This window comes from Bacillota bacterium, from assembly GCA_030019365.1.
In the GTDB taxonomy this organism is placed as follows: domain Bacteria; phylum Bacillota; class Sulfobacillia; order JACIYH01; family JACIYH01; genus JACIYH01.
The window spans coordinates 634,388-692,058 of record JASEFA010000001.1; the positions used below are offsets into that span (position 1 = coordinate 634,388).

Consider the following 57,671-nt stretch of genomic DNA (forward strand, 5'->3'; position numbering starts at 1 on the left):
ATGTGCGCGGCCCGACGAACAACCGGCCCGCGCAGATGATCAAGAAGTGATACTCGAGGGCCGGGTGGTGCAGGGGCAACGCGTTCCGGCACCGGGGGGCGGTTACCGCCTGGTACTCCTGCTGGACACCGGGCGCGAGATGGTGCACGTACACGTACCCGCCCGGGTATACGAGCGGGACGCCCTGGCCCTGGACCCCCGTCACCTCACCGTACGGGGGCGGCTGGACCGCCGGGGTGGTCACCTGCGCCTCCTGGCGTCGGCCCTGGGGAGTCCGGCTTTTAGCATCGGTCGCGGGGGAGAAAGCTAGGCGGGGTGATGGCGACGATCGTCGTGGGAACGGGGGGCTACTCGTACGAGGACTGGCGGGGTGTGTTCTACCCCAAGGACCTCCCCAAGAACCGCATGCTCGAGTTCTACAGCCGGGAATTCGACTTCGTGGAACTGAACACGACGTACTACCGCCAGCCCAGCCGTCCCATGCTGAGGAATATGGTCCAGATGACCCCGCCGCGGTTCTCCTTTGCCGTGAAGGCGTACCGGGGCATCACCCACGAGAGGGAACGGCCGCGCCATGAGTTGCGCGCCATGCTGGACGCCCTCGAACCGCTGCGCCAGGAAGGACGCCTGGGGTGCGCCCTGCTGCAGTTCCCCACCAGCTTCCGCTACAACGGCGAGAATGTGGCGCTGCTGCGGGACCTGGGCCAGGACCTCAGGGGGACGCCGGCCGTGGTGGAGTTCCGCCACCAGGAATGGCTGCGGGAAGACGTGTTTCACCTCCTGGAGGAGAGCCGACTGGGGTTCACCTGCGTGGATGAGCCGGCCTTCCGCACCCTGGTGCCCCCGGCCGTGCGGGCGACCGCCGACGTGGCCTACGTGCGCTTCCACGGGCGCAACTATCAGAAATGGTGGCGGCACGAGGATCCCTCCGAACGCTATGACTATCTCTACACCCGGGAGGAACTGGCCGAGTGGGTGCCCCGCATCCGCCTCCTGGAGCGGCAGGCGGGTAAGGTGTTCGTGAGCATGAACAACCACCGGCGCGGGCAGGCGGTCATCAACGGTCGCACGATCAAGGAGTTGCTGGAGCTTACCTGGCCCACTCCCCTGGTCACGGCGGAGACGGTGCTGGAATCCCACTCCCCCGCTCTGGCCGGCCCGGCGGAGAGGAGGGGCAGTGCATCGGCGTCGGCGGCAGGTGGGGCCGCAGGAGGAGGTGCCCGCGGGTGAGGCCGGTGCATCTCCCGACCGCAGTCCCCGGAGAGACGAGGGCGGAGCGGGAGCAGCGTCCCGCGGGGCTGGCGGAGCGGGAGGGGCGCCTCGCAGTGCTGGCGGAAGAGGCACGGCGGTGCCACCTGTGCCCCCTGGGCGATTCACGCCGGCTGGCTGTGCCGGGCGAGGGTCCTGCCGATGCCGCTCTGGTGCTGGTGGGAGAAGCTCCCGGCGAAAAGGAGGACGAGGCCGGCCGTCCCTATGTGGGCAATGCCGGTCGCCTGCTCGGTCACCTGCTGGGGGAAGCCGGGCTCGACCGCGGGGAGACGTTCATCACCGGGGCTGTCAAGTGCCGCCCACCGGGCAACCGCACTCCCCGCGCATCGGAAATCGAGGTGTGCGCGCAGCACTACCTGCGGCCTCAAGTCGAGATCATACGTCCCCGCATCGTATGCCCCCAGGGGACCGCCGCCGTCCGGGCCGTGCTGGGACCGGGGGTCAGGCTGGCCGCGGTGCGCGGGCGCCCCCTCCAGCGGGAAGGGCACACGGTGTTCGTCACCCACCACCCCGCCGCCGTCTTCTACCGCGAGGAGCTCAAGAACACCCTGGAGCAGGACATGGCGGCCCTGGCCCGCCTGCTGCGGGGCGGCGGTCCGTAGAGAAATCTGAACGGAGCACGCCCTCTGACAGCACTGCGATCACCGGGGGGCAACCATCCTGAGCCCGCCGTGCGGGCCGCGCATGGCCTCCACCAGAGGACGACCGCCCACCATCACCATCTCCACCCGGCCCGGGTCGTCCCGGCGGAGCAGCACCAGGTCGGCCACGCGCCCGCGTTCCAGGTAACCGCGGTCGGGGGCCAGGCTGGGGACGGCGTCGGCTACCCACCCCGTAACCATGGCCACCGCTTCTGCGAGTGGACGTAACCCCCGGCCGAGCACCTCGGCCAGAGCCACCACCTGGGGGTCGAAAAGACCGCCCCCGTAGTCGGTGGATATGAGGTCGGCCGCCCCCCGGGCCACCAGCTCCAGCAGAGGTTGCGGACCGGGGGTGGTATGACGCGCCCCGAAGGCGTCGAAGGTGGCCACGTCCACCAGGACTCCCGCCGCCCGCAGGCGCAGCGCCAGGTCCACCGCCTCGTCCGGAAGGAGCGAGTCATGATTGCAGTGGGCGGCGATCAGCCGCCCTCCATGGCGGACGAGCTCCAGTACCACCGCCCGGGAAGGGGCAGCGGTGTGCAGGATGACGGGGACCCCCAGCCGCGCTCCCACTTCCACCGCCTCCCGCATCCCGTCCAGGGCCGCCTGAAACGAGGGCAGCACGCTCTCCTCCACCAGCCGCCTGGCCCCCTGCGGGGAGAGCACATCGGCCAGGCCCAGTTCGCCCAGGACATCGCGCACGGCTGCCTCCCTGTACGCCCGGGGATCGATGTGGCGCCCCAGCACCGCCGTCTTCAGCGCCCGCGCCCCCGCCGGTGATATCTCCCGCCCCGTACGCTCTCGCACGGCCCGCGGTATGTACAGGTACTCCTGCCCGCCCCCGCCCAGGGTGTGACCGCCGCCGATTTCCCCCAGGCACACCGCCCCCGCCTCCAGCATCCTCTCGGCGGTCATGCGGCGGTGGCGCGGGGAAAGGCCCCGTCCGTCGGCCCGCAGGGCGGCTCTGAGGTTGAGGGGGGTATGGGAAGTGGCCGTCTTCAGGTTCACGGGGGCGAGGGAGCGGGCCGCCTCCACCTCCTCGGGCAGGGCGAAACCGTCCAGGTTGAGTACGGTGGTGGTGCCCGCCTGCAGGTGACGGAGCAGGTTGCAGCGCACCTCGCCTTCGGCCAGGGCCTCCGCCCCGCTGGCGAAAAGGGGTCCCAGCGTGCAGCCATGGGCATGGTGGTTGATCAGACCGGGGAGCACGTAGCATCGGCGCGCATCGATCACCTCACCGTCCACCGGCGCACCCCCCGCTCCGGAACGCGCCGGCACCGGCTGCCCGGAGACCGCCCCCGCACCTGCAGGCAGTATGTCGGCGACGAGGGCACCCTCGACCACCACGGTGGCACCCTCCAGCACGGTGCCCCCGTCGCCGGTCACCACCGTGCCCCCGGCGATGAAGAACCTCATACGCCCGTCTCCTCGACCATCTCCAGGAGTCGCGCCGGCGGGACATCTCCCAGGCCCAGCGCACTTAAGGTGCGGGCGTCCCGCCGCAGGTCCCGTCCGGCGATGACGCCCGCCAGGTGGATGACGGCCGTGGCGGTCGGGGTCGCGACGCCGAGCCCGGCCCCCAGGTGTTCAAGGGGGACCAGGCCGTAGGGCACGTCCTCGGTGACGTAGCGGTGCTCGAAGGACTCGGGGGCCCGGCTCCAGCTATAGATGGGGTTATTCACGTTGGTCTGGCAGATGTTGTCTCCGAAGGTACCCTGGTGCGCGTACCAGGCCAGGTCCTGCTCGTAGAGGGAGCGCATGCGGGAAAGACCCAGGGTCCGCCCCACCGTCAGGCGCTCAGCATCCAGGGCCTCGATCACCCTGCCCACCGCGGGGGTCATCCCCTCCTTGTAGAAGAGGAAGTGCCCGCCCGTGCGCTCGATGTGGGCCGCATTCAGGATCATGACGGGGAGGTGGGTGGGCGCGTTGGGGTTGCTGAGACTGGTCTCCAGGACGTTCTGGGCGGACTCCAGGGTGGGGTAAGCCTGCCGCAGGACGGCCAGGACCTCCCCGGTGCGCGTGGCGGGCAGGGCCGCCACCCGCAGGGAGCGCTTGTAGCCGCGGATCCAGATGGTGGCGGGACCCTTCTTCCGGCAGGCATAGATGAGCGATTCCGCCTCGGCCAGCGTCACCCGGCCGGGGTTCCGGCCCTCCCTCTTCCAGGTGAGGGCGAACTCCAGGACACCGCCGAAGTTCCCGGGCGCCACCAGGACCACCTGCCCCGGCCGCACGACCGGTGCAGTCACCTCGGCGAAGCGGCGGTGGGCGAAGGAGGGCACGATCGCCAGCACCACGTCGGCCCCCGTCACCGCCTCTCCGATATCCGTGGTGACGGTGTCCAGGCACGCAAACCCTTCCCGCAGGCCGGTGCTGGGCAGCACCTCGGCCTGGATGCCCCCCGCCTCCGCGACCGGTCCAATCGTATGGGCGAACTCGGGCAGCTCAAAGAGCCGCACCCGGAATCCCCGCAGGGCCAGGTCGGCCGCCGCCGCCAGACCCCCGTGCCCGCCCCCCAGTACAGCGAACACGGGTCCCCCGCCCTGGGTGCCGAAGGCGCTCACCCCCGGCCATACTTTTCCCGTCCCGCCCGCTTCAGATAAGCCGCACCTGCGGGGCGTGACCGTGACATCGGTCCTGTCGGCGTGGCCACCTGAGTCCCACGCACGTGCCCGACCCCGGACGGCCGCACGCGAGGGGCAACCGTTACATGAGACGTACCCGCGTACCCAGCCCCAGTTCGGTGGCGCCGCGGTAGGCAGCGGCGGCGGCCGCCGCGTCCAGTACCGCCAGGCCCACGGCCTTGTACACCGTGATCTCGTCGGGGCGCTCGCGGCCCGGCTTCCTGCCCCGCACGATTTCTCCCACCTCGGCGAGGATGCGGTCGCGGCTGATGGCACCCCGTTGCACCGGTATGATGATGTCCCCCGCCTCGGCCAGCACCGCCTCCCGCGAGTCCACCACCAGCTTATCCGCCCGCAGCACCGTGGTCTCATCGATCTCCCGCATGGCGGGTGTGAAAGAGCCGATGGCGCTCACGTGGGCGCCGGGCGCCAGGGCCTCCCCGGGGAAGACCGGCGTCGAAGACGTAGTGGCCGTGATCACCACCTGCGCCCCCTGCACCGCCTCCCGGGGCTCGCCCGGGAAGGTCCACCTCACCCCCGGGAGGTCCGCGCTCAGGTCGCCGGCCAGGGCCTGGGCCCGCCCGGGCACGGGGTCGAAGACGCGTACCTCTTCGAGGGGACGCACGGCTGCCAGGGCCAGCACCTGCGTGCGACCCTGCACCCCGGCGCCGAACAGGGCCGCCACCCGGGCTCCGGCGGGGGCCAGGTGGCGGGCAGCCGCCCCCGCGGCCGCTCCCGTGCGCAGGGCGGTGAGGTATCCCCCTTCCAGCAGGGCCATAGGCGCACCGGTGGTGGCGTCGAGCAGCACCACCATGCCCATGATGGTGGGCAGTCCCCGCTCCGGGTTACGCGGGTACACGGAAACCACCTTGAGGGCGGTGCTGCCCGCTGCCGGCAGGTGAGCGGGCATGAACACGCTCACCCCTTCGTACTGGGGCACCGGTATCTGGGTGCGCAGGGGGACCACGGCCTCGCCGGCCGAATATTCCGCATACGCCTCCTCGCAGGCGGAAATGGCCCGCTTCATGGGCAGGGCCCGCCTGACGTCCTCGGCCGTAAGGACCAACAACTCCTGCGTCACGGGCAAACACCTCCAGTGCAACTCCGGGTGGTGGGGCGTACCCGGGTGACCCGCAGCGGCCAGGTCTGGCCCCATGGGATCTCCAACCCGCGGGCAAGGGGTCGTGCGAAGGGGCTAGCGCTCGCCCAGGTAAGCCTTGCGGACCCGGGGGTCCTGCCGCAACTCCTCAGCCGTACCTTCCAGGGCCAACCTGCCCGTCTCGAGCACGTAGGCGCGGTGGGCCAGGCGGAGGGCCGCCCGCACGTTCTGTTCTACCAGCAGGATGGTAACCCCCTGCTCGTTGATCTCGCGGATGGTCTGAAAGATGGCCCGCACCAGGAGGGGCGCCAGCCCCAGCGAGGGCTCATCCATGAGCAGGAGACGCGGCGAGGACATGAGGGCGCGACCGATGGCCAGCATCTGCTGCTCTCCCCCGGAAAGGGTCCCCGCCAGCTGGCGGCGGCGCTCCGCCAGGCGGGGGAAGAGGGAGAACACGCGCTCCTTGCTGCGGGTCACGCCGTCCCTGTCTCCCCGCCTGGTATAGGCGCCCAGGTTGAGGTTCTCCTCCACGGTGAGGGTGCTGAAGACCTTGCGCCCCTCCGGGGCGTGGGAAACCCCGCGGGCCACGATGGTGTGGACGGGTACGTTGCGCAGCGAACGCCCCTGCCAGCGGATGTCCCCCTGCCGGGGCCGGATCAGCCCGGAAATGGCACGCAGGGTGGTGGACTTTCCCGCCCCGTTGGCCCCGAGCAGGGCCACGATTTCGCCCGGCTGCACCGTGAAGCTGATCCCCTTGAGGGCGTGCACCTGACCGTAGTAGACATGGAGGCTCTCCACTTCCAGAATACCGTCAACCATGGAGCCCATCTTCTTCCTTCCCCAGGTATGCCTCAATCACGCGGGGGTTGCCCTGCACCTGCGCAGGGGTACCCTCCGCGATCTTCTCTCCGTTGTCCAGCACCACGATGCGGTCGCAGATGCCCATCACCACCGTCATGTCGTGCTCGATCAGGAAGACGGTGATGTCGCTCTCCCGGATCTGCACCACCGAGTCCATCAGCTCGCGCGTCTCCTGGTCGTTCAGACCCCCGGCCGGCTCGTCCAGCACCAGCAACCGGGGGCGGGTGGCCAGGGCCCGCGCGATCTCCAGCCGCCGCTGCAGCCCGTAGGGGAGGTTGCGGGCCAGCTCCTCGGCCAGGTGGGACAACCCCATGAACTCCAGCCGGGCTTCGGCCTCCTCCAGGATGGCGCGCTCCTCCCGGTGGTGCCGGCGCGTGCGGGCGAGGGCATCCCACACCCCCGCCTGGGTGCGGCAGAACTGGCCCGCCATCACGTTCTCCATGACCGTCAGGTTGGGGAACAGCCTGATGGTCTGGAAGGTGCGGGCAATGCCCAGGGCGGTGATGTCGTGGGGACGCAGCCCCACCAGATCGCGTCCCTCCAGCCTGATGCTCCCCTCGTCGGGACGATAGATGCCGGTGATCATGTTGAAAACGGTGGTCTTGCCCGCTCCGTTGGGCCCGATCATGCCCAGGATCTCGCCCGGCCGCACCTCGAAGGAAAGGCGGCTCACCGCCAGCAACCCCCCGAACCGCTTGGTCAACGAGCTCACTTCCAGCATCCAGCACCACCCACCCGATCCTGCTGTCGCACACCCTCACCATCCGGGGCAGGCCCGCTCACCTGGCGCCGCCAGTGGGCGCTGGGCCACAACCCCTGGGGGCGGAAGATCATCATGAGCACCATGGCCAGGCCGAACACCAGCATGCGGGCGCGGGCGAACTCCCGGAAGAGTTCGGGGAGGGCCGCCATGCCCACGGAGGCAACGATCACACCGGGTACCGAGCCGGTCCCTCCCAGCACCACGATGCAGAACATGACACAGGATTCCCAGAAGTTGAAACCCTCGGGGGCAACCAGGGTCATCTTGGTGGCATAGATGTTACCGGCCAGGCCGGCACCCGCCGCCCCCAGCACGAAGGCCAGCAGCTTCAGGAAGGCGGTATCGATACCCATGGCCTCTGCGGCGGTCTCGTCCTCTCTGATGCAGGTCCACCCCCGCCCGATACGGGACCTCTCCAGGCGGCCCATCCCCCACACGAAGAGCACGATGAAGAACAGGATGAAGTAATAGTACTGGTCGACCGAACGCACGGTGAAGAGGCCCAGATCGGGGCGGGGCACCCCGATGATCCCGTTCACCCCCCCGGTGAGGCCGCCCGGGTTATTGATGAGCGCGATGCGCATGATCTCCCCGAACCCGATGGTCACCACGCACAGGTAGTCCCCCCGCAGGTGGATGATGGGCCGGGAGATGACGTAGGCGAAGGCAGCCGCCGCCAGGGCGGAGACGGGCATGAGCAGAAGGGAGGGGATGCCGAAGCGGGTGGACAGGATGGCCGTGGTGTACGCGCCCACGGCATAGAAGGCGGCGTGCCCCAGGTTAAACAGCCCGGCGTACCCCACGATGATGGTGAGACTGAGGCCCAGCAGCATGTATATCCCGCAGAAGTTCATGACGTCCACCCAGTAGTCGTTCACCAGCCAGGGGTAAGCCAGAGCTGCCGCCACAGCCAGTCCCAGCCAGAACCCGGGAGGCAACTTGCGCAAAAGTACCGCCCCCCTCACAGCTTTTCCACTACCCGCTCGCCCAGCAGACCGGTGGGCCGCAGCACCAGGATGGCGATGAGGAGCAGGAAGGCAAAGGCATCCTTCCAGGCCGATGAGATGTACCCGGCGGCCAGGGTCTCGAACAGCCCCAGGATCATGCCGCCCACCATGGCGCCCGGGATGTTCCCGATACCGCCCAGGATGGCGGCCGTGAAGGCCTTCAGCCCGTAAATCCACCCCATGGTGAAATACACCTGGCGGTAGTACAGGCCGATCATGATGCCCGATGCCGCCCCCAGGGCCGGCCCGATGAGGAAAACCACCATGATGATGCGGTTGATGTCTATACCCATGAGACGGGCGGTAGCGTGGTCCAGAGACGTGGCCCTGATGGCCGCCCCCACCGTGGTGCGCTGGATGAAGAGATAGAGTACGCCCATTAGAATGAGGGAAAGCACCAGCATGGCCACGCGCAGGACGGGTATGCTCATGCCCGCCACGGCCCAGCGCACCGCGGGCACCAGGCCTTCGGGGAAGACCTGGTAGTTGGCCCCGTACGCCAGCATGACCGCGTTCTGGATCACCACCGCCGCCCCCAGGGCCGACACCACCGGGGCCAGGCGCCCGGCACCGCGCAGGGGGCGGTACGCTGTCCGCTCGATGAGCACCCCCGCCAGACTGACCAGTCCCATGGACACCAGGAAGATGGTGGGGAGCACCACCCACGGGCTCGCCACCCCGGCCGCCCGGCAACTCACCGCTGCCGTCATGGCCAGGTAGGCACCGAGCATGAAGAGGTCGCCGTGGGCGAAGTTGATCAGCTTCAGCACGCCATACACCATGGTGTAGCCCAGCGCCACCAGGGCGTAGCCGGAGCCCACGGTGAGGCCGTTGAGCACCTGCTGCACAAACTGTTCCATGCTTCCCCCTGCCCCGCAGCGGGGCAGGGGACGGGGCAACCCGCCCCCTGCCCCCCGGACTTACTTACCGTACGGGACGAACTCGCCCTTTTCGTTCACCACGTATGCCTTGTGGATGGTGCCCTTGCGGTCACCCCGCTCATCGAACCCGAGGATGGGTCCGGTGATGCCGGGGAAGTCCTTCAGTTGGGTGTGCAGGTACTCGGCCATCTTGCCCGGGTCATCGGAGTTGCTCTGCTTGATCGCCTCCACGATCAGCCGGAAGGCGTCCGCGGCCATGAGGTGCCAGATGCTGCCCGGGGACTCCCCGTACTTGGCCTTGTAATCTTGCAGGAACTTCTTGGCCTCCGGATACTCCAGATCCGTGGGCAGGGGTTCTGTGGTGACGATGGTGCCCCTGGCGTACTCCACGCCCGCCAGCTTCACGAACTCGGGGTTGTTCACCGCGTTACCAGCCACGAACCGGGCCTTCAGCCCCACGTCGGCGGCCTGGCGCACCAGGAGGGCCGCCTCGGGGAAGTAACCCGTGTAGTACCACGCCTCGGGTACCGCCTTCTTCAGGCGGGTGAGGATGGCGCTGTAGTCCCTCTCCTTGGGTGTAAGGGCGTCGAAGAACACCACCGTAGCTCCGGCGTCCTCCAGGTACTTCTTCGTCCACTCGGCCAGTCCCTTGGCGTAGGTGGTGTTGTCGTGGACCACGCCCACCTTCTTGCACCCGAGCGTCTCCACGATGAACTTCGCGGCGAAGAGTCCCTGGCGGTCGTCCAGGAAGCAGGTGCGGAAGAAGCGCTTGTACCCGTGCTCGGACAGCTTGGTGGCCGTGGAAGACGGGGTGATCTGCACGATGCCCTTGTCGTCGTACAGCCCCTGGGACGCCTCCGTGAGGGTGGACGCATAGCTGCCCACCACCGCAATGACTCCGCTGTTGATGAGCTTCTGGGCGGCCAGGGCCGCTTCCTTGGCGTCGCTCTTGTCATCGGCGGGGATGACCTCGATCTTACGGCCGTCGAGCAGACCACCGGCGTTGTTGATCTGCTCGGCCAGCATGTTGACACCATTCAGCATCCCCTGGCCCTCGTAAGCCCAGTCGCCGGTGAGTGGGACCTGTACTCCGATCTTGATGGCGGGTTTCTCCTTCGCCTGGGGTTTCTGGGCACAGGCACCGAGCGAAACGGCCAGGGCGATTACCAGCGCAACGGCCAGTACCTTCTTCACTGTGCTCCCCTCCTTCGGTCTTCAGTTGCCTCCGGCCTCATTCCCCTTGTATGTGCCCTCTTGTGCTTGCCCCCGTGCCCGCGCTCTCCGGCCGGGCACCGTGCGGGCCCCGTCTCACCTCCTTCGCACTCCAGCGGGCTCCAGCGGGCCACCCGTCACGGTGGCCGCCGCCGGCTCCCACCATCCGCCACTTGCCTCTCACGCCGGCCTGCGCCGGGGCCTATACGCAGGCCGGCTCCGGGACCAGTTCGCCGGCGACAAAACGCCCCGGGCGAAAAGGACTCACGTCGACCAGGGGGGCCCGGCCCAGGATGAGCTGGGCCAGGATGAGAGCGATGCTGGGCGCGAACTGCAACCCGTGGCCGCTCCAGCCCAGGTCCAGCCACAGCCCCTCCAGGGGGGCAGGTCCCACGATGGCCTGGGAGTCCGGGGTGATGTCGTACAGTCCCGCCCACTGCCGCACCACCCGCACCCCGGCCAGGGCGGGCAGGTGACGCACGATGCGGGCGGCCATCTCCTCCAGGAAGCGCCAGCTAGATCCCTGCCCATAGCCCTTGGGCTCCAAGGGGCTGCCGATCCCCATGAGCAGGCTGCCGTGGGGGGTCTGCTTGAAGTAACTGCCGTCCTCGAAGCACAGCACCATGGGGTCGAGGAGATGGGCCACCGGCTCGGTGACCAGGATCTGGTGACGCTCGCCGTACACGGGTACGTCCAGGCCCGCCGCCCGCGCCAGTTCGGCGCCTTCCGCCCCCGCGCAGATCACCACCACCGGGGCGTCCACCCGTCCGGCCGCCGTATACACCCCCCGTACCCCGGACTCACCGGGCACGATGGCGTGAACCGGACAAGAGCAATGGATGTGAGCACCCAGCCGTTGCGCGGCGCGGGCGTATGCCCAGGTGAGCTGGAAGGGGTTGACGTGGCCATCCCGGGCGCAGAAGCTGGCGCCCAGCACCCCGTCCAGGTTCAGGGCGGGCGCCACCCGGGCCACCTCATCGGGTGTGAGGATCTCCGACGGGATACCCAGGCTGCGCTGCAGGGACACGTTGCGCCCAAACTGCTCCAGTTGACCGGGCGTGTACGCCAGCAAGAGGTACCCACCCTGGGTGAACTCCAGGTCGTATGGGCACTCCAGTTCTTCCACCAGGCCTTCCAGCAGGCGGATGTTCCAGATGGCCAGGCGGCAGTTGATCTCGGTACCGAACTGGTGGCGCACCCCGGCGGCGGACCGCCCGGTGGCACCGCCCGCCAGGTAGCCCTGCTCGAACAGAAAGACCCTCAGGCCGCCCAGGCGGCAGAGGTGGTAGGCGACGGCACACCCGTGCACCCCGCCTCCCACGATCACCACATCGGCCGTGCGCCCGACCTGCCCCCCCACGCTCACACCCCGCGCTCGCCGCGCTCCTTGCTAGCGTTGTGCCTTCGTCTCAGCAGGGACGCTCCGCCGCCTGCCCCCGGTGGCCCCTCCCGGGCCGCCCGGGGGAACGTTCACACCACAGAAGGCTCGAGGATCAGGTCACCGCGGGCGAACCGGTCCGGCCCCAGCCGGCCGATGGGGAGATCCGGTTCCTCACCCGCAATGACCTGTGCCAGCAGCTTCCCCGTCATGGGCGCCAGCATGAAACCGTGGCCCGAGAATCCCACCGAATAGTAGCAGCCCTCCACCTCCGGTGCCGGCCCCAGGATGGGCTGGGCATCCGGCGTCATGTCGTACGACCCCGCCCACTGCCGCACCACCCGCAGCTGGGCAAGGGGTGGCAACATCTTCGTGACGATGGCCGCCATTTCCTCCAGAAAGCGCCAGGTGGCTCCGCAGTCCAGGTTGCGGGGCTCGTGGGGATCACCCAGCCCCATGATGAAACTCCCATGCGGCGTCTGCTGGCAGTACAGGCCGTGGCAAAACGAGATCACCATGGGCCCCTGCACCGGCCCCACCGGCTCCGTCACCAGGATCTGATGCCGCTGCGCATAGGTGGGAATGTGCAGGCCTGCCATCTCCGCCACCCGGTCCGACCAGGGCCCGGCCGTGTTCACCACCACCGGTGTCGAGACGTCACCCCGGCTGGTGCGCACCCCCACCACCCGGCCGCCTTCCACCCGAACACCGGTCACCCGGGTGAAGGTCCATACCTCCGCACCCAGCCGCACCGCCGCCTGCGCATATGCCTCCACCGCCCGGAAGGGGTTGATGTGCCCGTCCTCGGGGCAGAAGGTGGCGCCCACCACCCCCTCGAGGCTGAGATAGGGGACGATCTCCCGCGCCCCCTCCGGGCTCAGCACCTCCACCGGTACCCCCAGGGAACGCTGCAGGGCCACGTTGCGCAGGAACTGATCCCACTGCCTCTCGTGGTACGCCAGGATGAGGTACCCGCGCTGCTTGAACTCGATCCCCCGGGGATACTCCAGTTCCTCCTCCATGCGCTCGAACATCTTGATGCTCGCCCGCGCCAGGAGCACGTTCATCTCCGTGCCCCACTGCTGCCTCACACCGGCCGCGCACCGCCCCGTCGACCCCGAGGCCAGGTACTCCTGCTCCACCAGAAGAGGCTTCAGACCCCGGGACGCCAGCTGGTAGGCCACCGCCACCCCCTGGATGCCGCCACCCACCACCACCGCATCCGCCGTCCTACCCATGCCGCTCGCCCCCGGCGCGGACGATGACGCCCAGCTTGACAGGCCGGGTGGGGGGACGGAAGGTGGGCAGGGAAAGCTCCTCCACCGGCACCCCGGTCAGGCGCGACACTTCCTGCAGGATGAGGTGCCGGCAGGTGCGACCCTGGCAGAGCCCCATCCCCGCCCGCGTCAGCCGCTTGATCTCATCCAGGGTGTGTACGCCCTCGCCAATCAGACGGCGGATCTCCTGCAGGGTCACGTCCTCACATCGGCAGATCACCACCCGGTCCTCGCCACCGGCCGTCGCCTGTCCACCGGGCATCCCAACCCGCTCCCTGGCCTCACTCACCCTGCTCACCCCCGGCCACGGTAACGTTCCTCACCACGTGGGCCAGGTCCCGCTCCACCTCAATCCACACCACCGGCGTGCCCATCTTTTCCCGCTGCTTGTGCACCCGCACCACGCGCGCCTCCCCCACCCGCGTCCCCTCCCGGTCCAGTGCCCCCACCAGCTGCCCCACCTCGGGCAGGGGCAGGAACTCGTAGGGTAGCTTGATGAGGGAAGTAGTGTCCGTATAAGCCTCATGGACCACGAATATGGCCAGGCCCGGACAGGCGGCCACGCACAGCCCGCAGCCGTTGCACCGCTCCCAATCCACTTCGGGCAGGTCGTTGATGTCCCCGAAGGGCTTCACCGCCCCCCGCTGGCACGACCAGCAGCAGGGGTCGCACGGGATGCGCTCAAAGCACTCGAATACGGCCACCGGACCCCGGCGCCTCACCTCCTCGGGAGGCATCACCTGCGCCAGGTCCTCCACCGCAGGCAATCCCGTCTTCCTCAACTGCCGGGTCACCGGGCCCGCCCCCACCGCCCCCGCCGCGGGCGTATCACCCCGGCCCCCCGCCTTCACCGCCCCCGCCGCGGATGCATCATCCCGCACGGCGTGCCACCTCCTCCAGGCGGGCCAGGCCTTTGCGGATCTTCTCCCCGGGAGGACCCGCCCGCAGGGCCTCGAGTTGGGCACGGGCCTCACCGGCCAGTTCCCGGTAGTGGGGACACGAGCCCAGGGAAGCAGCCGCGGCCAGCCCGGCCATGCGCCCCGTCACCATGGCCGAGGAGGCCTCCTCCACCCCCGCGGCATCTCCCGCCACGAATATCCCCGGCACCGAGGTCTGCTGGTGCTCGTCGTGCCAGGGTACGTGACCGCCCAGCTCGGGTACGTAGGCCATGCGGCAGCCCGCCTGCCACAGGAGCTCCGCCAGCGGCGAGAGCCCCACCGCCAGGCAGAGGACGTCGGCCTCGAAGTGGCGCTCGCTACCGGGAATGCCCTGCCATCTCTCGTCCACCCGCCACACGGTCACACCCTCAAGCTCCCGCTCGCCATGTGCCTCCTTCACCGAGTGGGAGGTCAGGATGGGGACACCTAGCCGCCTGATCTTGGAGGCGTGCACGGCGTAGCCACCGATCACGGGCGCCGCCTCCACCACCGCCGCCACCTCCACTCTCGCCTGCCGCAGCTGGTAGGAGATGATGAGCCCGATGTTCCCCGCCCCCACCATCACGGCACGCCGGCCGGGCATCACCCCGTGCACGTTCATCAAGGTCTGCACCGCCCCCGCCCCGTACACGCCGGGCAGGTCGTTGCCGGGGAAGGCCAGCGGCTTCTCCGACGCCCCCGCGCACACCACCAGGCGGCGGGGACGGGCCTTCAGGTACTCCGACTCGCCGTCCACGGTGCGCTCCATGGTCAGCACCCCGTCCGGGTAGTAGCCCAGCACCTGGGTGTCGAGCAGGAGCTCAACCCCGAGGTGGGTGCGCACCTTCTCCCCCAGCAGTCGGGCGATCTCGATCCCCCGCACCCCCGCGTGCTCCCCCCGGGAACCGAAGAACTTGTGGGTCTGCTTCACCAATTGGCCGCCCGGCTCCGAAAAGAAATCCACCAGCAGTACCTTCACCCCGCAGTCGGCCGCCGCCAGGGCCGCCGACATCCCCGCCGGGCCGGCACCCACCACCATCACCTGGGGGTTAAGCACCGCCCTCACCCCCCCGGCCGCCCGCCCGGAGGACGCCCCGCTTTGCGGCCACAGCGCCCAGCAGGTCACCCTTGCCCACCTGCCGCTCCACGTGCATGCCCTCCCGCAGCTTCTCCACGCACACCCGCACGTTGGGCACCCCGTCCACCACCATCAGGCAGGACGAGCAGTTCCCCACCGCGCAGAAGAAACCCCGCGGCCGCCCCAGCACCGGGCTCTCCCGCAGCACGCGGATGCCCGCCGCATGAAGCGCCGCCGCGATGGGCTCACCCTCGTAACCCTCCAGGGGCCGGCCCTCGAAAAAGAAGGTCACCTTCCTGCGCGCAGGGAAGGTCAGAATGGGATGTTCCCCGATGCGCACCAGTACCGCCTCCCGGCTACAAATCCTCCAACACCCGCCGCAACCGCTCCAGGTGTTCCGCCATGCGCCGGGCTGCTTCCGGGCCGTCGCGGGCTCTGAGCGCCTCGAAAACGTGGCAGTGCTGGTGGCACATGGTGCGCCACTCTTCCCGGGGAAGGTGCATCTGCTGCCGGTGCTCCCGCAGGATGCCCACCAGCACCCGCACCAGCTCCCAGATCACCAGGTTCCCGGTGGCACGGGCCACCGCCACGTGGAAGTCCAGGTCCCGGTCCATCTGCTCACCCAGGTCGAACTGGGTACGGAAGAACTCGTCGATCACCCGCCCGATGTGCTCGATCCCCTCGTCTCCACCCCGCTCCGCCGCCAGTTGAGCCGCCCTCACCTCGATGATCTGTCTGGCCTCGCAGATGTCCAGCAGCACCGCCCTTTCCAGCCTGACGAAGCCCGCCTCCAGATCGAACAGGTTCTGGCCATCCAGCTGCTTGAGGAACCTGCCTCCCCCCGGGCGCGATTCGATGATCCCGCGGGCCTCCAGCACCCGGAATGCTTCCCGCAGGATGCCGCGGCTGACCCCCATCTGCCGCTCCAGTTCCCGTTCCGAGGGAAAGCGTTGCCCCGGCCCGATCTGGCCGCTCCTGATGTGCTCGACCAGCTGGCCCACCACATCCTGGTATAGACGATACCGGCTGACCTTCTGGAACGACACCCGCGCGCTCCCTATTCAGGGCTGCATGGACACTGGGCAGCCCAGTTGCCCTCCGGTGTATTCGACGCCTGGCAGGAAAGTCCTGCACCTGACAAACGGTTCCGGTCATAATGGCTGCCATGGAAGGTAACCGGAGTCGCGGGTGCCGGGCACGAAGGGGTTCTACCCCCGCGTGGGGAATCCGCACCCTGGGACCCGACGCGGACCGTGCCGGCGCAGCGGGGAAAATAGAGAGGGCCGGGAAGGGGGCTGCGCGCATGGCCACCGTGGTGGCGGCTTTTCCATCCGAGGACAAGGCTCGCTTCGCCCGCCAGGAACTGGTACAGGCCGGGCTTCCTGCCGGCAAGGTCCAGATGGTAGGGCCCCAGAGCTTCATAGACACCCGGGCCGCCCTGGCGGAACCCGAGCAGAACATCGTGACCGGGCGGGCCGGGCAGGATAACCCGGCCCTGGAAGCCGCCGCCCGGGCGGGAGACATCCTGGAGTCTGCCCGCGCGGGGGGCGACCTGCCTGCCGTAGAGCGCCAGTGGCTGAATCACATCCTCCTGGTCATCAGCGACCTGGAGCAGGAGCGGGTGGCGGGGGTGACCACCGCCCTCCGCCAGGCCGGGGCCGAGCACGTACTCGTAGGTCGGTGACGAACATGTGCCCGGGGGCGTGGGTGATGGCCAGGGGCACCCCCGCTCGCATCAGGGCCACCTGGGTGGTCACCCCACAGGCCCAGAACACGGGTACCTCTTCCTCCCGTACCGGGACCGCCTCGCCGAAATCGGGGCTGCCCAGGTCGCCGATCCCTATGGCCCCGGGATTCCCGACGTGCACGGGCGCCCCGTGGGCCCGGGGGTACCGGGCCGTCACCCGCACGGCCCGGGTCACCAGAGGACCCGGAATGGGCCGCATGCTCACCACCAGCGGACCGGAAAAGGGACCGGCCGGACGGCACTGGATGTTGGTGACGTACATGGGCACGTTGCTCCCCTGCTCCAGGTGACGCACCGGTATGCCCGCCTCCAGCAGGGCCCGCTCGAACGTGAAGCTGCACCCCAGGAGGAAGCCCACCAGGTCGTCGCGCCACCAGGCGGTGACATCGGTGGGCTCGTCCACCAGTTCACCCCGCCTTAAGACACGGTACCGGGGCACATCGGTGCGCAGGTCCGCGCCGGGTGCAACCAGGAGGGGCTCGGGGCAGCCAGGGTCGGTAACGTCCAGGAGCGGGCACGGTTTGGGATTACGCTGGGCAAAAAGGAGGAAGTCGAAGGCCAATGCCCGGGGAAGGATCACCACGTTGGCCTGCACGTATCCGGGCGCCATCCCCGCGGTGGGCCCGGCCCACCGTCCCTCGCGGATCAACTGGCGCAGCTCGCGGGGGGTCACCCGGCACCTGCCTCCCCCAGCCGGTCGCTCATGGGCGCCACCCGGACTCCGGCCCCTTCCAGGCGGGCCCGCACCTGCCGTACCAGGTTCGCCGCCCCCGGTGTATCGCCGTGGAAACAAACCGTATCCGCCCGCACTGCGATCGCCGAGCCGTCGCTGGCACTGGCCCGCCCCTCTCTAACCATCATGAGAACCCGGTTGGCCACCACCTGGGGATCGTGGATGACGGAGTCGGGCTGACCCCGCGGGACCAGGGTGCCGTCGGGAAGGTAACCCCGGTCGGCGAAGACCTCGGCGGCCACCCGCAACCCCGCCCGTTCCCCGGCCCTCAGGATCTCCGATCCCGCCAGGCCCACCAGCACGAGCCCGTCATCCACCCGCGCCACAGCCCGGGCAATGGCATCGGCCAGGGAGGCGTCCCGGGCGGCCAGGTTGTACAGGGCACCGTGGGCCTTGACGTGGCGGAGGGCCACCCCCGCCGCCCGGCAAAAGGCCCAGAGCGCGCCCACCTGGTACATGACGAAGGCTTCCACTTCTGCCGGGGTCAGGGCCAGGTAGCGCCGGCCGAATCCCTGCAGGTCCGGGTAGCCGGGATGGGCTCCCACGGCGGCGCCCGCGTCCCTCGCCATAACCACCGTACGCTGCATCACCAGGGGATCGCCGGCGTGCATGCCGCAGGCCACATTCACCGACGTCACCTGCCTGATGACCTCCTCGTCCTCTCCCAACCGGTATGCCCCGAAGCTCTCCCCCACGTCCGCGTTTAGATCGACCCTGAGCACTGCTCATCACCTCGCCCACGCTGCCTCCGTGCAGGGATTCGCGGCCCGGGCGGTGTCGACCTCTCCCGGCGTGCAACCTTTGCCCCCGCCCGCCCGTCTATCCACGGGGCACGAAAGGGGACGACACAGGACGTTCCCCGACGTCGACGGGCATTGGGCGGAACATGCGATCAGGAGGGCCCTGCAGCGGGGATTCGTGCACGGATATCCCGACGGGCTTTCCGGCCCGACTGGCGCCCGAGTAATGCAGATGCCCCCCGCGGCAAGACACCCGCCGCACACAGGTGTGGGGAGGGCGACTGCCCTCCCCACATCACGCCAGGTTGGGGGGATTCACTCAGGCTGGCCCGTCCCTCACGCTGGAGGGTCGAACTGCGGCGGGTACCCGGGTGGGCACGGGATCTTGGGCGCAACCACGCACTGGGCGGGCACGCAGAACCCGTAGGCCGGCACCAGCAGCTTCACCAGCGCCTTGGACTGCACCAGGATGCACAGGTGGAACGTGCAGCACACCTGGGTATCGGCCACCGCGCACGGCCCGCACGAGAAGTCTGGCACCTCGCACTGGATGGTGGTCCCGGCGGGGGCGTACAGCACCACGGTCTTCACGAAGGTGAAGCTCTGGGTGAAGGTACATCTGGTGGTGCCATCCGGGTTCAGGACCGTGATGTCGACCGTCACCACAAAGACGATGCTCACGCTCACGAAGCCAGGCTGACCGGGCACGGGCACCGGGGTACCGGGAGTACAGGTGACGCTGGTGATGGTGCACGTGGCCGTGGAACCAGCCGGTGCAGGCGGTACACACGTCAGGGGCAAGATGAAGCAGGCTTCCCGATCTTCGTTCTGGAAGCAGAAGTCGTAGACCTTCTCCACCAGGATGCACACGATCTCCGTGGGCGGCGGGCACCCCTCCGGCGGGCACTTGCCCGGAACCACCTCCTTGGGCGCGAACCTGGTCTTCAGCTTCTCGTCGCTCATTCTCTTCCCTCCTTCCTCTTCCTCGCTTCAGCCGGCAGCTTATGTCGTCACCTTCTGTCGCAATCCAGTGAACCGCTGCCAGCATTGCTTCCTGCTCCAGATTATGATGATGAGGTCCACACGGTGCAGACGGCATACGATGGACCGGGAGGACGGGAAATGGCAGACCGGCTGGAGCCCCTGCGCCCCTACCTCGAGCAGCTGGAAGTATGTATCCGCAGCGCCTTCGACACGGCGCTGGAGCTGGAAGAAGAGCAGCACCGGCTCGAGCAGGAGCTGCAAACACTTAAGGACGCCATGGCCGGGCACGAGAACCGGTTGGCCTCGTTACGTGCTTCCCTGGAGGAGTCCCGCCAGCAGCGCTCCCGCCTGGAGCGAGACCTGGAGGCCGCCCGGCGGGACCGGCGCGCGCTGGAGGAGGAAGTCCGCAAACTGAGGGCGGAAAAGAGCTCTCTTGAGGAGGAAGCCAGCAGGCTGCGGGAGCAAACCCAGACCCTCGGGGAGCGGGTGCGGGCTCTGGAAACGCAGCTGAACCAGGCCACGCTGCAGGAAAAGCAACGGCGCCGGCGCTGGAAGTGGTAGATTCTCTGGCAGTTTAAGCCAACAGGTCCCGTGGAGGGAGCAGAAAGAGCTTCCGGCCTCACGGGAGAGATATCCTTTGCCCACCGGCCGCGAGCCGGGGTGGCACGGGTTGTCCATGGCCAGAAGCACCTTTACACTGGGAGGGAGGCAACATAAAAGGAGGTAATGCCGTTGCGGAAGACATGGTTACTGGCAGTCTGCCTCGTGGCGGTGATGTTCGCCCTGCCCCTCACCGCCCATGCCTCCTGGTACTGGCGATCCCTCCCGGCCACACCTTCTCCCGCCCCTCAGCCGGCACCAGCCCCGGAGCCATCACCCCAGCCGGCACCGGCACCTCAGCCCGCGCCGTCACCGAACCCCGCTCCCCCGTCCACCGGCGAGCCCGCGCCTCTCACCTCCGAAGAGGCCGTCGCAGTCCACCTGGTGAATGAGGCCAGGTCCCGGGCAGGGTTGCCGCCTCTCACCGTGGATCCCGTGCTCACCGAACTGGCCCGTAAGAAGAGCCAGGACATGGTGGTGAACAGCTACTTCTCTCACGTGTCGCCCACCTACGGCACGGCCTACCAGATGGAAGTGGCCGCGGGCATCCGGGCTCCCGTCATGGGAGCTGAGAACATCGCCAAGGCCCGCAATGCCCGCTACGCCCACGCCATGTTCATGGCGTCGCAGGGGCACCGCGCCAACATCCTCAACCCCAGGCACACCCGTGTGGGGATCGGTATCGTGGCCAACGGTCCCTACGGCATCGCGGAGACCCAGCTCTTTATCGGCGACTGAAACGGGCTCTATAAGTGGTGTCATCGCGGGGGCCGCACCCCGCAGGGATGCGGCCCCCCGTTTGCGACGTATCTTCTGGAGCAACCCTCAGTTGCCAGTCAGAGGGTGGCTGCTCCCACCCCGCGGGTGGCCGCGGCCCGGTCTATCTCCAGTTGCTCGGCCAGCACCTCGCGCAGCGTGTTGCAGGCCAGGACGATCTTCGGATTGGACAGCGAATAGTACACGTTAGCGCCGTCCCGGCGAGTCGAGACGAGCCGGGTCTGGCGGAGCATCTGCAGATGCTGCGACACGTTGGGGATCTGGGTACCCAGGGCCTCCGCCAGGTCGGAAACCGACTTCTCCCCTGACTTCAAGAGCTCGATGATTTGCAGTCTCTTGGGATGGGCCAGGGTGCGGCAAATCTGGCTCTGCAACTCAAAGAGGCGGTCATCAGTGCCCAACTCGCGCTTCCTCCCCCACGGAGCCTCTCCTCTCCTCCAGTTCGGCCACACCCCGCAGGGGCACGCGGCCCTGCGGTACCGTGTACCAGTATAGCACATTGAAGGCGAGTTTGGCCCAGTGGAGCACGCGATTGGGAAAAGGCGGGCGGGGCGGGTGCTGGTAATCGAACGAGATGATGGTGGCCCGCCCCAGACCGGTCTCGGCGAAACAGAGCACGCGCCCCGTGTATGCGTGGGCAGGGGTGCGGCCGGCCATCTCTGCCAGAATGTTCCCGGCTACCGCTTCCGCCTGGAAGTGGGCCGCCACCCCGCTCTTGGACACGGGCAGATCGGTGGCGTCGCCAAGGGCATACAGGCGCTCGTGCCCCAGCACCTTCAACAGATGACGGTCGGTGGGGATCCAGCCGCTGCGATCACCCAACCCCGAGTTGCGTACGGCAGGCACCCCCCCGTGGGGTGGGATGAGCACCAGCAGGTCGTAGGGGACCTCATCTCCCTCGAGGGAACGGACCACCCGGGCCCCCGGATCCACACTCTCTGTGTTGAAGAAGGTGTGGATCTCGATCCCCCGCTTCTCCATGATCGGTGCCACCATCTCAGAGACCTGCTCGATGGTGAAGGCCCGGGGGAGGGGGCTCAGGAAATGGATGCGCGTCTTTTCCCTGAGGCCCAGCCGGCGCAGGTGGGCATCCAGCATCAGGGTGAACTCGAGGGGCGCGGGCGGGCACTTGTAGGGAATGGTGGTCACGCCCACCACCACGTCACCGCCGCGGAAGGAAGCCAGAGCCTCCCGCAGGCACAATGCCGCCTCCTGAGAGTAGAAGTGATGGGCGGCCTCGCGGTACCCCTGTATTTCGTCCGGATAGTAGGCGGTGCCTGGCGCCAGCACCAGCCAGTCGTAGGGGAGGCTGCCGCCCTTTTGGACCTGCACCCGGCCGGCCCGGTGGTCGATGCCGGTCACCTCCCCCACCACCGTCTCCACCCTCCCGTCCAGCAGGCCGTTAACCCGACGGCTAAAGAGCGGTCCGCCACCGGTCGGCACCCTGTCGGTGAAGGGCAAATACAGGTAATTGGGCTGGTAGGTGTGCCATCCCGTGGAGTCCACCAGGGTAACCCTGACTCCCCGCCGGGCCAGCAGGTTCGCCGCCAGGGTCCCGCCGGTGCCGCCACCCACGACCACTACGCGATCCTTTGCCATCTCTCTGCCCCCCAAACCGGTCCCGCCGGGAACCCGCCCGCAAGCGCGTGGGCCTGGTGCAGGCGAGTGCCCCCGGCGGGATGCCGGAACGGCCTCTCTACCTGGCCTTGCGCACCACTATGCGGTCATACCCCTGCTCGGGGAACACGCCCACCACTTCATGACCAGCCTTCTGGGCCCAGGCCGGAATGTCGCGCTTGGACCCCGAGTCCGAGGAGAGCACTTCCAGCACGTCTCCCCTCGCGGCCTCCCGCACCGCCCTGATCAGCTCCATCAGGGGGCCCGGGCAGTAGGCACCCCGGGCGTCGATGACCCGGTCCGCTTTGACCATCTGCTCGCTCACGTGCCCCATCCTCGCTTTCTCAGATGAACAGAGTGATCTTGCCTTCCTTGGCCTGGTCCACGAACTCGCCCACGCCCACCACGTCGTCCACGATAGGGTCCAGGTCCTCCTTGGTGAGGCCGAACAGGTCCATGGTCATGGCACAGGCGTGCACCCGCACATCCCCCAGCTCCTTGGCCTGGCGCAGGGTGTCGTACCAGGAAGGGACCTTCTTCTCCTGCAGGATCTGCATCATGGCCCCGGCCTGGTCCTCGAAGTCCTTGCTCACCCGGGCCAGCCGGGCGGGGCTCCCCTGCCGGAGTGCCTGCAGGCCCCAGAAGGTGACGAAGATATCAACCTCCATGCCCATGGCCACCGCACCCGATGCCATGATGGCCACGGGAAACAGCTTATCCACCGTCCCCGAGAACACCACCATGGAAAACCGCTCCTCCGCCACTTCCATCCCTCCCCTGCTTACTTGCCAACTTGCGCAAGTGGCCGCTTTTGCGAGTATGCTACCATGTTCACAGGAGGAAGTCAATCCCTCTTGTGCTGCTTCTCACAAGACCCCACCAGGCCCGTCGTGGAGCCACCGGCACGTCAGGAGGTAGCCCGGCGGCGGCGATACCCGTGCAGGGGCATTAGTCCCCGGGGCACGAGCCGCCAGTAGAGCGCGTTGGTGGCCAGCTTGGCCCAGTGGAGGATGGGAACCGGGGTGGGGGGCGCGGGGGGACGGTCGTAGCTGTACGATATGAGGCTTCCCCTCCCCCTGCCGGTATCGCTGATGCAGAACACGCTGCCCGCATACTCCCAGGCCGGCTCCCTGCCCTCGACTTCAGCTGCCACACTGCGCGCCACCACCTCGGCCTGCATGTGGGCACCCGCCCCGTGCTTGGACACGGGCAGGTCGGCGGCGTCCCCCAGGGCGTAAAGGCGCTGGCACCCCACCACGCGCAGGGTCTCCCGGTCGGTGGGGATCCACCCGTTGCGGTCCCCCAGTCCCGAGCGGCGCACCATCTGCGTCCCCCGGTGGGGTGGCACCAGGACGGCCACATCGTACGGCACCTCCTCCCCTTCCTGCGAGATAAGGCGGTGCCGGCCGGGGTCGACCTCCTCCACCGTGAAGTGGGTCATCACCTCGATCCCCCGCCGGGCGAAGAGGGGCTGGTAGGTCTCGCACAGGGACTTCATGCCGAAGAGCTGGCCCAGCGGCGTCAGGAACCTGATGCGGTAGCGGCCCCGCAGGCCGCGGCGACGCAGGAAGTCGTCCAGGAGAAGGGTAAACTCCAGGGGTGCGGGCGGGCACTTGTAGGGGAGAGTGGTAATCCCGGTCACCAGGTCGCCACCCTGAAAGCGGTGCAGGGCGGCCATCAGGTCGAGGGCCGCCTCCAGTGAGTAGAAATGCTGGGCGCCCTCCTGAAAGCCGGGTACCAGGGCGGGATCGTACTCGGCGCCCGGGGCCAGCACCAGCCAGTCCGCAGAGACAGTGCGGCCGTCGGCCATGTGCACGGCCCTCGCCTCGGGGTCGATGGCGCGGGCGTCTCCCAGCACCGGCTGCACAGCTGGGTGGAGCACGGTGCGCAGGTCTCGCACCAGGCTGCCGGGCTTCACGCGCCCGAAGGGGACGTACAGGAATCCGGGCTGATACACGTGCTGACCGGCAAGGTCGATGAGGGTGACCTGGCAAATACCCCGCCGGGCCAGCCCGTTGGCCACGGGGACACCGGCCAGGCCACCTCCGACCACGGCAACGCGCGGCTTGGCCAAGAAAATCACCCCGCCCTAGTTTGCACCGGGGCGGGGATCGTCAGTTAGGGCTGGCTCCCCACCCGCGTTCGGGGCGGGGAGTTCACGCTTCCCCCACGCCTGCGGCTTCGGGTGGAGAGCTCAGGCTTCCTCCACACCTGCGGCTCCAGGCGGGGCCCTCAGGCTTCCTCCACACCGGCCGCCTGCAGCACGTAGCTCAGGAACATCTTCTCGGGAACTGCACCTTCGAACTGGACGCGCTCGTTGATCACCACCTTGGGAACCCCGAACACGTGGTAACGCTGGGCCAGGTGGGGGAACTCGGACACCTCCACCACATCGGCCCGCACCTTTTCGCTCTCCAGCGCCATCTTGTGGGCCAACCTGGCCGCACGCGGGCAGTATGGGCAGGTAGGGGTGACGAAAACCTGGATGTGGACGTCCCTGGGCAGCCCCTGGAGGGCTTCCGCGGTCTCGGGGCGGAGGCCGCTCTTTTCCGCGGACACGTCCAGGATGTCTTCCACCAGGGACGCGAACTCGTACCCGGCCGGGATGCCGTAGTATCGCATGCCGTAGTCCCGGTCCCCCAGCACAACCACGGCCGGAATCCTGCTGATGCCGTATCGGGCGACCTGGTCCTTGTCCAGCAGGAAGTCGTAAACCTCGACCCCGATGCGGCCGTCGGAGACCTCGCCCAGGTCTTCCACCAGCATGCGGGTCTCGCGACAGTAGGCGCACTCCTGGCCGGGAACGCTCAAACCCGACTCCGACTGGGTGAACATCACCAGCTTCGCCGGTCCGGTGAGCTCGGCGAAGCGCCGGCGGAGCGTGGCCGCGTCTCGTTCACTGATGAGCCGCATCCTGCCATCACCTCCTGCGGCTTATTATGCCACCGCAGGACCATCCCGTCAAAAGTGCCGCCGCCCGCCGTGCCAGTCCACCGTGCACCGCAGACCCGCCGTCGGGTCCGGGGTCCGCCCGCCGGCCGCGCAGGAAATGGCAGCATCCCCGGAAGGAGAGCGACAGCCGGGCGGATAAGGTACTGCAGGCTGAAACGCCACGGGAAGGTGTGAGAACGCTTTTGCACAAACGACGGATTCTTCTCTGGCTGCCCGTCCTGGTTGTGCTGGCGGGCGCTGCGGGCGCGGGGGTGCTGGCCTGGCAGCGGGGACTGCTGCTGGGGCCCCGGCTGGAGGGAGAAGGCCCGCTGTTCACGTCCTTCGCCTCGGACCTGATTCACCTCTTCCGGCGCGGGGATCTCCCCCCGGAGCTGCAGGGATACCGGGAGCTGGCCACCGCCCTGGCACGCTGGCCGGCAGGACGACCACAGGTGGAACGTCTGGCCCAACGCGGCGATGGGGTCGGGTACCAGGCCTGCCTGGTGCTGGCCCGCAGCCGGTCGGCACGTCACGATGGTAGCGCAGTGGCCCATTACCTGCGCGCCCTGCACCTGCGGCCCGACCCCGGAGTACGGGAAGAGCTGGCCCGGCTGCTCGAAGACCGGGGACGCCCGGGAGCCGCCATCGATCAGTGGAAGGAGATGCTTCCTGCCCGCACGGCTGTAGAAGCCCTGCTCCGCCTGGAACCCGAGGCGTGGCAGGTGGCCGCATGGCTGAACGACCGGGGCTGGGCTGATCAAGCTCTGGACATCCTCCGGGAACGGGGCGGGGCGACGCAGGCTCGCGCTGACGCACGGGTGGCACGGGAATGGGGTCGCGCCCTGCTCACCCTCGGGGATGCCCGCGCGGCCCTGCCCTGGCTGGCCCGCTACCTCGCCGAATTCCCGCAGGATACCCAAACCCTGGGCCTCTACGCCCGCGCCCTGGAAGGAGCGGGCAAGCTGGAGGCAGCGCGGGAGGCTTACCAGCGCCTGGGGCCGGCGGGGGCCCGCGGCCTGGGTCGGGTCCTGGAGCGCCAGGGGAGGAGAGGGGAGGCGGCCCGAGCCTACCTGGACTCCCCGGAAGCCGAGGCCCGCTGGCGGGGAGCATGCCTGCTGGAAGAGCAGGGGCATGCCTCCCAGGCCCTGGCCGTGTACCGCCAACTGGCAACGGAAAGGAGCCTCGTGCGCGACGATGCTGCCCTGCGGGGATACGTCCTCTCCCGGCGACGTGGCGACGCCGCCGGTGCCGGGGAGTTTCTCGCGGCCGTGTCGCCCGGCCTGGCCTGGTGTGCCGGGCTGCCCGTCGCCCATCCCCTGCCCTATGAGCCCGTGCCGGACCCCGGGCAGGAGCCTGCCGCGGCGCAGGCGGCCCGCGCCCTGCCGGGTGTGGGGCCGGGGGGAACGTCCCTCGCCCAGGTGGAGATGGAAATACTGGGGCACACGGGCGGTGCGACCGGCCGGCTGGCCCTGGCCCGGTGGTACTCCGAACGGGGTAACGTGACCCTGGCCGCGGAAACGGCCATGGCCGCTCTCAAGGACCTGCCGGCACCGGGGGCGTACCCGCTGGCGTACCCCCTCCCCTACGCCGGCCTGGTGGAAGAGGTGGGCGCGGAATTCGGCGTCGATCCCCTCCTGGTCTGGGCGGTGATGCGGGAAGAGAGCCATTTTGCGCCCTGGGCCGTATCCCGGGCCGGAGCGTGCGGCCTGATGCAGCTCATGCCCGCCACCGCCGCCGGCGCCGCCCGGGCCCTGGGACTAACCATCGACCGGGAAGACCTGTTCCGGCCCGAAGTCAACCTGCGCCTGGGCACCTGGTACCTGGCACGCCTGCTGGAGGCGTGCGGTCACGATATCCCGCAGGCGCTGGCGGCATACAACGGCGGGCTGGGGAACGTGCGCCGGTGGGCCGGCTCACCCACCTTCCGGGGGCGGGAAGGGTTTCCCACCGCCATCACCTTTTCGGAGACGCGCGAGTACGTGGCCAGGACGGCTCAATCCTACCTGGTCTACCAGTATCTGTACGGCGAGGGCGCTCCTGCCGGAGGGCGGTAACCGGCTCGGGGCCGCGCTCCGCACCGCACCGGTCGGGTTTCAGGCGTACGTGCGGCGCCAGAGCAGGCGGTTCTCCTCCACGACGGGCTCCACCCGGCCTTCCCCGGCCAGGTGGGACAGGCAGGCGTGGATCGCTGACTGCACCAGCAGGTACTCGCCCATGCTGGCAAGCAGGCGGGCATAGTGGTCGGCCAGGCGCCGCACCAGTTCCGGGACCGCCAGGGGCTCGGCCAGCATGTCCGCGATCAGGAAAAGCATGTCGGTCACCCGCTGGCGGTTCTCCTCGATGGTACGCAGGGCATCTCCGGGATCACAGGCGGGGCCGTGGCCGGGCACAATGCAACCGTACCTCCCACCGGCCACCCACCCTGCCGCCCGCTCGAGGGACTCGAGGTGCCGGGTCACATCGGCATTGTAGGGGATGCCGTGCTTGTCCAGGACCTGACCGGAGAAGAAAAGGTCTCCTGCGAAGAGAATCCCTTCGGTGGTGGCCACGCCCACCTGGGCGGGACTGTGTCCGGCCAGATCGACCAGTTCCAGTCCCGCTTCCAGAGGATCATGCCAGCTCGCCGCGTCCACCCCTTCCACCCCGGGCGTGGGCTCGGCCATGAGGAACTTGTTGCGCAGCGCGGGAGGCGGTGCCGCCATCCCGTAGAGGGACGCAGGCTCCAGGATGGGACGCCGCACGAACTCGGCCTCCGCCTCCGGAGCCAGCACTCGCGCCCCGGTCCGCGCCACCAGGAAAGCGTTCCCGCCCACGTGATCGGCGTGGAAATGCGTGTTCAGGATGACCACCAGCCGCAGCCCCTCAGCGTTCAGGTGGCGCAGGATCTTGCGTGCGGTGCTCTCGTCCAGACCGGAGTCGATCAGGACGGCATCCTTACCCTTCCAGACCAGCCCGCAGTTGGTGGGGCCGGCGAAATACCCCGCCCCCTCGCCCAGGCGCTTGAACTCCATCGCCATCTCCCCGTTCTCTTCCGGCGGAGCCCGGTCCGCGGTCCGGCATCTGCTCCCTTGAGCGCCGCCCCCGGCCCTCCCAGGGAGGAATCCCCGGCGAGAAGCAGAAACCTGAAGCGATCCCGTCGACTCAAGGAGGTACTGCCAGGTGAAACCGTCCATCTACGTCAGCAGGCGCATTCCCCGGGAAGCCCTCGACCTCCTGCACGCTCAGTGCCACGTGCACATCTGGGACAGCGATGACCCCGTGCCCCGGTCCATCCTGCTGGAGCAGGTGGCCGCGGCCGAAGGGCTGCTCTGCCTCCTTACCGAGCGCGTCGACGGCGAGTTGCTGGATCATGCTCCCCGGCTGCGCATAGTCGCCAACATGGCGGTGGGTTACGACAACGTGAACGTCCCCACCTGTACCGCCCGCCGGGTGATGGTCACCAACACGCCGGGGGTCCTCACCGATACCACCGCCGACCTGGCCTTCGCCCTCATCCTGGCCACGGCCCGGCGCCTGGTGGAAGCGGCCCGCTTCCTGGCCGAGGGACAGTGGAAAACCTGGGGACCCATGCTCCTCACCGGCCAGGATGTCTACGGCAGCACCCTGGGACTGGTGGGGTTCGGCCGCATCGGCCAGGCGGTGGCACGGCGGGCCTGCGGGTTTGACATGCGTGTCTTCTACCACGATCCCCAGCGCCACCGGGCAGCAGAGGAAGCCCTGGGGGCGACCTGGCTGCCCCTGGACGACCTGCTGCGACAGGCGGACGTGGTCAGCATCCATGCTCCCCTCAGCCCCGAAACCCACCACCTCATCGGCGAACGCGAGCTGCGCCTGATGAAGCGGACCGCCGTCCTGGTGAACACCGCCCGCGGCCCCCTGGTGGACGAGCGGGCCCTCTACCGGGCCCTGCGGGAAGGCTGGATCTGGGCGGCGGGCCTGGACGTCTTCGAGCGGGAACCCATCGGCCCCGATCATCCCCTGCTCTCCCTGCCCAACGTGGTGGCCCTCCCTCACATAGGTAGCGCCAGCATAGCCACCCGCACCCGCATGGCCACCCTGGCCGCCCAAAACCTCATCACCGCGCTCCGGGGGGAAGTGCCACCCAACCTGGTGAACCGCGAAGTCATCACCCCCTCCTGACCCGATGCATCCGGCTGAGTCCCGGCCCATCCAGACCGCCCGCACGCGTCCGGCCCAGCCGCGCCCCACGCGGTCAGTCCTGCCCGGGCGACGGCCGGGGCGGCGAGGCCTGAGCGATGGCGCTGGCCAGCAGCCCTGCGCAGGTGGCAAATGCTGCTCCCGTGCGTACCGTGCCCGTGCGGGCATCCATGCTCTCGCAGGCCAGGCCTCCGTCCATGGGGGCAGCGGAGAGCAATCTGAGGAACCTGGCCCGATCCACCCCCAGGACCTCCCAGCTGCGGGCCGGTACTAGCAGCCCGTTGGCCAGCGACATGACCCAGGGGTGGCGGGCATGGGGGCACGCCGGGGCTGCAAAAGGCCCGTCGGCCATGTACCAGGGGTTATGGGTGCTCCAGATCCACCTCAGGGTGTTCAGGTATACTGGGTCCAGAGGGTCACAGAAGCCATAGTAGGCCAGCAGCGCGAGAGACCCCGGGGGCTCGTCGTAGAGGACGTAGCTCCCGGCCGCGCCCGGCTCCCCTTCCCCCTCCGCCGCTGCATCGGGCGGGTCGAAGGACCATGCCCACATGGGCCCAAAGGGCCCCGGCACCACCGCCCACCGCCTGAGGTCAGCCTGGAGGCCGACAGCTTTCTCGCGGGCCCCGGGCCAGCGCAGGTCGGCGAACACGCTCAGGGCCTTCCAGGCCAGTGCGTTGTCGTAGGTCACGATAGGATGGTGGGCGGGATCATCCGAAGGCAGAAGAAAGGTGCGGTAAAGGTGGTGGGGACGAACACGCACCTCTTCCAGCGCACCCCACACCCGGACCATCCCTTCCCGCACGGGGGCCTCCTTCAGCACCGACCGGTCACCGGTTCGTTCCAGGTAGTGACCCAGGGCCACGGGGAAGGCTGCCAGTTCGTCCAGCTCGAAGCCGGGGTAGAGCTCGCTGCCGTCGAGATACAGGCTGTGTACCCCCGCTCGGCGCGAATACAACCGGAAGGCCTGCACCAGGGCCTGCCGGGCCACGCCCCTGTCCGCCAGCAGGAGACCGGGGAAGCTCCAGAGGAGGCTATCCCGGCTCCAGTGGGCAGCGCTCACGTAGTAGCGGGGGCTGCGCGAGGTGACCAGCACCAGTTCCTCGTTGTCCAGGCACACCCCCCGGCTGTAGTAGAAGTTGAAGACCAGGTTGCGTCGCCAGAGGGAGATCAGGGCTTGTTCCTGTTCCTGCCCGGCCCTGGGAGACCCCTCCCCGAAACCGGCCGCCCCGGGCCGTGGGGCCAGCCCCGCCCCCAACCGCCCCAATTCGTGCCCGGACTCCTCTCGTAGGGCCGGGTACCCGTGGCGGAGGAGGTCCACGGCCTGGCAGGCGGCCCCGTCCCCATCGGGGGCCAACCCCAGCACCACGGTGAGCTCGTGCCCTTCCCGGCTGACGCGAAACCCGCAGGGAGGCCAGGACTCCAGGCGCGCGTCCGGCTGGGCGGGCCGAATGGCCACGGCCAGGAAGGGCCAGGGGCACCCCGCCTCCCACAGCAGGCACTGCAGCCACCGATGCCACCGGCTCACCACCGGCACCGGGAGAGGACGGGGAGTGAAAACCCGGCGGCGGACCTCCCCAAGGTATCCTTCCAGATAAAGCATCACCGGGCCGGGAGCCGGGTCCACATCGACATGGACGACGAGGCCCTTGTGACCAGGAGGGGTCAGCCAGGTCACCCGCATGGTGCCCCAGGGAACCCGGTACCGCACTTCCGGTATCCACTCGGCCGCCCGGTGTACCCCGGCGCCCCCGGGCTCCCAGCCACCCGCAGCAGATTCGGCAGAGCGCGCGGCGGGCTGTACTGTCCGCCCACCTCCCCCGGGCTCCCCTTCCGGGGCAGGGGACTCCACGCCCACCCGAAGCAGAGGGGCGTTATCCGTCCCGGCCAGCTCCACCAGCCCGCGGGCGCTCCAGGAAAGGACATTGAGGGAGAGCACGGCCCCGTCCTGCGCTCGTATCTCGGGCAGGGCCACGAACTCGTTACCGGTCACCCAGAACTCCTCGGCCCGGTCGATCTCCTCCGGTACCGTCAGGTACTCCCTGCTCCCCATGCGGACCTCCTGCACACAGCGTTTTGCGGGCTCCGACCGCAGGGCGGTCAGGGGAGTCCGCGGCCGGTGGAGGTCATGGTGAGCTGCCCGTGCTTGACCCCGCGCCGGGCGATCATGGCGTGAGCCAGGGAGCGCACGCGGGCGGCAGGGCCGCGCAGGACCACCACTTCCAGGCAGTTGCGCTCGTCCAGGTGGACGTGCATGGTGGAGAGTACCAGCTCGTGATGGTCGTGCTGCAGGTGAGTGAGCTCGTCCCCCAGGCCCCGGGCATCGTGGTCGTACACCAGGGTGACCGTCCCCGCCACCTCGGCCTCCTCCAGCTCCCACTGCCGCTCGATCAGCTCCCGCCGGGCCAGGTCGCGCAGAAACTCCGACCTGTTGCTGTAGCCCCGCGATCGGGCCAGATCGTCGAACTTCTCCAGGAGGTCCTCCTCCATGGAGACCCCGAACCTGCGCAAGCCCCCCATCGCTCATCCCCCATTCAGCAGATGCACCAGCGCCGCCACCACTGCCCCTGCCAGCCCGCCCACCAGGGTGAGCCCCGGCGACTCGCACCAGGACATGCGCAGGAGCTCGCCCAGGACGAAGAGCAGGCTGCCGCCCGCCAGGGCCACCGAGGCGGCCAGGGCAAGGGACGACAAGCCGGCCAGGCCTTCGCCCAGCAGGGCCCCCAGGGGCGTGCACATCCCGGCCAGCAGGGTGTTGCCCACCGCCCGGAACGCTCCCGCCTGCCCGAGGACGAAGGGCGTGGCCACCAGCATGCCCACGGGAAGATTATGTAGCGCGACCGCCGCCGCCAGGGCCATGCCCAGATGTCCCGACTCCTGGAACCCCGCCCCGATGCCGAAGCCATCGAGCACGTTGTGGAGCGCCACCGCCGTCCAGGTCAGGAAGCCGGCCCTGAGCCAGCGCTCGTCGCCATGGACAGGACAGAGTCCGGCGTGGACGTGGGCAACCCCCTCCCCCCGGCCGCCGCCTGGGCTCCCGCCTCTGCCGCCGGCACCGTCTCCGGCCCGCTGCCGGTGGGGTTCAAGGACCAGGTGCAGCCCGCCCATGAGGGATATGCCCCCCGCCAGTCCGGCCACCAGGGTGAGGAGGGAGCCCCTCTCCCGGGCCGCGGGAAGGACGTCCAGACCCACGATGGCCAGTACGGCCCCGCCCGCCAGCCCCAGCAACAGGGCGGACGGCCAGCGCCTGCCCCGGAGGGCCACGGGGATTGCCCCGCCGAGGGCAATGGCCAGTCCGGCCGCCGCAGCCACCGCCAGGGTCAAGTCGAAGCCTCCTGTTCCGCCTTGGGGACGCTGAACTTATAGCCCACCCCCCACACCGTCTTGATGAAACGGGGGTGAGCGGGGTCCTCCTCTATCTTGTCCCGCAGGCGACTCACCAGCACGGTCACGTTGTCCACGTCGCCCTCGTAATCAGATTGCCAGACCTGGTACAGCAGCTGCTCCCGAGTGAACACATACTCCACGTGGGAGGCCAGGACCCACAGCAGGTCGAACTCCTTGGGGGTCAATTCCACTTTCTGGCCCCTGGCCGTCACCGAGCGCCGCCTGCGGTCGATGGTCAGCTCGCCGAAGTCGAGCACCGCCGCCTCCCTGTCCTCCCGGAGACCCTCACACCGGCGCAGCACCGCTGCCACCCGCATGGCAAGCTCGGCGGCGCTGAAGGGCTTGGTTACGTAATCGTCCGCACCCATGCGGAATCCCACCAGCTTGTCGACCTCGTCGCCCTTGGCCGACAGGACTATGATGGGAACTGTAGACTGCTTCCGGATGATGCGACACACTTCGTACCCGTCGATCTTGGGCAGGATGAGGTCGAGGATCACCAGGTCCGGCTTCACCGCCTCGAAGAGGCGTAGTCCCTGCTCACCGTCCGGGGCGATGACTACCCGGTATCCCTCCTGGCCGAGGCGGTGTTCTACCAACCGGGATACGGCGGGATCGTCTTCCACTACCAGGATCGTCCTGCCTGGCAAGTCCTCACCTCCCGCCCGCCCGCACGGGCAGGGCTATGTAGAAAGTGGCACCCTTCCCCGGCCGGCTCTCCACCCAGATGCGCCCCCCCTGCATCTCCACCAGCTGGCGCGCCAGGGTGAGGCCCAGCCCCGTCCCGGCACCGTCCCCCTCATCCCGCGCCCGGTAGTAGCGGTCGAATATGGCCTCCTGCTCCTCCTCCGGGATGCCCGGACCGGTGTCCTGGACCGTGACCACCGCCTCGGACGGGGAGTGCCACGCCGCCCTGACCCTGACCTCCCCTCCGGCCGGCGTGAACTTGACGGCGTTGTCCAGCACGTTGCACAGGACCCTCTCCACCTTCTGACGGTCTGCCTCAACCAACGGGGTCTGTCCCTCGCCCCCCAGGTCCACCTGCAGGGACAGGCCCTTGCGCCGGGCGCGGGGCTCCATCCGTTTCACCAGGGGGGCGATGACCTCAGACAGGCGAAGGGGCGCAGTGCGCACCTCCATGCGGCCCGCTTCGATGCGGGCCAGGTCCAGGATATCGTTCATGGAGCTGAGTAGCTCCTGACCCTGTTCGACGATGCCATCGACGTACTCCTGCTGGAGGGGCGTGAGCGAGCCTCCCGCTCCCTCCTGGAGCAACTCGGCGTATGCGATGATGGAAGCGAGCGGCGCCCGCAGCTCGTGGCAGCAATCCGAGGTGAACTGGCAGGCCCGGGCCAGCTCGGCGTTAGCCCGCCGCAACGCAGCCAGCCGCTCCTCGAGCTCGCGGTTGGCCTGGGCGAGGCGCAGGTTCTCCTGCCTGAGCTCCTCGATCATACCCGCACCTCCGCACCCATATTACCCCCCTGGAAAAAATGTTGCAAGTAGATGACAATAGGATTACGGTGCCCCCGGCCCGCGAGTACGCTATGATGGGGAAGGGAAGAACCGCCCGGCCACCGAATCGGGTATTCGGCACCGTATACAAAGAGGAGGGGTGTGTGGTGCGCAACTTCATCAGACTGGTCACCGAGGTACCCGGACCGCGGTCGCGGGAAGTGCTGGCGCGGAAGGACCGTCACGTGGCGGCCGCGTTCTCGGTCCATGCACCCGTGGTGATCGACCACGGCCGGGGAGCCCTGGTGACCGACATCGACGGCAATACCTTTATCGACCTGACGGGAGGCATCGGCGTCCTCAACGTGGGGCACTGCCATCCTCAGGTGACCGCAGCCGTGCACCGGCAGGTGGACCGTTTCCTCCACACCGACTTCACGGTCATCCCCTACGAGTCCCTGGTTGCCCTGGCCGAAAGGCTCGCTCCCAGGGCTCCGGTCGGGCAACCGGCCAAGTGCGCCTTCTTCAACTCCGGTGCCGAGGCAGTGGAGAACGCCATCAAGATCGCCCGCGCGTACACCAGGCGCCCGGCCATCATCGCCTTCGAGGGGGCCTTCCACGGCCGCACCATGATGGCCATGACCCTCACCAGCAAGAGCAAGCCCTACCGCGCGGGCTTCGGCCCCTACGCTCCCGAGGTGTACCGGGTTCCGTATGCCTACTGCTACCGGTGCCCCATCCGCGCCACCTACCCCGAGTGCGGGGTCGCCTGCGCCGACCTGCTCGACCGCATGCTGGAGCTGTTCGTGGCCCCGGAGGATACCGCCGCCGTCATCGTGGAGCCCGTCCAGGGTGAGGGTGGATTCGTGGTGCCGCCCCCCGAGTACCTGGGCCGCGTCGCGGAAATCTGCCAGAAGTACGGGGTGCTGCTCATAGCGGACGAAGTACAGACCGGGCTCGGCCGCACCGGGCGGCTCTTCGCCCTCGAGCACTCGGGCGTGCGGGCGGACCTGGTCACGGTGGCCAAGTCCCTGGCGGCCGGTATCCCTCTCTCCGGCGTGGTGGGCAGGGCAGAGGTGATGGACGCCCCCGGCGACAACCGCATCGGCGGCACCTACGTGGGTAGTCCCGTGGGCTGCGTGGCCGCGCTGGAGGTCCTGGACATAATGGAAAGGGAAGACCTGCCGGGCCGGGCCCAGCGGCTGGGACGCACGATGAGGGATCGCTTCGAAGCCATGCGGGACTCCCATCCCCTCATCGGCGACGTGCGCGGCCTGGGCGCCATGGTGGGCATCGAGCTGGTGCAGGATAGCGCCACCAAGGAACCGGCCCCCCGGGAAACCTCCGAGGTGCTCAGGCGCTGCATGCAGAAGGGAGTCATCCCCCTCAAGTGCGGCCTCTATGGCAACGTCATCCGCATGCTGGTCAGCCTGGTCATTACCGAAGAGCAACTGGCGGAGGCCCTGGACGTCATGGAAGAGGCCATTGCCGAGGTGGAAGAGGAAGCGGGGCTAAAGGTACCGGTCTGACGGCGACACCGGCGCCCGACCGGGCGCTGCCGGCCCCGGCGCGGAGGTCTGAAAGCGAGGAGGCCTGAAAACACGGCCACCAGGACAGAACGGGACTTCCTCGGAGAGGTGGAGGTACCGCAGGAAGTATATTACGGGATCGCCACCGTGCGGGCGGCGGCCAACTTTCCCGTATCGGGTCAGAAGGTCCATCCCGAGCTGATCAAATCGATGGCGCTGGTGAAGCAGGCTGCCGCCCTGGCCAACGTGGAAGCGGGGCTGCTCGACCGTCGCATCGGCGAGGCTATCGCCCGGGCGGCGGCCGAGGTCGCCTCCGGCGCTCTGGCAGACCAGTTCATCGTAGACGCCTTCCAGGGCGGCGCCGGCACCTCCACCAACATGAACATGAACGAGGTGCTGGCCAACCGGGCCATCGAGATCCTGGGGGGCACCAGGGGTGACTACTCCCTCGTTCACCCCCTGGATCACATCAACCTCTCCCAGTCCACCAACGACACCTACCCCACGGCCTTGCGTATCGCCGCCATCCGCCTGCTGCGGCCGCTCACGGACGCCTTCGCCGCCCTGCAGTCGGCCCTGCAGGCCAAAGAGGCCCAGTTCGCCGGTGTGCTCAAGCCGGGACGGACCCAGCTCCAGGACGCCGTGCCCATTACCCTGGGCCAGGAGTTCTCCGCCTGGGCGGAGGCGGTGGCCCGTGACCGCTGGCGCCTTTACAAGATGGAGGAACGCCTGCGCCAGGTGAACCTGGGCGGCACCGCGGTGGGATCGGGCCTGGGGGCGGATCGGCGCTACGTCTTTGGGGTGATCGAGAAGCTGCGGGAACTGACCGGGCTGGGGCTGGCGCGGGCCGAGAACACCGTCGACCCCACCCAGAACGCCGACGTGTTCGTGGAGGTCTCCGGGCTGCTGAAAGCGGGAGCCACCAGCCTGGCCAAGATCTCGGGGGACCTGCGGCTCCTCTCCTCGGGTCCGGGGGCGGGCCTGGCCGAGATCGCCCTGCCCCAGCTGCAGCCCGGGTCGTCCATCATGCCCGGCAAGGTCAATCCCGTGGTTCCCGAGATGGTCACCCAGGTGGCCTACCAGGTGATCGCCAGCGACCTGGCCATCACCCTGGCCGCCCAGGCCGGCCAGCTCGAACTCAACGCCTTCCTCCCCCTGGTAGCCCACCACCTGCTGGGGTCCATGGCCATGCTCACCCGCACCCTGGAGATCTTTGTGGAGAAGTGCGTGCGCGGGATCACGGCCGACGAGCAGCGCTGCCGCGACCTGCTCGAGCGCAGCGACGGCCTCGCCACCGCCCTCGTCCCCCACATCGGGTACACGGAGGCCTGCCGGGTGCTGGGCGAGGCCCACCGGCGCGGACGCCCGCTGGCCCAGGTGGTGGCGGAAAAGGGCTTTCTGCCCGAAGAGGACGTGCGCGTCATCTTCAGCAAGGAGGAACTCACCCGCCCCGGCATTCCGGGCTCCCGCCTCCTCAAGAAACGCCCCACCCCGGTCGAGGGTCCGTGCCTCCGCGTGCACCAACAAGGCGCTGAGCCCGAGGGCACCGGGGCGCGGGAGGGGAAGCCATGAGCGAGCGTACCCCGCGCGGCGAGCGCCTCCACATCGCCATCTTCGGCCGCCGCAACGCGGGCAAGTCCAGCCTCATCAACGCCCTCACCGGACAGGACATCGCCCTGGTTTCGGAGGTACCGGGTACCACCACCGATCCCGTCTATAAGTCGATGGAGATCCTGCCCCTGGGCCCGGTGGTGATCATCGACACCGCCGGGATTGACGACGCCGGCGCCCTGGGTGAGCTGCGCGTGCGCCGCACGGAAAGCGTGATGCGCCGCACCGACCTGGCCCTGCTGGTGGTGGACCCGGGCGCCGGGGCCGGCGACTACGAAGAGGGAATCGTCTCCCGCCTGCGCTCGGCGGGAATCGGGGTGCTGGGGGTGCTGAACAAGACCGACCTCCTCGCTCCCGGAGAGGCGGAACGGGCCTGCCGGGAACTTTCCGACCGCCTGGGGATCCCCCTTGTGCCGGTGAGCTCCCTCACCAGGGACGGGATCGACAGGCTCAAGATGGAAATCGTGCGCTCCGCCCCGGGGGACTGGGCGGCTCCCACCATCGTGGGGGACCTGCTGAATCCCGGGGACCTGGTCGTGCTGGTGGTCCCCATCGACCTGGCGGCACCCAAAGGACGTCTCATCCTCCCCCAGGTGCAGACCCTGCGGGACATCCTGGACCACGATGCCTCTGGTGCCATGGTCAAGGAGAGGGAGCTCCGCCACCTGCTGGGGCTGCTGGCCCAGAAGCCGCGCCTGGTGATCACCGACTCCCAGGTATTCGCGAAGGTGAGCGCCGACACTCCCCGCGACGTCTGGCTCACCTCCTTTTCCATCCTGTTCGCCCGTCACAAGGGCGACCTGCCCACCCTGGTGCGGGGGGCGAAGGCCATCGACCGCCTGGAGCCCGGCGACCGCGTGCTCATCGCGGAAGCATGCACCCACCACCCCGTGGCCGACGACATCGGGCGGGTGAAGATCCCCCGCTGGCTCCGGCAGCGGGTGGGCGGGGAGCTGCAGGTGGACGTTAAGTCCGGCCTGGACTACCCGGAGGAACTCAAGCAGTACCGGCTCATCGTGCACTGCGGGGGATGCATGATCAACCGGCGCGAGATGCTCTACCGCATCATGCAGGCGCAGCAGGCGGGCGTGCCCATAGTGAACTACGGCGTAGCCATCGCCTACCTGCACGGCATCCTCGAGCGCGTGCTGGAACCGTTCCCGCTGGCCCGCCTGGCCCTGGAAGACGAGACGCCCTAAGCCGCAATCACAGGCCGGCCGGTGCCAGCCCTATCAGTGCCGCGACCGCTCCGGACGGTCACTGCGAGGAAGCGAGGGTGCGGGCCCGGGCGGCAATCAGTTCGGCCTCGAGGGCGGCGTCCTGGATGGAGGCGGCGTCCCTGAGGAAGGGGGTCGGGTCCTGCCCCGCCAGCCGGGCCCAGACGGCCAGGAACAGGCTGGCCTCCGGTTTGAGATCTTTCTGTTTGGCGGCCTCCTGCAGGTCCGCGCAGGCGGCGCTCAAATCACCCCGGAGCAGCAGGGCCTCGCCCCTTGCCAGCACCATGCGGGGCGTGACAGAGGGCATTTTACGGTTGCGGGCGAAAGCGGGAGCCAGGGCCGAGTAGCGCTGCATCTGCCCCGCCACCCCGGCCACCCGCTCCAGGTACAGGCGGGCGCGGGCACCGTCCACCTGAGGGGACAGGGCTGCCCGCACGCAGGCGATGGCCAGGTTTTCGTACCCCGCCGCCAGGGCGGGACGGCAACTGATGGCCGTCTCCAGCTCCCGCAGGGCCGGTTCGATTTCGCCCTGCCGCAGCAAGAAGTTGGCATAGAGGGTATGGTACTGGAAACTGTAGCGGTCGAGGCCCACCCCCCGCTGGTAGCTCAGCCGGGCCTTTTGGAACAGTCCCGGGGCCCCACTCTGGCGCCCCATCCTCTCGTAGATCTGCCCCAGGTCGATGGAAAAGGAAGCCGTCCAGGGATCATACCTGCGGGCGCTTTCGAATTCCACCAGGGCCCGGTCCAGGTTGCCGCCGTTGAGGGCAGCGGCACCCCGCTGGCCGGCCGCGTGCCCGACCCGCAGCGACACGATGAGGAGCAGGATGGCCACCGCCACCAGTGGCACGCCCGCAGCCAGCCACCAGGGTGCAGTCGCCCTGCGCCTGCCCCGGGGCTCGGGCACCGGTTCGGCGGCTGCCACCAGCCCGAACAGCGCCCACAGGGTGGCGGCCACCGCCGGCAGGGACAGGTTGAAGTCGAGGACGGCATGGGCGCCCAGTCCTGCCGCCGCCACGAAGGTGGCGGTGAGGAGCGCCCCGGCCGGCCCCCCGGTAACCTGCCTGGCCCTCCAGTAGGACCAGATCAGGCCCGCCCAGACCCCCAGAAAGGCAAAGAATCCCAGGGTCCCTGCCTCCACCCACACCTGGGCATAGTGGTTGTGCACTTCGGTACTGAAGTAGGGGTAGGTCTGGATGGTACCGTACAGGGCGTTCCAGCCTCCCCCGCCCGCGCCCAGGACGGGCCGCATGGCCACCAACCGCAGGGCATCCCGGGTCCACTGGACGCGATCCTGGGCTCCTGATTCGGTCAGGCTGATGGCCGCCAGCCGGTCTCGCAACTGGCGGGGCACCAGGGCGGCCACCGCTGCCGGCCGCGCCAGGACCAGGACCACCCCTGCCACCATCACCAGGATGACGACCTCCACCGCCACCCGGCGCAGCGTCCTGATCGCGGGTGAGATTGGCCGCGCTGCGGCTGATGGTACAACGCGCTCTGCGGTCGGGGCGGCGGCCACGCGCGGTGTGACCCGGACCGCGCCGGAGCCGGTAGCGGCGCGCGAGCCGGTCCGGGGCGCCGCCAGGCCTGCCGCCACGTACACGGCCAGCCGGGCCACCGCACCGAGCAGCCCTCCCAGGGCAAAGGCCAGGGTAGTGTACATCCACACCGCCTCACCGCCGGGACCGCTCATAACCCGGCCCAGCCCGGGAACGGCCGCCAGGCCCCCCAGCAGCGCCGCCACCAGGAGCGAGAGGCTGAGGGCACGCTGCCCCCGGGGCATGAGCACACCCAGCAGCACCAGCAGGAGGGGAAACACCAGCCAACCGCCCCGGGAGAGGGTGAACACGAAGGCCAGGAATATCACCGACATGGAACCGGCCAGTGCGCCCGCGCCCAGAAGGCCCGACCAGCGGGGAAAGCCCAGGCCCGACCCCGGGCCACCGCGTCCGCTGCCGCCGGCAGCCCAACCGGCTAACCCGCTGGCCAGTATGAACCCGGCGGTGAGGTAGGTGGCGGCCGTGTTGGGGTACTGCAGGCTGGAGCAGATGCGACCCCCCTCGAAGGCACCAGGGTACGAGAAGGTCCCCGCTGCCGCCCCCAGACCCAAGATCGCCACCCCGAGGGCCGCGACCACCAGAGGAACCGACAGGGCAAACCGCCATTCCTGCCCGTCTCCCAGCCGGGCCAACATCCACAGCACCGCCAGGTAAGCAGTGTACTGGAGGGCTTCTCCCACTGCCGCCCGGGGCGTTACCGCCGTGAGGACGGCTGCCCAGTAGGTGAGGACCAGGGCCAGGCCCGCCCACTCCAGGTACCGCCGGGGGCGCTCGTATCCCCGCAGCGCCGAGTACACCCAGAATCCCGCGAAGACCGCCATGACAACCGCCAGGGCCACCAGCTGCTCCCCCGGAAAGAACAACCCCCGGAAGAAGGGCCCTACCACCAGCACTCCCAGCAGGGGGATCGCCAGCAGACAACGGACCCAAACGTCTTTCTCGCGCCACCGGCTCAGCGGGGCGGGCCGCGCACGCCCCTTTGCCTGCGGAAAGCCCCCTTGGTTTGCGGCAGGTTGGCTCGCCCCTGCCCTGGATGGATTACGGCTCGCTCGTTTCGGCCCCAAAAGCTACCCCCCGCCTCCTGCCGATTGTTCCAGCACAAATGGAATTCCTGCTCGAGCCACAAGATGTCGCGCACAGGGCCTCTTGAAGCATGGTCCCCTGAAGCTTCCGCAGCCATTTGGCGAAGGTTATCTGCTGGTGCGGAACCGGGTCCAATCGCTTACCCCCCGTTCAGTCTCTGCAGTTCGTCAAGGATGCGTCTCTCTGCCATCGCAATATACTGCGGGTTGATTTCGATGCCGATGAACTTCCGACCATGCTGGGCAGCAACCAATCCAGTCGTGCCTGAGCCAAAGAAGGGATCCAGTACGTAATCCCCCGGTCCGGACCCCGCCAGGATACACGGTTCAATCAGCCGGGGCGGAAATGTGGCAAAGTGGGCCTCCGGAAACGGTTGCGTGTTTACAGACCAAACGCTTCTCTTGTTCCGGAACCCGCCGGAACCGTTTGGCTCCCGGATAACCTCATGGTCGTAGTAGTATCGCTCGTTCTTTGCGAAGAGAAACAGGTATTCGTGCGCAACAGTCGGACGATCCCTGACACTTTCTGGGATACAGTTGGGTTTGTACCAAATAACGTCACACCTGAGGTACCAGCCTTCCTCCTGAAGGCGGAAGGCCACCCTCCAGGGAATACCAATCAAGTCCTTGGGCTTCAAGCCCCTGGGAGTAGGAGGGCGAAAGGGTAGCCCCCGGACCACATGCCCATTATCGGTTTTCTTATCGGGAGCCCGATAGGCCCTGCCCCCGCTCGTGTAAGCATCTCCCAGGTTGAGCCACAGCGTCCCGTCATCCGCCAGAACCCTTTTCACCTTGTCGAACACCTCAACCAGGCGCTCAATGTAGTCCTCCAGGCTGTCTTCCGTACCGATCTGCCCGTCGGCGTTGTAGTCCCGTAGGCCCCAGTAGGGCGGGGACGTTATGCAGCACCTTGCACAGCCGGCAGGCAGCGCTTCAAGCCATTCCTCAGCCTTTCCGCAGAATATGTAAGAACCGCTCAGTTCCTGAAATTCTCCCACAGGTCGCTCAAAAACCACGTGCATCTCCTCGCCTCCCAAAGGCCCTGGGAGGTTCGTAGTAGTCGTCATGGGGAAAAGCAGCTGTTCGGGATTCCTGTCCATAGGAGTTCCCCCCAATCAAAGCGATACGATTCTCTGCCAGCGCGGCTATCTCCTGTCGCGAGGCTGCCACATATGCTGTACAGGTAAACCAACGCCATCATGGAGGTGCCACAGATGTCCGAACCCAGGATCCCCGATCCCGCTTCCCTGAAGGAGGCCCTGCGCCAGGCCATCGAGAGCGGTCAGCTGGGCCAGCAACTGGAGCAACTCAAGGCCCACACCCAGATGGGACGGGCCCGCCTGGAAGAGGTAGAGTCCTCTCTGGGGTCACTGCGCGACCTGCTGGACACGGTAAGGCAGGATCTTACCGGCGAAAGCGCGCTGCAGGGCTCAACCGCAGACCTCCTGGCCGAGGTCATGCGGCAACCCGCCTTCACCCAGCTGGCCGTGGAGGTGCTCGCCAGGGTCCTGGCGGAGAAGAAAGGCGGCCCGCCCGAGACCGGTCAGGGGTAGCCCCTATTTCTTGATCAGCTGGGCCAGCAACTGGGCAGCCACCTTCTGAAACTGGGGGGAAGAGATGATACCGGCCAGCGCCTCCGCCCCCGGTGCCGGCGAGGATGCGGCGGAAGCCGGCGTCGCCCGCGGCGCGGGCGGCGCGGAACCGGTCTCTGCCGCCGCTGACGGGGGAGATTCCCCGGTGTCCGCAACGGGGCCGGGCGCGGAAGGCCCGGCCGGTAATGCCCGGGTGCGGGCCAGGGCGTGCAGGGCTTCCGCCAGCAGCATCACCTCGGCCAGTTCCTCGGCCATGGCCTGGCAGCGGAGCTTCAGCAGCCCCAGGCAGCAGTCCAGTTCCTCCTCCCGGCTGGCGGGGAACCCCCCGCCAGCGGGATCCGCACTCTCCGCACGAGAATCCCTATTATCCGCACGGGGACGGGACAGGTGACAGCCCACATTCGGCGGGGCTGCGGGGGCACCAGACCCGGCGCCGGTGCGCACCCCCTCCTCGCGGGGGAGCAACTTCTCCAGGTGACAGATCAGATCCCGGCGCCGGGATTCCAGTTCCGCCAGCCGGGCATCCAGCTCCTCTTTCCTCCTGCGGCAGGCCTGCACGGCCTGCTCCACCCCGGCGGTCTCCAACGTCCCGTCCTCCCGCCCCGGTCTCTACCGTTCTATGCCCACAGCGCCAGGGGCGTTCACCAGCCCCGCCCCCTGCTCGTCGGGGCCCAGCGACGGGAGCCCGGCGGCGGTCTCCTTGAGGCGACGCTCCACCTCGTCTCTGCCCAGCCGGGGCCAGCGGGAAAGGACCAGGGCCGCCGTCCCGCTCACGTGCGGTGCTGCCATGGAGGTGCCGCTCAGCTCGCGGTACCCATCTCCGTAAGTGGAGAGGATGCGGGACCCCGGCGCTGCCAGGTCCACCTCGGGACCGCGGCTGCTGTAGCGGGCCAGCGTATCGCCGGCGTCCAGGGCACTGACGGCAATCACACCCGGGTGGGTGGCGGGGTAATCTACCGAGTCAGGACGGCCGTTGTTACCCGCGGCCGCCACCAGCACCAGCCCGGCATCGAGGGCGGCTTGCAGGGCGCGGCCCAGAGCCCGGTTCTTGTTGCCCCCGAAGCTCATGTTGACCACCTGCATGCCGTGCTCGAGGCACCACTGGATGCCGGAGATGATGTTGGAGATGGCCCCCGACCCCTGGCCGTCAAAGGCCTTCACCGAGTATATTTCGGCATCCGGGGCCACGCCCACCACTCCGATCTGATTGTCGCGGGCGGCAATGATTCCCGCCACATGGGTGCCGTGACCGTTGTCATCCTGGGGAGGCTTCCCGGCATCGACCAGGTTGGTACCCCCTCTCACCGCCCCCTTCAGGTCGGGGTGACCGGCGTTGACACCCGTGTCGACGACCGCCACCTTCACCCCCCTTCCCCGGCTCTGCTCCCAGGCGCGGGGCGCTCCCACCCTCTGCACCCCCCACGGCACCGTCTGGTCCGCAGGGACGCTGGGCCTGCGCCACCAGCAGAGGATATGCATGACGCCGTCCTCTTCCACGTCCATGATCTGGGGCGACAGAGCCAGGGCACGGTAGAACTCGGAAGTCGCCCGGGGAAACTCGCACAGAGCCCCGTTTATGAGGGGCAACTCGCCGATGACTTCCCCGCCCAGGGACCTCACCAGGCCCATTCCCTGCGCCAGGGGGACGTCCTTCCAGAACGTTACGATTTTCCGCTCCCGGGGTGGAACCACCCTGCCCCGGCTCCGGGACGCCGCGGCACCCACCACGCCGAGCAGCAGCACACCAGCAATTGGCCACACGGGGAACCCCTCCCGCGTTGACAGAATATGATGTTGCTGCCCCATATCTATGTCAGCGTCAGCAAGGGCGTGCGTTGTCCGCCCGCGCGAGGAGGTGCCGGGTTTGCCGGTCAGCACCGACGACTGGCAGGAAAAGCTGAGGAGACTGGAAGAGGAAATCGCCTGTAGCCGCCAGCGGCGCCTGGAACTGCGGGAGATCTTGGACCGCCTGGAGCAGCTCAAGCGCCAGGTCGACTCCCTTGCCGCCGCTCCTTCGCCACTGCGAACGGGAGAAACCGAAGGCGCACGGGAACTGGCGACCGGCGAAGGCGTGCCGGTCCCGGCTGCCGGCGAAGGCGAAGGCGTGCCGCCGCCGGCACACGGGGAGAGCCCGGAACCGGACGGTGGTTCCGCCCCCGGGGACAACCTGCCCGGTGAGATGCCCGCGATTCCGGGGCAAGGCGGGGAGGACACCGGCGGGTGGAAAGCCAGATGGCGCCAGGCCATTCTGGAGCGCGGTCCCCAGGCACGCCTGGAACGCATGGGGGTGCTCACCGCCACGGTGGCCGGTCAGCTGGGGGCGGTAGAGGGCTCGCTGGAGACGGCCGCCCACTTCTTCGGTGCCGTGGCCTCCCGGCTGGCGACCGAAGAAGGCGGCATCCCCATCCCGGGTCACCTGGTACGGGAAGTCGTCACCTCCGAGTCTTTCCGTCTCCTGGCCGCCCGGCTGCTGGCCCGCTTCCTGCGGCAAACGGGTACCGGGTCTGCACATCCGGCAGCAAGCCCCATATTATGTAGTGAAGCCGGTCACCCGCAGGCCACATCGAGGAGAAAGGAGGTGCAGGCCGTGAAGCCACAGTCGCCCGATCCCGGGTTCTTCTGGTGGATCATCATCATCCTGCTCATCTTCCTGCTGCTGTTCTTCTTCTTCCCCCTCGGAGCAGGAGCAGGCCAGTAAGGCAGGGCAAACCCACCGCTGAACCGGGGGGCAGGTAGCCCCCCGGTTCGCCCTGTTGCGAAGGCGGAGGCATGCCTTGCTAAGGCGGAGCGCGATCTCACGAAGGCGGAGGCGCAGGCGGCGGAGCGGGAACGAAGAACAGGGGTAGCAGGATGAGGAGGAACGCCAGGATCATTACCACGACGAGCAGCCAGTCAATTTGCAAGAGGCGGGCACCTCCTTCCGCCCTCCAACAAGTAGGGGGCAGCCCTTCGCCGCCCCCTACCCGGGTCCCGGGCTCCCCTAGAAGATGATCCAGAGGAGAATGATGATGGGCAGGAAGATGATGAACAGCAGCCACCAGACCAGCCCGGTGGTGTTCATCCCCTTCTTCACGACGCCTCACCTCCTCTCAGGGCATCCAGTGCCGCCAACAGCAAACGCGCATGGAGGGGCAGGAACAGAGCGGCCACGCCCAGGGCAGCAAGCACAATGAGTGCCTCTACCCGGGCCCGGGTGTACCGGCCAGGCTCCTGGAGGGGCCGCTCGGGGGCAATTACCTGCCTGCCCAGCGGATAGAGAGGAATCATGGCACTCAGTACGAAGAGCATGGAGCCGTGCAGCCTTACCAGGTACTCGGTTTCCACCAGGAGACTGCGAACCTGCTGACTTGCCTGGCTCACAGCGGTCATCCTTCCTGCCGGTTACTCGCTACATAATATGCCGGACCGTCCGACCAGGGTACCACGGTTTCCCATGGCACGGTAACGCCCGTCCCCGCATATCAAGGGTAGGGGGATGAGGATGGAGGGCGGGTCGCGCTGGCGCCGGGCATGGCATAGGATGAGGGCGTTCCTGGCCAGGGCGGCACTGCTGCCCCTGGCTCCCCTGCTGGGGTGGGGCCCTTTCACGCACATCGAGGTTGCCCGCCTGGCCTGGCGCAAGGTACGGACATGCCCGGACCTGGCGGCCAACGACCTGGCCGAGCGCCTGCAGGGCCACGAAGAGACCTTCGCCCGCGCCTCCGCCTCGGCCGACGCCATTTCCGCCCACCACGTGCTCAGGCGCTGCCCCCTCTATGACTACATGCACAACTGGATACCGGACAACGCCCACGGCCTGCCGCGATTCGGATACGCCCTGGTGCAGCAGTGTCTGCACGGTCCCCCGGCCGACCTGGCCGTGGCATGCGGGTGGCTGGCCCACCAGATGGCGGACTGGTGGGCCCACTACGCCCCCATCGCCCGGGACGGCACCCCGGCGGGCAACGCCGGCAATCCCGGACTTTTCTCCGGATATGCCAACTCGTTCCGGGTGATCGGTACGGACTTCTACCCGGAAATCCTCGAACACTACCGGGTGCTCGACCACGCCCTGCTGGAGCTGCTCTACGACCTCCTGGTGCTCTACCAGCCCGAGGGCGACAGCCTGCGAGGCGAGCGCCCGGCTCTCTTCGCCCCCGAAGGGGAGAACCCCCTCACCCGCACCTCCGAACGCTGGGCGGCCCGGTTGCCCCGCGTCCCGCCTGCTGTGCTGGGGGAGATGGTGGAGGAATTCGGCCTGGTGATGCAAGGGCTGGTCACCCTATACTCCCTGCTACGCCCCTTCCGGCCGGTGCTTGGGGAGCGCGTCGATCGCCTCATCTCCTTCCGCCAGGTGGGGGCGTCCTACCTGGAACGCTGCGCCGACAAGATCGTGCAGGGGGTGTTCGGGGTCAGCGGGGAGGAAATCGCCCAGTGGGCCTCCCCGGACGTGCTCGCCCCAAAAACCGAACCACCTTACGCCGTCCGTATCTGGCCCATCCCCCGGGGACTGTATCCCGGGACTCCCCTGCTGGAGCTGGCCGGCTGGCTGGGCAACCTGCAAAGCGAGGTGGACACCTCTTTCCTGCCCCGTCTCGTCGAGCTGGCAAGAGGAGAGCCCGCCGGACCTCGCACCCTGGGCCTGGCCTTCCTCCTGGGCCTGACCACCGTTCCATCGACCACCGCCTCACCTGAGGAAGACCGCCTGCCGGCGTGGCTGTATCGCCTGATGCCGCCTGCCATTTCTCTGGCAGGGGTATCGCCCCCCCGGGTCGAGGCCGGGCTGGTCGAAGCCATCAGGGCACGGGAACTGGTAGTAACGTTCGTTCCCGCGGCCCGGACGGACGAGGACCCCACCGATGGCTCCAAGGCCCTGGACCCCACCAGCCTGCAGCTAGTCTTCAACGGATACGATATGGACCTGTATCCGGAATACTTCCGGGTGGAAAAGCACTTCCACGAGGGCAAGATCGTCTGGCATTGCCGCCTGCTGCAAGCGGTCGAGGAAGGCTATCACCAGGTGTGGGCGACCGGCCGGGATCGTTCCGGTATCGCCACCCTGCCCTTCCATTACGTGGTGGATCTCAGTGCGCGGCCCCCGTCGCCATGAGACAGGAGGACTTCCGCCGGGGAACGCCGGTTGCCGCAGATGCTCAGGGCAGCGAATCGAGCTGGGACGCGATGACATCCCATACGCCGGGCTTCTCGAATCCGCGCCGCCAGGAAGCCAGCCCGGCCAGACGGTAACGGGCCGCCAGTCTGACCCGTGCCAGCACGGAGCGCTCGTTCTCCAGCCACACCTGGTAGGCGACCCCGTCCTCCTCCCAGCGGGCATGGTCCTGGCCGGTGGCGGGGTCAAAGCGGGGGACCACCCCCCTCTCCGCCAGGAGAGCTTCCACTTCGGCCATGCCCAGGGCGCGCGAGGTCAGCCTGTACCCCCCACCGGGCTGCCGCTCCACCTTCCACAGGCGCGTGTAGAAGGGGATGCCCAGCAGCAGCTTGCCCGGCGGGACCTCCTCCAGGAGATCGCGGATACCCTTCTCGACCCAGGGCAGGGAGGCCACCGACCCCGCCCGGGCGGAGCCGGCGTAATGCTCATCGTAAGTCATCACCGCCAGGTAGTCGGCGACCCGGGCCAGGGCCCGGCGGTCGAGGAACCCCGACCAGGTGGGGCTGGGGGACTTCACCGTTACATCCACCGACACCACCAGGCCCTCCGGGTGGGCGAGCCGGCCCAGCTCCTCCACGAACCGGACGAAAAGCTGCTTCTCGGAAGGGTACACGTTCTCGAAATCCACGTTGATCCCGTCCAGGGCAAAGAGGCGGCAGTAGAAGAGCAATTGCCTGATCAGGTGGTTCCGTGCTCGCTCCTCCTGGAGCACCTGGCGGGTGAGGTCTGGATCGAAGTCGTTGCCCACCAGCACCCAGACGGCGTATCCCCGTCCGTGCGCCCACCTCACATAGGAGGCGTTACAGCCCGAAGAGAGGGAACCGTCCTCCCCCTTGAGGTACAGCCAGGTGGGGCACACCACATTCACGCCGGGGAGAGGACCGATGCTGTCCAGGTCGGGACCGCCCGGACGGGTGACGTGCTCCCAGGTGAGGCACACCGGGCCACCCGCCCGCACCGGTGCCGGCCGGGGGGGCCGGCCCACCCGGTGCACTCCCGCCCCCTCCACCCTCCCCGCCGGGACGTAGCCGGTGACCCCCTCTTCGGTGCGCACCAGCAACCACCTGCCCACGCGGTCGTAGACGAAGAGAGTGCTTCCGGCCGGCACGGTGGGGCCCGGCCACAGGGGCCATGGTCGGGCCCGGATGCGCACGTCCGCCAGGGCCCGCACCCGGGGGATCTCCCGCTCGGCCCGGTCGATGAGCAGGCGCGAACCCGCCACCTGCACCACGATGCCGTACATCTCCTGGAGGGCCTCGATGGGCACCCGGCCCTCGGGAGCGTAGAACTCGATCGACACGGGCGCGGCCTGGAGGAATTCGGTGGCCTGGGGAGAGGCCATGTCCAGTCGCCAGGGCGAGGTGGAGGTCTGTGCCCTGTCGCCTTCCATGAGGCGGATGGCAGGGTCAAAGTGCTCCCGCACCACCTGCACGGGGAGCCACACTACCCCCCGCCCATCGACCCGCGCCCAACCAATGCGGCGCGCCCCCAGGATGGCCTCCAGCCGCCCGGGGACCGCCGGCCGCTCCCCGCCCCCACGGGTTGCCAGGGGCGTGATCAGCCGCACGGTCAGCACCGCCAGGGCGGCGAGCACCAGCAGCAGGACGGTGAGGGAACGCAGGGCCGGCCTCATCTACAGCTTCTCCCGCCAAAAGCTATGGTCTAACCCGGTTCTCCATTCGGCGCCCGGCCCGGGGTTCCCCCCCCGGCCGCCTTTGCCACTTTCTGCTTACCGACTACCGGCCGGTTCCTCCCTCTGCGACCAGGTGCCTCCACCCCGAGCGCAGGAGCAGGACACACACGCCCAGAAGCAGTCCACCCGCGTGGAAGGGGGCGGCCAGACCCATCCCCTGGCCCACCGCCCCGCCCACCAGGGGGCCCAGCACCGAACCCAGGTATATAAACGAATTGAGGACCCCGAAGGCCCGGCCCCGGGATTCCCGGCCCACGCTGCGGGCGATGAGGGTGTTGCCGGCTACGGTGACACCCGCGTTCCCCAGCCCGAAGAAGAAGCGGAGCACACCCAGGCCCGCGGGCCCGTGGGGCAGGGCCTGCAGGGCGCTGAACAGGGCGGATACCAGCAGGCTGAGCAAGAGCAGCGTGCGGTACCGCAGCCAGCCCAGTCGCACCGCCAGGGGTGAGCCCACCACGGTGGCGATCCCCACCACCGAGAACACGATTCCGGTCACCACCTCGGCCCGCTCGGGCACCATGGCCTCGATCCACAGGGGCAGGGTGGGCTGGGTGACCAGCACAGCCGCCTGGGCCAGCCCCAGCACCGTGAACAGCACCCGCAGGGAGGGCTCGGCCAGGGCACCCCGCACGTCTCCCATGATACTGGAAGCCACCCGGCAGGAGGGCCTCTCTTCGCGCACAGCGATCACCGGAAAGAGGGTGGCCAGCACGAGGAGGAAAGCGGTCACCACCATGCTGGTGCGAATGCCCACCAGCTCGGCCATGATGCCGCCCAGGAGGGGTCCGGTGATGCCGCCCGCCGCGCCGATGGCCTGCACCACCCCCAGCGAAAGGGCCAGCTGCTCTTCGGGACACGTGCAGGAGACCAGCATGACGGCGGCCGGGATGAACCCCGAGACCAGCCCGTTGGCCAGACGGACGACCAGGAGCTGTATGGGATCGGTCACCAGGGCCGTGAGCAGGTACGTGATGGCCATCCCCACGCCGGCCCGCACGATCATGGGTCTCTTCCCATACCGGTCGGCCAGAGACCCCCACACCGGGGCCATCACCCCAGCGGCCAGGAAGGTCACGGAATACGCCAGGCCGGACCACAGGGAGGTGCCGTTCCTGACCCCCAGCTCCCGCAGGAACATGGGCAGAAAGGGGATGACCAGGGAAAAGGCCACCTGGGCCAGGAAGACGCCCCCCGCCACCAGGATGAGGCTGCGGCGCCAGGCCCGGGGGGTCATGCCCGGGCCGGGCAGGTTCGGGGCGGGTGCCGTCACGCCCACCGAAAATCTTCCACTTCGGGGTAACGGGAGAGGGCTACCTTCATGGTCCGGCAGATGCGGTCCAGGCCCGCGGGGGTGGTGGCCTCGCAGCGGGCCACCAGGGCGGGCTGGGTGTTGGAAGCCCGCACCAGTCCCCAGCCGTCCGGGAAGATGACCCGGGCCCCGTCCACGTCTATGACCTGGTGGGTCTGCCGAAAGCGCTCCACCAGGTCGCTTACCACGCCGAACTTGGCCGCGTCCGGACAGGGGATGCGCGTTTCGGCAGTGCAGCAGTACCGGGGTACGTCCGCCAGCAACTCGTGCAGGGCCCGATCGCTGCGGGAAAGGATGCGCAGGAGCCTCCCGGTGGCGTAGAGGGCGTCATCGAACCCGAAGTACTCGTCGGCGAAGAACATGTGCCCGGACATCTCCCCGGTGAACACGGCCCCGATCTCCTTCATGCGCGCCTTGATGAGGGAGTGGCCCGTGCGGGAAAACACGGGCTTGCCCCCCAGCCGCTCGATCTCCTCCACCAGGGCCCGCGAGCACTTGACCTCTACCAGAGCCGTGGCCCCCGGATAGCGGGGAAGGATCTCGCGCCAGAACAGGATCATGAGCGTGTCGCCCCAAACGATGGAGCCATCCCCCGCCACGACCCCCAGGCGGTCGCCGTCACCGTCATATGCCACTCCCAGATCGGCTCCCGACTCCCGCACGGTGTGGATGAGGTCCACCAGGTTGCCGGGCTGGATGGGGTCGGGGTGATGATGGGGAAAGCTGGGGTCAGACTCGCAGTATAAGGGGATCACCTCGCACCCCCAGGCCCGCAGGGCCCGGGGAGCGAAGTGGCTCATGGTGCCGTTGCCGCAGTCCACCACCACCCTGAGACGGCGCGGCCCCAGGGCGATCTTCTCCTTCAGCATCTCCAGGTAGGAGGAAACCACATCCCGCTCTTCCCGTCCACCGGTCGCGGGCTCCTGCCTCCGGGCCACCAGAGGGGTCACGGTGGCCCCGGTAGAGGCAGGGTCGGCATCGGCGCCCATAGTCGGGGCCGCCGCGCCCGTCGTCAGGCTCTCTGCCAGGCGGCGCACCCGCTGGATGTCTTCCCCGTATATGGTGGCGTGACCCTGGGCCAGCTTGAACCCGTTGAACTCGGGCGGGTTGTGGCTGGCGGTCACCATCACGCCCCCGTCAATGCCGTACAGGACGCGTGCGTAGTAGAAGACAGGCGTGCTCACCTCTCCGACGTCCACCACGTCCCGTCCCCCGGCCATTAGACCTTCCTGCACGGCCCGGCTCAGTTCGGGCGAGGAAAGGCGGTTGTCCCTGCCCACCACCACCGGACCCGGGCTCCTCTCCTCATCCAGGAAACGGGCGTAGGCCCGTCCCAGGAGAAAGACCCCCCCGGCATCCAGGTCCCGGCCCACCACCCCCCTCAGGTCATACTCCCGGAATATGTCCGTCGCCAGCCTCATCACCATACCCCCCGGATAACACCCGCTCTTTCCGGCCCCTGATGTTGCGCAGCTCCCGCCGCCCCGAGACGCCGCCCGATCACCGCCTCCTGCGGACGCCGCTCAGGCGGTAGGCCCACCTTCCCAGGCGATACGCCAGAGCCACCCGCCAGTCGGCAAAGGCATACCGGTAGTCCAGGTAATCGCCTCTGAGCCGGCTGCGAGCGCGCAACTCCTCTTCGACGGGAGTGCCCGGGTACACCTCCAGCCGGTTGAGCACGTCCATGCGGCTGTTGAACGCCCGGGACAGGATGCCCGTGCGGGCCAGGAAGGCCAGATTCTCCTCCAGCTCCCCCAGGGTGGTACCGTGGTCGAAGAGGATGAAGCCGGGCACGGCCTCCAGGCCCAGCTCTTCCAGGACACACAGGGCCCGCAGGTTGTCGGCCACCGTGATCCCTTTGCTCATCCTGTCCAGGGCCGCCTGCACCCCCGACTCCATGCCCAGGAACACCCGCCGCAGACCCACCTGCCCCAGGCGGCGAAAAAGCCCGGGCTCCACATCTTCCGGCCGGGCGGAAACCATGAACTCTACCCGCCAGGGCTGTTTCTCCAGAAGATCGGCAAAGGAAAAGGCCCGCTGGCGGCCCTTCTCCCCCGGACCCACCCAGTTGTCGTCCACGAAGTTCACCTGTCCCACCCCGTGGTCGCGCACCAGGCGGCCGAGCTCCTCCACCACGTTCTCCGGGCTCCGCCCCCTCCACCGAGGTCCCCGCCCCAGTCCGTAAAACGCCGCGATGGCGCAAAAACCACAGCGGGCCCAGCACCCACGAGAGGAGTAGACGGCGGCCGGCTCCCCCCGGGCCAGCACGGCCGGAAGCAGATCCCGGTCCGGAAGGGGAAGGCCATCCACGTCCACCAGGGCCCGGCCGGGGGCGAGCGCCGGGGAACCGTCGGCGTCCCGGCGGGCAACCCCCGGGATCTCCAGCGCCGCCGGATCGCCGTCCCGTAACCGATCCACGAGTTCGGCAAAGGTCGCCTCTCCCTCGCCCACCACCACCATGTCCACCCCGGCGGCCTGGCCCAGAAACTCCCGGTAGGCCAGGCTGGGGGTGTACCCTCCTGCCACCACCAGGCCGCGGTACCCACCCCGGCGCAAGAGAACGGCCAGACGGATACCCTCGCGCACCATGCGGGGTAACACCAGGGACAGCCCGATCAGCCCGGGCCGCTCCGCCAGGAGCTGGCGGGCCAGACGCGCGGTATCCCACCCCAGCAGGGTGGCATCATACACCCCTACCTGGTGCCCGCGCTGGCGGAGCACGGCCGCCAGGTACTCCACGCCCAGGGCCTCACCGGCGTCCTCCCGGAAAAGCCGGCGCCGCCGGGGCGGCACCACCAGTGCTACATCAGCTGGCAAGGTTGGTCACCAGATCCCCCACCGGGGCGGGCACCTCCGCCGGTTCCACGTCCACCCCCAGCAGCGCTACCAGCAGGGCCTTCTGAAAATGCATGCGGTTCTCCGCCTGGTCGAAGATGATGGACTGGGGGCCGTCCATGACTTCGTCGGTAGCCTCCAGGCCGCGCGCCGCCGGCAGGCAGTGCATGAAGCGGGCGGTGGGTTTGGCCTTCTTCATCAGGGCGGCGTTCACCTGGTACGGGGCCATGGCCTTCTTGCGCGCCTCCGCCTCGTCCTCCTGGCCCACCCACCACCACAGGTCGGTGTACACGAAGTCGGCGTCCCGTACCGCCTCGACCGGGTCGCTCAGGAACTCGGTCCGGGCCCGCGACTCCCTGCTGTTCTGCCGGGCCAGCTCCCGGATGTCCGGACGCACCGTGTACCCGGGCGGGTTGGCCACGGCCAGGTCGATCCCCAGCTTGCTACAGGTGACCACCAGGGCGTTGCACACGTTGGTAGCATCGCCCAAAAAAGCGAGCTTGACCCCCTCCAGCTTACCCATGGCTTCGCGGATGGTAAAGGCATCGGACATGGTCTGCACCGGGTGGTAGAGGTCAGTCAGGCCGTTGATCACCGGTACCGTGCTCCCCTGGGCCAGCTCCACCAAAGTGGTGTGCCTGTACAGCCGCGCCATGATCCCGTGGACATAGCGGCTCATCACCCGGGCGGTGTCGCCCACGGTCTCGCGTGCCCCCAGGTGGATCTCCCCCGGCTTCAGGTACAGCGTGGTGCCGCCCAGGTCGGACATCCCCACCTCGAAGGACATGCGCGTCCGGGTGGATGGTTCCTCAAAGAGCAGCGCCAGGTGCTTGCCCCGCAGGAGGGGCGTGGGCACCCCCCGGCGCCAGATGTCTTTGATGGCCGCCGCCAGGTCGAGCAGGGCCACCAGCTCCTGGGGACTGTAATCCTGGTCGGTCAGGAAGTCCCTGCCCCGCAGAGTGCGCAGAAGCTGCCAATCCACCAGTACCCCTCCCGTCTCGCTGTGTACTCCGTCTCCAGCGGGACTACCCCCTCCGGCCCGTAGCCCCGGCGGCCCCGCCCTGCGGTCCCCCGGCCCAGGCGGTGGGTGCCCCCGCTTCAGCGTACGTCCTCCCGCCAGCGGTACAGCGGAAAGGTCATGCACCGGGGTCCTCCCGCCCCCTTGAGCAACTCGGGCATCACGAAGGGCATGACCTCTACTCCCCGCTTCTCCAGTTCTTTGCGCGTCTGAAGATTCCTGGTCTCCCCATCCACGAAGATCACCTTGCGCGGGCCCACACACAGCCAGTTGCTGGCCAGGGTGGGATACTCCTCGGGCGGGATGCTGATGACCTCGTACCCCCTGCGCTCCACGAAATCCAGGAATTCCTCCGGGAGCGCCGGGAGGTACGCGGCGGCAATCCCCTCGCCGGCGACGTTGAACACCGTGTCCAGGTGCATCACCTCCCGGTGCAGGGGCACGGGGATGACCCGATCCACCATGGTGCCCTCCATCACCCGCTGGATCTGGCGGAACCCCTCCCGGTTGGTGCGGTAGCTCTGCCCCACCAGCAGCGTCTTCTCGTCCAGGTAGATGATGTCCCCGCCCTCCATACGGCCCTGTCCGTAAACGCGGGCCACCACGGGGATGCCCAGGTGGACCAGCCGTCTCACCACGAACTCCTCTTCGCCCTGCCGGGGGAAATCGCAGTAAGCGATGAATGCCCCATACGGCGTCATGAAGCCGTGGTCCCGGGTGAACCACTCGTTGACGGGGACTCTGGTTTTGGGCTCCCAGTCGTCCAGGTAGTACACCTCGGCCCCCGCCCGCCGCAAGTAGTCCGCCATGGTGTCGTGCTCGCCCTGGGCTCGCCCCAGGTCCGGCTTGGCGTCACATATCCACCTCCAGGGGTAGCGCTCGTCCATCTCTTCCACTTCTTCCCCCGGACGGTGCACCAGCACTCCCGCCAGGTACCCGGTCTCGCTGCGCAGGCCGAAGGGTGCCGGCCGCTCCGGGCCCGCAATGGGACTCCGCTCTCCCAACCCCATCACCGTCCTCCGTATGTATTGCCGCCTCTATTATCTGATCGGGGGCATCTCCGTACACCCGCACTGATGCTCAGATCTGGAAGCCGGCCGGGAAAGGATCATCCTCCTTGACCACCAGGTGGGTTATGCCCATGAGGAAAGATCGGGCCGTCACCTCCGGCACCACCTGCCCACCCGGGCGCACTTCCCGGGCGCGGGCCCGGAAGGCCAGCCCCAGGATGCTCTCGTGCACCACCTCCGCCGCTCGCCCCACCTCCCCCGCACGCCCCAGCTCCCCCCTGGCCAGGAGCAGGGCCAGCCGGGCTGAAATCCCCGTCCCCGACGGGGTACGGCCCATGGTGGCTGGGGCGTAAAAATTGGCTACCCGGAAGCGCGCGGGTCCGGGAAGGCGCTCCCCCACCGTCACCAGGTCAACCTGGCGGCCCTCCACCTGCACCGACCGGGCCGCCTCCCAGAGAGCGGTTCCCATATCCAGGAGATGCGCGCGCGGTTGCCGGTCGAGAGGGACCAGGTCCACCGCCCCGGCGTCGACGAAGGCGTACGCCAGCCCTCCGTATGCCACCTCCGCTGCCACCGTCCGCCCGCCTGCCCGCAGCTGGGCAGGGCCCAGGTAGTACGAGGGGACGTTGGCGACGGTCACCTCCATCACCTCGCCGCCCGTCACCCGCACGCGGGCGTCCACCGGCCCGACCACGGTGTCCAGCCGCACCTCGAACTCGCCCTCCCGGGAAGGCACCATGCCGCTGTCGACCAGGGCGGTGACCGCGCTGAACGTACTGTCGCCACACATGTCGAAGTACCCGCCCGGGTGGAGGAAGATCACCCCGGCGTGGGCATCCGGCCTCACGGGGGGCAGCACCACCGCCCCCAGCATGTTGGTGTGCCCGCGCGGCTCCGCGCACACGATGCTCCGCACCCAGTCCAGGTGCTGGCGGAAGAAAGCCTGCCGGGCGGCCATGTCGGCCCCGGGTACGAACGGTAACCCCGCCAGGACCACCCGGGTGGCCTGGCCGTGGTGATAGTCCATGCAGTAGAGCAGGTGCCTGGCCCGCACCCCATCACCCCCGCCCGCTATTTTGCCAGAGCAGGGGGCGCTTTTCCAGTGTCCGCGGGGCCGCCGGCCGGTACCCGTGCCGCGCGGTCAGGCGCCCGCGCTCTCCAGCAGCCTCCTGCCCCGCTGGGGAGGAACGAGTTCCTGCCCCATCTCGCGCGACCTGGCCGTAGCCCGCCTCACCGCTTCCCGGAGGGCAGCCACGAAGCCCATCTCCTCCAGCACCTTGAGGGCAGCCATGGTGGTGCCATTGGGCGAAGTGACCTTCCGGCGGAGCAGGGCGGGATCCTCCCCCGTCTCCAGAACCATGCGGGCGGCACCCAGCACCGTCTGCCGGGTGAGGAGGCGGCTCACCTCTGGGCTCAACCCCACTTCCACCCCCGCCTCGGCGAGGGCTTCCATGAGGAGGTACACGTAGGCGGGCCCGCTGCCGCTCAACCCGGTCACCGCGTCCAGCCACTCTTCCGGCACGGTCACCACCTCTCCCACAGCGGCGAAGATGGTGCGGGCCACCTCTTGGTGCTCCTCCCGGGCCCACCGCCCCCGGGCGACGGCCGTGGCCGATTCCTTCACGTGACAGGAGGTGTTGGGCATGGCCCTGATCACCGGGATACCCTCACCCAGGCTCTCCTCCACCAGGCCACAGGGGATGCCGGCCACCACCGACAGCACCAGGTGGCGGGGACTCACCAGACCCCTCAGCTGTCCGAGGGCGGCGGGGATATCCGCCGGCTTGGTGGCCAGCACCACCACATCTGCCGACGCGCACACCTCCGCCTTGCTCCGGGTGGTGCGCACTCCCCAGCGCAACGCCATGGCATCCAGCCGATCCTGGCGAGAGCGATTGGTGACCACGATGCTGGGGGCAAACGTCACCCCCGCCGTCAGCAATCCG

The 57,671-nt window shown here is 68.6% G+C and carries 57 protein-coding genes (2 of these 57 running past the window's edge); 14 read left to right on the forward strand and 43 right to left on the reverse strand.

All coding sequences use genetic code 11. The features are described from left to right. The 3 genes in view from dnaE to QME70_03000 are tightly spaced (at most 8 nt apart) and all read left to right on the forward strand, a layout consistent with a single transcriptional unit that may run on beyond the window. Positions 1 to 310, forward strand: the 3' end of a protein-coding gene (gene dnaE, locus QME70_02990) for a DNA polymerase III subunit alpha (GenBank protein ID MDI6893574.1). It extends 2,843 nt beyond the left edge of the window; only the last 310 of its 3,153 coding nucleotides appear in the window; the start codon falls outside the window, past its left edge; the stop codon is at positions 308 to 310. A gap of 8 nt (positions 311 to 318) precedes the next feature. Further along, the gene (locus QME70_02995) at positions 319 to 1,230 is read left to right on the forward strand and encodes a DUF72 domain-containing protein (protein MDI6893575.1); all 912 of its coding nucleotides are present in this window, start codon (positions 319 to 321) and stop codon (positions 1,228 to 1,230) included. Continuing rightward, positions 1,227 to 1,871, forward strand: a complete 645-nt coding sequence (locus QME70_03000; protein MDI6893576.1) for a uracil-DNA glycosylase — start codon at positions 1,227 to 1,229, stop codon at positions 1,869 to 1,871. The genes QME70_02995 and QME70_03000 overlap by 4 nt, the downstream gene beginning before the upstream one ends. 39 nt (positions 1,872 to 1,910) lie before the next feature. On the opposite strand, the gene QME70_03005 is transcribed toward QME70_03000, so the two are convergent. The 15 genes from QME70_03005 to QME70_03075 form a co-directional block, all read right to left on the reverse strand. Continuing rightward, positions 1,911 to 3,323 carry an amidohydrolase family protein gene (locus QME70_03005; protein MDI6893577.1) on the reverse strand — a complete coding sequence of 471 codons (1,413 nt, stop codon included), beginning with the start codon at positions 3,321 to 3,323 and terminating at the stop codon, positions 1,911 to 1,913. Then, positions 3,320 to 4,435: an NAD/NADP octopine/nopaline dehydrogenase family protein gene (locus QME70_03010; GenBank protein MDI6893578.1), complete on the reverse strand. Its 1,116-nt coding sequence runs from the start codon at positions 4,433 to 4,435 to the stop codon at positions 3,320 to 3,322. The genes QME70_03005 and QME70_03010 overlap by 4 nt, the downstream gene beginning before the upstream one ends. A 175-nt stretch (positions 4,436 to 4,610) precedes the next feature. Then, positions 4,611 to 5,609, reverse strand: coding sequence for an ornithine cyclodeaminase family protein (locus QME70_03015; GenBank protein ID MDI6893579.1), 999 nt, complete (start codon positions 5,607 to 5,609; stop codon positions 4,611 to 4,613). Positions 5,610 to 5,723: 114 nt separating this feature from the next. Next, on the reverse strand, positions 5,724 to 6,446 hold the full coding sequence (locus QME70_03020) for an ABC transporter ATP-binding protein (GenBank protein MDI6893580.1): 723 nt from the start codon (positions 6,444 to 6,446) through the stop codon (positions 5,724 to 5,726). Continuing rightward, on the reverse strand, positions 6,439 to 7,209 hold the full coding sequence (locus tag QME70_03025; GenBank protein MDI6893581.1) for an ABC transporter ATP-binding protein: 771 nt from the start codon (positions 7,207 to 7,209) through the stop codon (positions 6,439 to 6,441). The genes QME70_03020 and QME70_03025 overlap by 8 nt, the downstream gene beginning before the upstream one ends. After that, entirely contained in the window at positions 7,197 to 8,198 is a 1,002-nt protein-coding gene (locus QME70_03030; protein MDI6893582.1) for a branched-chain amino acid ABC transporter permease, read from the reverse strand. The genes QME70_03025 and QME70_03030 overlap by 13 nt, the downstream gene beginning before the upstream one ends. Before the next feature lie 14 nt (positions 8,199 to 8,212). Beyond that, entirely contained in the window at positions 8,213 to 9,118 is a 906-nt protein-coding gene (locus tag QME70_03035; protein MDI6893583.1) for a branched-chain amino acid ABC transporter permease, read from the reverse strand. 60 nt (positions 9,119 to 9,178) lie between these two features. Then, positions 9,179 to 10,333, reverse strand: a complete 1,155-nt coding sequence (locus QME70_03040; protein ID MDI6893584.1) for a branched-chain amino acid ABC transporter substrate-binding protein — start codon at positions 10,331 to 10,333, stop codon at positions 9,179 to 9,181. Positions 10,334 to 10,553: 220 nt separating this feature from the next. Next, a complete protein-coding gene (locus QME70_03045) occupies positions 10,554 to 11,711 on the reverse strand; it encodes an FAD-binding oxidoreductase (protein ID MDI6893585.1) in 1,158 nt (385 codons plus the stop codon). Between the two features lie 110 nt (positions 11,712 to 11,821). Next, the gene (locus QME70_03050; protein MDI6893586.1) at positions 11,822 to 12,967 is read right to left on the reverse strand and encodes an FAD-binding oxidoreductase; all 1,146 of its coding nucleotides are present in this window, start codon (positions 12,965 to 12,967) and stop codon (positions 11,822 to 11,824) included. Next, entirely contained in the window at positions 12,960 to 13,268 is a 309-nt protein-coding gene (locus QME70_03055; protein MDI6893587.1) for a (2Fe-2S)-binding protein, read from the reverse strand. Before QME70_03055 ends, QME70_03050 begins: the two co-directional genes overlap by 8 nt. Before the next feature lie 19 nt (positions 13,269 to 13,287). Beyond that, on the reverse strand, positions 13,288 to 13,887 hold the full coding sequence (locus QME70_03060) for a 4Fe-4S binding protein (protein ID MDI6893588.1): 600 nt from the start codon (positions 13,885 to 13,887) through the stop codon (positions 13,288 to 13,290). Further along, on the reverse strand, positions 13,877 to 14,980 hold the full coding sequence (locus QME70_03065; GenBank protein MDI6893589.1) for an FAD-dependent oxidoreductase: 1,104 nt from the start codon (positions 14,978 to 14,980) through the stop codon (positions 13,877 to 13,879). Before QME70_03065 ends, QME70_03060 begins: the two co-directional genes overlap by 11 nt. Then, positions 14,973 to 15,341 carry a (2Fe-2S)-binding protein gene (locus QME70_03070; GenBank protein MDI6893590.1) on the reverse strand — a complete coding sequence of 123 codons (369 nt, stop codon included), beginning with the start codon at positions 15,339 to 15,341 and terminating at the stop codon, positions 14,973 to 14,975. Before QME70_03070 ends, QME70_03065 begins: the two co-directional genes overlap by 8 nt. Positions 15,342 to 15,357: 16 nt before the next feature. Next, positions 15,358 to 16,047, reverse strand: a complete 690-nt coding sequence (locus tag QME70_03075) for a FadR/GntR family transcriptional regulator (GenBank protein ID MDI6893591.1) — start codon at positions 16,045 to 16,047, stop codon at positions 15,358 to 15,360. 257 nt (positions 16,048 to 16,304) lie between these two features. Here QME70_03075 and QME70_03080 point away from each other — a divergent pair, with 257 nt between their 5' ends. Continuing rightward, positions 16,305 to 16,685: a hypothetical protein gene (locus QME70_03080; GenBank protein MDI6893592.1), complete on the forward strand. Its 381-nt coding sequence runs from the start codon at positions 16,305 to 16,307 to the stop codon at positions 16,683 to 16,685. Here the strand turns inward: QME70_03080 and QME70_03085 are convergent. The 3 genes from QME70_03085 to QME70_03095 form a co-directional block, all read right to left on the reverse strand. Further along, positions 16,600 to 17,421: a putative hydro-lyase gene (locus QME70_03085; protein ID MDI6893593.1), complete on the reverse strand. Its 822-nt coding sequence runs from the start codon at positions 17,419 to 17,421 to the stop codon at positions 16,600 to 16,602. The genes QME70_03080 and QME70_03085 overlap by 86 nt on opposite strands. Beyond that, positions 17,418 to 18,203 carry a 5-oxoprolinase subunit PxpA gene (locus QME70_03090; protein MDI6893594.1) on the reverse strand — a complete coding sequence of 262 codons (786 nt, stop codon included), beginning with the start codon at positions 18,201 to 18,203 and terminating at the stop codon, positions 17,418 to 17,420. Before QME70_03090 ends, QME70_03085 begins: the two co-directional genes overlap by 4 nt. Positions 18,204 to 18,557: 354 nt before the next feature. After that, complete coding sequence (locus tag QME70_03095; GenBank protein MDI6893595.1) at positions 18,558 to 19,184, reverse strand: hypothetical protein; 627 nt, start codon at positions 19,182 to 19,184, stop codon at positions 18,558 to 18,560. Between the two features lie 159 nt (positions 19,185 to 19,343). Here QME70_03095 and QME70_03100 point away from each other — a divergent pair, with 159 nt between their 5' ends. Further along, complete coding sequence (locus tag QME70_03100; protein ID MDI6893596.1) at positions 19,344 to 19,766, forward strand: hypothetical protein; 423 nt, start codon at positions 19,344 to 19,346, stop codon at positions 19,764 to 19,766. A 171-nt stretch (positions 19,767 to 19,937) separates the two neighbouring features. Beyond that, positions 19,938 to 20,543, forward strand: coding sequence for a CAP domain-containing protein (locus QME70_03105; protein ID MDI6893597.1), 606 nt, complete (start codon positions 19,938 to 19,940; stop codon positions 20,541 to 20,543). Between the two features lie 98 nt (positions 20,544 to 20,641). On the opposite strand, the gene QME70_03110 is transcribed toward QME70_03105, so the two are convergent. The 6 genes from QME70_03110 to QME70_03135 form a co-directional block, all read right to left on the reverse strand. Continuing rightward, entirely contained in the window at positions 20,642 to 20,983 is a 342-nt protein-coding gene (locus QME70_03110) for a metalloregulator ArsR/SmtB family transcription factor (GenBank protein ID MDI6893598.1), read from the reverse strand. After that, entirely contained in the window at positions 20,973 to 22,181 is a 1,209-nt protein-coding gene (locus QME70_03115; protein MDI6893599.1) for an FAD-dependent oxidoreductase, read from the reverse strand. The genes QME70_03110 and QME70_03115 overlap by 11 nt, the downstream gene beginning before the upstream one ends. Positions 22,182 to 22,278: 97 nt before the next feature. Continuing rightward, the gene (locus QME70_03120) at positions 22,279 to 22,512 is read right to left on the reverse strand and encodes a sulfurtransferase TusA family protein (protein ID MDI6893600.1); all 234 of its coding nucleotides are present in this window, start codon (positions 22,510 to 22,512) and stop codon (positions 22,279 to 22,281) included. 31 nt (positions 22,513 to 22,543) lie between these two features. Further along, positions 22,544 to 22,969: a DsrE/DsrF/DrsH-like family protein gene (locus QME70_03125; protein ID MDI6893601.1), complete on the reverse strand. Its 426-nt coding sequence runs from the start codon at positions 22,967 to 22,969 to the stop codon at positions 22,544 to 22,546. Between the two features lie 137 nt (positions 22,970 to 23,106). Continuing rightward, entirely contained in the window at positions 23,107 to 24,273 is a 1,167-nt protein-coding gene (locus QME70_03130; GenBank protein ID MDI6893602.1) for an FAD-dependent oxidoreductase, read from the reverse strand. 158 nt (positions 24,274 to 24,431) lie between these two features. Continuing rightward, complete coding sequence (locus QME70_03135; protein MDI6893603.1) at positions 24,432 to 25,112, reverse strand: thioredoxin family protein; 681 nt, start codon at positions 25,110 to 25,112, stop codon at positions 24,432 to 24,434. 209 nt (positions 25,113 to 25,321) lie between these two features. Here QME70_03135 and QME70_03140 point away from each other — a divergent pair, with 209 nt between their 5' ends. Continuing rightward, complete coding sequence (locus tag QME70_03140; protein MDI6893604.1) at positions 25,322 to 27,184, forward strand: transglycosylase SLT domain-containing protein; 1,863 nt, start codon at positions 25,322 to 25,324, stop codon at positions 27,182 to 27,184. A gap of 39 nt (positions 27,185 to 27,223) precedes the next feature. Here the strand turns inward: QME70_03140 and QME70_03145 are convergent, their stop codons facing one another. Continuing rightward, the gene (locus QME70_03145) at positions 27,224 to 28,141 is read right to left on the reverse strand and encodes an MBL fold metallo-hydrolase (GenBank protein ID MDI6893605.1); all 918 of its coding nucleotides are present in this window, start codon (positions 28,139 to 28,141) and stop codon (positions 27,224 to 27,226) included. Between the two features lie 148 nt (positions 28,142 to 28,289). Here QME70_03145 and QME70_03150 point away from each other — a divergent pair, with 148 nt between their 5' ends. After that, on the forward strand, positions 28,290 to 29,270 hold the full coding sequence (locus QME70_03150) for a D-glycerate dehydrogenase (protein MDI6893606.1): 981 nt from the start codon (positions 28,290 to 28,292) through the stop codon (positions 29,268 to 29,270). Between the two features lie 73 nt (positions 29,271 to 29,343). On the opposite strand, the gene QME70_03155 is transcribed toward QME70_03150, so the two are convergent. From QME70_03155 to QME70_03175, 5 genes are read right to left on the reverse strand one after another with little or no spacing between them, the layout of a single operon-like run. After that, a complete protein-coding gene (locus QME70_03155; protein MDI6893607.1) occupies positions 29,344 to 31,338 on the reverse strand; it encodes a glycoside hydrolase family 125 protein in 1,995 nt (664 codons plus the stop codon). Between the two features lie 47 nt (positions 31,339 to 31,385). Beyond that, positions 31,386 to 31,805 (reverse strand): nickel-responsive transcriptional regulator NikR, encoded by a 420-nt coding sequence (gene nikR / locus QME70_03160; GenBank protein MDI6893608.1) that lies wholly within the window; start codon positions 31,803 to 31,805, stop codon positions 31,386 to 31,388. A 3-nt stretch (positions 31,806 to 31,808) separates the two neighbouring features. Then, the gene (locus QME70_03165; GenBank protein MDI6893609.1) at positions 31,809 to 32,609 is read right to left on the reverse strand and encodes a ZIP family metal transporter; all 801 of its coding nucleotides are present in this window, start codon (positions 32,607 to 32,609) and stop codon (positions 31,809 to 31,811) included. Continuing rightward, complete coding sequence (locus QME70_03170) at positions 32,606 to 33,322, reverse strand: response regulator transcription factor (protein ID MDI6893610.1); 717 nt, start codon at positions 33,320 to 33,322, stop codon at positions 32,606 to 32,608. Before QME70_03170 ends, QME70_03165 begins: the two co-directional genes overlap by 4 nt. Before the next feature lie 4 nt (positions 33,323 to 33,326). After that, a complete protein-coding gene (locus tag QME70_03175; GenBank protein MDI6893611.1) occupies positions 33,327 to 34,124 on the reverse strand; it encodes a HAMP domain-containing sensor histidine kinase in 798 nt (265 codons plus the stop codon). A 167-nt stretch (positions 34,125 to 34,291) separates the two neighbouring features. Here QME70_03175 and gabT point away from each other — a divergent pair, with 167 nt between their 5' ends. Genes gabT through hydF form a run of 3 tightly spaced genes read left to right on the forward strand, consistent with a single transcriptional unit; the run spans position 34,292 to position 38,463 of the window. After that, positions 34,292 to 35,653 (forward strand): 4-aminobutyrate--2-oxoglutarate transaminase, encoded by a 1,362-nt coding sequence (gabT, locus tag QME70_03180; GenBank protein MDI6893612.1) that lies wholly within the window; start codon positions 34,292 to 34,294, stop codon positions 35,651 to 35,653. Between the two features lie 48 nt (positions 35,654 to 35,701). Further along, positions 35,702 to 37,225: an aspartate ammonia-lyase gene (locus tag QME70_03185; protein MDI6893613.1), complete on the forward strand. Its 1,524-nt coding sequence runs from the start codon at positions 35,702 to 35,704 to the stop codon at positions 37,223 to 37,225. Beyond that, complete coding sequence (hydF, locus tag QME70_03190; protein MDI6893614.1) at positions 37,222 to 38,463, forward strand: [FeFe] hydrogenase H-cluster maturation GTPase HydF; 1,242 nt, start codon at positions 37,222 to 37,224, stop codon at positions 38,461 to 38,463. Before QME70_03185 ends, hydF begins: the two co-directional genes overlap by 4 nt. Before the next feature lie 58 nt (positions 38,464 to 38,521). Here the strand turns inward: hydF and QME70_03195 are convergent, their stop codons facing one another. Further along, complete coding sequence (locus QME70_03195) at positions 38,522 to 40,924, reverse strand: O-antigen ligase family protein (GenBank protein MDI6893615.1); 2,403 nt, start codon at positions 40,922 to 40,924, stop codon at positions 38,522 to 38,524. 335 nt (positions 40,925 to 41,259) lie between these two features. Next, on the reverse strand, positions 41,260 to 42,219 hold the full coding sequence (locus tag QME70_03200) for a site-specific DNA-methyltransferase (protein MDI6893616.1): 960 nt from the start codon (positions 42,217 to 42,219) through the stop codon (positions 41,260 to 41,262). Positions 42,220 to 42,333: 114 nt separating this feature from the next. Between QME70_03200 and QME70_03205 the strand changes: the two genes are divergently transcribed. Next, positions 42,334 to 42,672: a hypothetical protein gene (locus tag QME70_03205; GenBank protein ID MDI6893617.1), complete on the forward strand. Its 339-nt coding sequence runs from the start codon at positions 42,334 to 42,336 to the stop codon at positions 42,670 to 42,672. 3 nt (positions 42,673 to 42,675) lie between these two features. Here QME70_03205 and QME70_03210 read toward each other — a convergent pair whose 3' ends face one another. Together QME70_03210 and QME70_03215 are read right to left on the reverse strand one after the other, a co-directional pair. Further along, positions 42,676 to 43,296, reverse strand: coding sequence for a hypothetical protein (locus QME70_03210; protein MDI6893618.1), 621 nt, complete (start codon positions 43,294 to 43,296; stop codon positions 42,676 to 42,678). 24 nt (positions 43,297 to 43,320) lie between these two features. Next, positions 43,321 to 44,472, reverse strand: coding sequence for a S8 family peptidase (locus QME70_03215; protein MDI6893619.1), 1,152 nt, complete (start codon positions 44,470 to 44,472; stop codon positions 43,321 to 43,323). A 103-nt stretch (positions 44,473 to 44,575) separates the two neighbouring features. Between QME70_03215 and QME70_03220 the strand changes: the two genes are divergently transcribed. Continuing rightward, positions 44,576 to 45,409: a hypothetical protein gene (locus QME70_03220; GenBank protein ID MDI6893620.1), complete on the forward strand. Its 834-nt coding sequence runs from the start codon at positions 44,576 to 44,578 to the stop codon at positions 45,407 to 45,409. A gap of 371 nt (positions 45,410 to 45,780) precedes the next feature. Here QME70_03220 and QME70_03225 read toward each other — a convergent pair whose 3' ends face one another. Beyond that, positions 45,781 to 46,071 (reverse strand): hypothetical protein, encoded by a 291-nt coding sequence (locus QME70_03225; GenBank protein MDI6893621.1) that lies wholly within the window; start codon positions 46,069 to 46,071, stop codon positions 45,781 to 45,783. A gap of 160 nt (positions 46,072 to 46,231) precedes the next feature. Between QME70_03225 and QME70_03230 the strand changes: the two genes are divergently transcribed. Then, on the forward strand, positions 46,232 to 47,800 hold the full coding sequence (locus tag QME70_03230; protein ID MDI6893622.1) for a hypothetical protein: 1,569 nt from the start codon (positions 46,232 to 46,234) through the stop codon (positions 47,798 to 47,800). Between the two features lie 43 nt (positions 47,801 to 47,843). Here QME70_03230 and QME70_03235 read toward each other — a convergent pair whose 3' ends face one another. From QME70_03235 to proC, 8 genes are all read right to left on the reverse strand, one after another. Further along, positions 47,844 to 49,493 carry a glycosyl hydrolase family 18 protein gene (locus tag QME70_03235; protein ID MDI6893623.1) on the reverse strand — a complete coding sequence of 550 codons (1,650 nt, stop codon included), beginning with the start codon at positions 49,491 to 49,493 and terminating at the stop codon, positions 47,844 to 47,846. Between the two features lie 103 nt (positions 49,494 to 49,596). After that, on the reverse strand, positions 49,597 to 50,829 hold the full coding sequence (locus tag QME70_03240; protein ID MDI6893624.1) for an MFS transporter: 1,233 nt from the start codon (positions 50,827 to 50,829) through the stop codon (positions 49,597 to 49,599). Then, positions 50,820 to 52,283, reverse strand: coding sequence for a phosphomannomutase/phosphoglucomutase (locus tag QME70_03245; protein ID MDI6893625.1), 1,464 nt, complete (start codon positions 52,281 to 52,283; stop codon positions 50,820 to 50,822). The genes QME70_03240 and QME70_03245 overlap by 10 nt, the downstream gene beginning before the upstream one ends. Before the next feature lie 79 nt (positions 52,284 to 52,362). Further along, positions 52,363 to 53,679, reverse strand: coding sequence for a radical SAM protein (locus tag QME70_03250; GenBank protein ID MDI6893626.1), 1,317 nt, complete (start codon positions 53,677 to 53,679; stop codon positions 52,363 to 52,365). Then, on the reverse strand, positions 53,669 to 54,679 hold the full coding sequence (argF, locus tag QME70_03255; protein ID MDI6893627.1) for an ornithine carbamoyltransferase: 1,011 nt from the start codon (positions 54,677 to 54,679) through the stop codon (positions 53,669 to 53,671). Before argF ends, QME70_03250 begins: the two co-directional genes overlap by 11 nt. Before the next feature lie 116 nt (positions 54,680 to 54,795). Further along, complete coding sequence (locus QME70_03260; GenBank protein MDI6893628.1) at positions 54,796 to 55,725, reverse strand: arginine deiminase family protein; 930 nt, start codon at positions 55,723 to 55,725, stop codon at positions 54,796 to 54,798. Between the two features lie 70 nt (positions 55,726 to 55,795). Beyond that, positions 55,796 to 56,779 carry a proline racemase family protein gene (locus QME70_03265; GenBank protein MDI6893629.1) on the reverse strand — a complete coding sequence of 328 codons (984 nt, stop codon included), beginning with the start codon at positions 56,777 to 56,779 and terminating at the stop codon, positions 55,796 to 55,798. Between the two features lie 87 nt (positions 56,780 to 56,866). Beyond that, positions 56,867 to 57,671, reverse strand: partial view of a pyrroline-5-carboxylate reductase gene (gene proC, locus QME70_03270; protein MDI6893630.1) — the 3' portion only. 68 nt of this gene lie beyond the right edge of the window; 805 of the gene's 873 nt are visible here — the last part of the coding sequence; the start codon falls outside the window, past its right edge; the stop codon is at positions 56,867 to 56,869.

Coding starts and splice junctions, on each gene's coding strand:
- QME70_03125 (MDI6893601.1), bottom strand. CDS start 22,969: ATGGAAGTGGCGGAGGAGCGGTTTTCCATGGTGGTGTTCTCGGGGACG.
- QME70_03135 (MDI6893603.1), bottom strand. CDS start 25,112: ATGCGGCTCATCAGTGAACGAGACGCGGCCACGCTCCGCCGGCGCTTC.
- QME70_03245 (MDI6893625.1), bottom strand. CDS start 52,283: ATGAGGCTGGCGACGGACATATTCCGGGAGTATGACCTGAGGGGGGTG.
- QME70_03175 (MDI6893611.1), bottom strand. CDS start 34,124: ATGATCGAGGAGCTCAGGCAGGAGAACCTGCGCCTCGCCCAGGCCAAC.
- QME70_03260 (MDI6893628.1), bottom strand. CDS start 55,725: ATGGGGTTGGGAGAGCGGAGTCCCATTGCGGGCCCGGAGCGGCCGGCA.
- QME70_03155 (MDI6893607.1), bottom strand. CDS start 31,338: ATGGGGAGCAGGGAGTACCTGACGGTACCGGAGGAGATCGACCGGGCC.
- QME70_03055 (MDI6893587.1), bottom strand. CDS start 13,268: ATGCCCGGTGGACAGGCGACGGCCGGTGGCGAGGACCGGGTGGTGATC.
- QME70_03205 (MDI6893617.1), top strand. CDS start 42,334: ATGTCCGAACCCAGGATCCCCGATCCCGCTTCCCTGAAGGAGGCCCTG.
- QME70_03020 (MDI6893580.1), bottom strand. CDS start 6,446: ATGGTTGACGGTATTCTGGAAGTGGAGAGCCTCCATGTCTACTACGGT.
- QME70_03145 (MDI6893605.1), bottom strand. CDS start 28,141: ATGGAGTTCAAGCGCCTGGGCGAGGGGGCGGGGTATTTCGCCGGCCCC.
- QME70_02995 (MDI6893575.1), top strand. CDS start 319: ATGGCGACGATCGTCGTGGGAACGGGGGGCTACTCGTACGAGGACTGG.
- QME70_03200 (MDI6893616.1), bottom strand. CDS start 42,219: ATGGACAGGAATCCCGAACAGCTGCTTTTCCCCATGACGACTACTACG.
- QME70_03005 (MDI6893577.1), bottom strand. CDS start 3,323: ATGAGGTTCTTCATCGCCGGGGGCACGGTGGTGACCGGCGACGGGGGC.
- hydF (MDI6893614.1), top strand. CDS start 37,222: ATGAGCGAGCGTACCCCGCGCGGCGAGCGCCTCCACATCGCCATCTTC.
- nikR (MDI6893608.1), bottom strand. CDS start 31,805: ATGGGGGGCTTGCGCAGGTTCGGGGTCTCCATGGAGGAGGACCTCCTG.
- QME70_03120 (MDI6893600.1), bottom strand. CDS start 22,512: ATGGTCAAAGCGGACCGGGTCATCGACGCCCGGGGTGCCTACTGCCCG.
- QME70_03235 (MDI6893623.1), bottom strand. CDS start 49,493: ATGAGGCCGGCCCTGCGTTCCCTCACCGTCCTGCTGCTGGTGCTCGCC.
- QME70_03050 (MDI6893586.1), bottom strand. CDS start 12,967: ATGGGTAGGACGGCGGATGCGGTGGTGGTGGGTGGCGGCATCCAGGGG.
- QME70_03035 (MDI6893583.1), bottom strand. CDS start 9,118: ATGGAACAGTTTGTGCAGCAGGTGCTCAACGGCCTCACCGTGGGCTCC.
- QME70_03080 (MDI6893592.1), top strand. CDS start 16,305: ATGGCCACCGTGGTGGCGGCTTTTCCATCCGAGGACAAGGCTCGCTTC.
- QME70_03025 (MDI6893581.1), bottom strand. CDS start 7,209: ATGCTGGAAGTGAGCTCGTTGACCAAGCGGTTCGGGGGGTTGCTGGCG.
- QME70_03095 (MDI6893595.1), bottom strand. CDS start 19,184: ATGAGCGACGAGAAGCTGAAGACCAGGTTCGCGCCCAAGGAGGTGGTT.
- QME70_03100 (MDI6893596.1), top strand. CDS start 19,344: ATGGCAGACCGGCTGGAGCCCCTGCGCCCCTACCTCGAGCAGCTGGAA.
- QME70_03230 (MDI6893622.1), top strand. CDS start 46,232: ATGAGGGCGTTCCTGGCCAGGGCGGCACTGCTGCCCCTGGCTCCCCTG.
- QME70_03115 (MDI6893599.1), bottom strand. CDS start 22,181: ATGGCAAAGGATCGCGTAGTGGTCGTGGGTGGCGGCACCGGCGGGACC.